The following is a 55,658-nucleotide window of genomic DNA, read 5'->3' on the forward strand; positions in this document are numbered from 1 at the left end:
GTTCGCACGCCGGCGGGGCAACCAGGCGGATGCTCTCGTTGGTGTTGTGGCAGAGCATGCCGGCCGGGTGTTCAGCAGCGCGTCCTTTGAATACGTGGTTCCCGGGGGCGACAGGGTCCTGTCCGGCCTTGTCCTTGAGCATCCGTCCCTGAGTGGCTATGCCGCCTTGCCCCGGCTCGCGTACCTCGATGTCCCGGATCCGAAGGCCGCTGTGCTGAAGAAGGCGGCAGCGGACGCGTGCGCGGTCCGGATCCAAGTAACAGACCCTTCCTGAGTTCAGCAGCCGCTAAGTGCGCGCCGTGGCCGCTGCTGGCGGTAGATGTACCGGCCCGACTCCGTATATCCTGCCTTGCTGTACAACTGCCGGGCAGCATGGTTCGCGGCTGTGACCAGCAGCCAGGAACTGTCCACTCCGCGCGCGCCTCCTTCGGCGAGAAGCGCCTGGAGCACCGTCGCCGCATAGCCGCGTCGGCGTGCCGATGGGGACGTGGCCATGCAGTAGATTCCTCCGGTTCCATGCACCATGGCGAGGCGGCCGACGGCGGCGGGGACGCCGTCGTCGTCCCTCGCAAGGGCATACAGCGAAGGGCACCCGGCCAGGATGCCGCGCGCCGTTTCCCGCTCCGCCTCTCCGCCGCGGCCGTCCACGCTCCACCAGAGATCCAGCCATTCCGCGTCCGGCCCGTCGAGAACCTCCACGCCCGCACCCGCAGCGCCCCTGAAGCCGTTCCCCGAAGGCCGGGACATGATCAGCGTCTCGGACTGCCGGGTGAAGCCCTGCGCGTCCAGGACCTGGTTCAGCCCGGCATTGGCGGGGGAATCCGTCACCTGGAAGATGAGCGGCAAACGCCGCTCCCGGTACCACTGCATCGCCTCGCGCAATGCGTTCACAGGATCCTCCGCGGCGTCCCGGGGCCACACCGAATTTGCCCGCTGGGTAACCCCGGCAGCGGCACGGAGCACCCACTCCCCCGTGTCCCGGCGCTCAAGGGCAGGCCAGGCAGCATCCATGAGCACGTCGTAGGCGGGGGCCTGCGGGCCCGGGAAGATGAGGACCACTAGGGGCTTCCTGTCTGCGGATAAGCCTGGAGGCCCTCCCTGCGGGAGAGCCTCCGGGCCAAACGGGGTAACGCCCTACTTGCCTTCTGCAGGCTTGGCTTCCGGTTTGAAGTCCACGCCGGCTTCCTTGCGCTGCTGGGGCGTGATCGGCGCGGGGGCCGCGGTCAGCGGGTCATAGCCGTTGCCGGTCTTGGGGAAGGCGATGACGTCGCGGATGGACTCAACCCCTGCGAGCAGTGCCACCACGCGGTCCCAGCCAAAGGCGATGCCGCCGTGCGGAGGGGCACCGTACTTGAAGCCCTCCAGCAGGAAACCGAACTTGGTCTGGGCATCTTCCCGGTCGAGGCCCATCAGTTCGAACACCCGCTCCTGGACGTCGCGCTCGTGGATACGGATGGAACCGCCGCCGATTTCGTTGCCGTTGCAGACGATGTCGTAGGCGTAGGACAGCGCTGATTCCGGGTCCTTGTCAAAGGTCTCCAGGAACTCCGGCTTGGGCGAGGTGAAGGCGTGGTGCACGGCGGTCCACTTGCCGGCACCCACGGCCACGTCACCAGAAGCGACGGCTGCGGCGGCAGGCTCGAACATCGGCGCGTCAACTACCCAGCAGAAGGCCCAGGCGCTGGGGTCGATCAGGCCGGTGCGGTGGCCGATTTCTACCCGGGCAGCACCGAGCAGCGCCCTTGCCGCAGACTTCTCCCCGGCTGCGAAGAAGATGCAGTCGCCGGGCTTGGCGCCAACGGCATCCGCCAGGCCTGCGCGCTCCGTGTCGGTCAGGTTCTTGGCCACCGGTCCGGCGAGCTCGCCGTCTTCCTTGAACAGGACGTAGGCAAGGCCCTTGTGGCCGCGCTGCTTGGCGAATTCCTGCCAGCCGTCCAAGGTGCGGCGCGGCTGGGAAGCACCGCCCGGCATCACCACGGCGCCGACGTAAGGCGCCTTGAACACGCCAAAGTTGGTGTCCTTGAAGAACCCGGTCAGTTCCGTGAGCTCCACGCCAAAGCGAAGGTCCGGCTTGTCCGAGCCGTACCGGGCCATGGCGTCCGCGTAGGTGATCCGCTGGATCGGCGTCGGGATTTCGACGTCGATCAACTTCCACAGTGCTTTGACGATGTTTTCGCCGAGGGCAATGATGTCGTCCTGGTCCACGAAACTGGCTTCGATGTCCAGCTGGGTGAACTCCGGCTGCCGGTCGGCGCGGAAGTCCTCATCACGGTAGCAGCGGGCAATCTGGTAATACTTCTCAAAGCCGCCCACCTGCAGCAACTGCTTGAACAACTGCGGGGACTGCGGAAGGGCGTACCAGGACCCCGGGGCCAGGCGGGCCGGGACCACGAAGTCGCGGGCGCCTTCAGGCGTTGACCGGGTCAGCGTGGGGGTCTCAACCTCCACGAAGCCATCCTTGTGCAGCAGTTCGCGCGCCACACGGTTGGCTTCGGAACGCAGCCGGAGGTTGCGGGCGGGGCCAGGCCTGCGCAGGTCCAGGTAGCGGTGCTTCAGGCGGGCTTCCTCGCCCACTTCAACATGCTCGTCGATCTGGAACGGCAGCGGCTCGGAGGTGTTGAGGATGACCACCTTGTCCGCCATGACCTCGATCTCGCCGGTGGCCAGGGCCGGGTTCTCGTTGCCCTCGGGCCGCTTGGAGACGGTGCCGGTGACCTGCAGGACGTACTCGTTGCGCAGGCCGTGGAAGACTTCTTCCTCGCGGACCACAACCTGGGCCACGCCGGAAGCATCGCGCAGGTCCACGAAGGCCACACCACCGTGATCACGACGGCGGCCCACCCAGCCAGCCAGGGTTACGGTTTGTCCAATGTGCTCGGAACGAAGGGATCCGAGGTCATGTGTGCGCAGCACAGCACGCCTTTCTGCGGGGTAACAGCGGGAAGTCGATCGGGAAGTTCAATAGGATCGTTGCGGGAACGATTCCGTTCGAGTTTACCCGCTGCCAAGGGACTGTCACCGCATGAGCGCACACCAGCAACTTCAACGCAGGCTCGGCACGTTGGACGCCACCGCCATAGGGCTCGGCTCCATGCTGGGCGCCGGGGTGTTCGTGGTCTTCGCTCCGGCAGCGGCGCTGGCCGGCCAACTGCTGGCCTTGTCGGTGGTCATCGCCGGGGCCGTGGCCTACTGCAACGCGGTGGCATCCGCGGCCCTGGCCGCGAAGTACCCCACCAGTGGGGGGACGTACGTCTATGGGCGCGAACAGCTCGGTGAGTGGCCGGGGTTCCTGGCCGGCTGGGGTTTTGTTACGGGCAAGACTGCGTCCTGCGCCGCCATGGCGCTGACGTTCGGAAGCTACGCCTGGCCGCAGTACGCCGTGCCGGTGGCCGTGGCTGCGGTTGTTGCCCTGACTGGCGTGAACCTGCTGGGCATCACACGGACGGCGCTGCTCACAAAAATCCTGCTCTGCGTGGTCCTGGCCACCCTCAGCTTCGTGGCTGTTGCCGCTGCGGTGGGGCCACACCCGGCTCCGGGACCGGCCGGACCCGCGGGCATGGCTTCCCCGGGAGGAGTGCTGCCGGCAGCTGGGCTCATGTTCTTCGCCTTTGCCGGCTACGCCCGGATTGCCACCCTCGGCGAGGAGGTCAAGGATCCCGCCCGCGCCATCCCGCGTGCCATCCTTGCCGCCCTCGCGGGTGCCTTTGCCATTTACCTCGTCCTGGCGCTGCTCCTGCTGAACCACCTTCCCGGCGGGCAGCTCGCTTCAACCAGGACGCCGCTGCTCGACGCCGTGCTGCAGTCCGGCCTGGCAGCGGGGGCCCCGGCCGTCCAGGCCGGAGCCGCGGCCGCGTGCCTGGGCGCGCTCCTGGCACTCATCACCGGCGTCGGCCGCACCACCCTGGCCATGGCCAGGGAGCGCGACCTGCCCGGGTTCCTTGCGCGGGTGGGCGGAAGGCACACCGTGCCGTACGCCGCGGAACTCGCAGTTGCCGCCGTCGTGATCCTGCTGCTTGTCACCACAGACGTTATGACGGTGGTGGGCTTCTCCAGCTTCGGCGTACTGATCTACTACGCAGTGGCCAACGCGGCGGCGTACACGTTGCCCGTGCACCCGGGATATGCGCCGAAGTGGCTGAACGCCGCCGGTTTCCTGGCCTGCCTGCTGCTTGCCTTCACCTTGCCGCCGGCCCCGGTTCTCACCATGGCCGGGGTACTGGCAGCCGGCGTGGCGGGGCGGTGGCTGGTGCTCCGGCTGCGGCGCTAAAGAGCTGCGGCAGGCTCCGTCACCGTCGACACCTGGACGGCCAGGTCTTCCGACGGCGGCATCCAGGTTTCCGGGGCGGCCACCATCTGTTCACCGGTGCGGATGTCCTTGACCTGGTGCGTTCCGTCGTCGTCCGTGAACCATACAAAAGGAATGCCGCGCCGGTCGGCGAATTTGATCTGCTTGCCGAACTTCTCCGCTTTGGCTGCCACTTCAGTAGGGATGCCCCGGCTGCGCAGCTGGGCGGCCACGTCCTGGGCGGCATCCCAGCTTTCATCATGCGTGAGGGCCACCAGCACCGCGGTGGGAACCGAACGCGACGCCCTTGCCAGGTCCTGGCTCAAAATGCGGGACACCAGGCGGGTGACTCCGATCGAAAGCCCCACGCCCGGAAACTTCCGGTTCCCCTTCGAGGCCAGGGCGTCATACCGGCCGCCGGAGCAAATCGAGCCGAGCTGTTCATGTCCCACCAGGACGGTTTCCACAACGGTTCCCGTGTAGTAGTCCAGGCCGCGGGCGATGCTCAGATCCGCCACCACCTTGCCGGGGGCACGCTGCACGGCAGCCTCGATCACCTGCTCGAGTTCACTCAGGCCTTCGTCGAGGAGTTCATTGCTGACGCCCAGCGCCTGGACCTGTGCCACAAACGAGGTGTCCTCGGTGCGGATTCCAGCCAACTGCAGGGCCTTCCGGGCCTGCTCGTCGGTGGCACCCAGTTCAGTCTTCAGCAGTTCAGCCACCTTCGCGGCGCCGATCTTTTCGAGTTTGTCGATGCTCCGCAGCACCCCTGCGGTGTCATCCAGGCCGATTCCGCGGTAGAAGCCCTCGGCGAGCTTCCTGTTGTTGATGCGCAGGCGGAAGTCAGGGATGGGGAGGGCGCTGAGGGCCTCAGCGATCACCAGGGCGATCTCGACGTCGTAACGGAACGGCAGGTCGCCGTCGCCCACCACGTCAATGTCCGCCTGGGTGAACTCGCGGGCGCGGCCTTCCTGTGGGCGCTCGCCGCGCCATACCTTCTGGATCTGGTACCGCCGGAAGGGAAAGGCAAGGTAGCCGGCGTTTTCGACGACGTAGCGGGCAAAAGGAACAGTGAGGTCGAAATGCAGGGCAAGGGCATGCGGATCGGCCTTGCCCTCTTTAACGGGGTTGGCGCTTTCATCGTCCTGCAGCCGGCTGAGCCCGTAGACTTCCTTGTCGATTTCACCCTTGCGCAGCAGCTGGCCCACCGTCTCCACAGCGCGGGTCTCAATGGAGGAGAACCCGTGCAGTTCAAAAACGCGGCGGAGCGTATCCAGCACATGGAGCTCCACCAGCCGCTCCTCGGGAAGCCACTCGGGGAATCCGGACAGGGAGGCGGTGCGTGCCATGGTGGAGTTTCTCCTCTTGGTGAACGGCTGCCGGGACCTGCGTGGCAATCGGCCCGAAACGGGCTTGCGACGGCAGCAGTCCAGCCAGTCATGCATAAACTATGTGCGGCAGTCAGTTTATGCGTCATCCGTCGCCATCTCTAATGCAGCGGAGCGGCAGGGCTCGGCCGCCAAACAACTGCTGACCGGGCCCCAAGCCGGGCCTGCAGCAGCCCGACAATAAGGAGGACCCTTGGCGGCCAATTCACGCAGTGTCCGCGAAACCAAACGGCGCATTCAGCAGATGGAAGCCAAGCGTGCCCTGCGGCGGGACCAGGAGGGCCGGCGCAAGCGTGACAACCTGATCGCCGCCGGTGCCGGAGCGACCGCAGTGGTCCTCGCCGTCGTGCTCCAACTCACTGTCTTTGCCGGCAACCCGACCGAGGAGGAATTCGCCGCGGCGCAAGCGGACCTGGCCAGCCCGCCGGCCACCGCCAGCCCCTCGGCGACGCCGTCTGCGCAGGCAACGAATGGTCCCAACATTCCTGCGGCCGGCACCGCCGCAGGCAAGACCTTCACCGGCGAACTCGTGCTTAACGGCAGCCCGCTGGGTGTGGAGCTGGACGGAACCAGCGCGCCGCAGGCCGCCGCCGTCTTCAAGTCCCTCAGCGACGAGGGCTACTACAACGGAAAGAACTGCCACCGGCTGACCACCGGCGAGGCCTTCGGCGTCCTCCAGTGCGGCTCGCCCACCGGCGACGGGCAGGGCGACCCGAATTACACGTGGGGGCCGCTCGAGAACACGCCGGCGGACAACACCTATCCGGCAGGAACCATCGCCGTCGCCCGGACGGGCAACAACGCCTATGGAAACGGCACCCAGTTCTTCATCGTCTACAAGGACACCGTGATTCCGGCCGACAGCGCAGGGGGCTACACGGTCGTGGGGAAGGTGACATCCGGGCTGGATGTAGTGTCCAGCGTGGCTGCTGCCGGGATCACCCCAGGCAGCAGCGTCACAGACGGCGCGCCCGTTGAACCAGTCACGATAGACTCGTTTTCTCTGAAGTAGGAAGCCCGGCCGGAGCGGCCGCGGTGCAGTACGTGAGTATTTCCCTCCAAGCGAAAGACTTTTAGCGGTGACAGACAGTCAGAAATCCGACGAAACAGCAACAGACCTGACCGAAGCGGCGGCTCCCGCGGCTTCCGGTGAGGCCCCTGAAGCGGCCGGCACCCCCGCTGCGGAGGCAAGCGATACCGGGGCTGCTGCAGAAGAACCAGCCGCCGGCCAGGCTCCGGCGGGCGAAACGCCGGCCGAAGCTGCTCCCGCCCCTGCACCTGCGCCCTCGCCTGCGCCTGCCCCCTCGCCCCGGTCAGCAGCGCCGTCTCCGGCCGCTTTCGCTTCCCGTCCCAAGCCTGCCGCCGCGGCCCCGGCTGCAGCCGCGGTACCGGCCGCACCGGCCACCTCCCTGGCGGAGGCCTCAAAGTGGGGCCGGGTTGAAGGGGACGGACACGTCTTCCTGACCATTGACGGCAGCGAGCACGCCGTTGGACAGTACCCCGGCGTAAGCGACGACGAAGCCCTCGCCTACTTCGCCCGGAAATACGACGACGTGGCAGCGCAGATCGTGCTGCTTGAACAGCGCGTCACGTCCAAGGCCCCCAGCACCGATATGCAGAAGACCGTGACGCACCTGCGGGAGCAGCTTGCGGAGCGCAACATGGTGGGCGACCTGCGTTCTGCGGAGGCCCGGCTGGACAAGCTCTCCGAGCAGATCGTTGAGCTGGAGAAAGCAGAGAAGGCCGAGCACGACGCCGTCCGCGCGTCTGAGCTCGCGGCCCGCGAGGCGATCGTTGCGGAGGCCGAGCAGATCTCCGGCCAGGATCCGGCACAGACGCAGTGGAAGACCTCCAGCGCCAGGATGAACGAACTTTTTGAGACCTGGAAGGCAGCCCAGAAGAGCGGCATTCGCCTGGGCCGCAGCAACGAGGACGCATTGTGGAAGAGGTTCCGCGCCGCCCGCACGGTTTTCGACCGGCACCGCCGCGCCTACTTCTCCCAGCTGGACAGCAACAATTCCGCTGCCAAGTCGGCCAAGGAAAAGCTGATCGCTGAAGCCGAAGCGCTGTCCAGCTCCACCGACTGGGGTTTCGCCGCCGGCGAGTACCGTCGGCTGATGGATCAGTGGAAGGCATCGCCGCGCGCCAGCCGTAAGGACGACGACGCGTTGTGGGCCCGTTTCCGCGCGGCGCAGGATGTATTCTTCACGAACCGCCAGGCCGCCAACGATGAAATCGACCAGGAATACGCCGCCAACCTCACCGTCAAGGAAGCGCTCCTGGCAGAGGCCAATGCCATCCTTCCGGTGAAGGACCTTGCGGCGGCCAAGAAGGCACTCCAGTCCGTCCGCGACCGCTGGGAAGAAGCGGGCAAGGTTCCACGCGCCGATATGGGACGCATTGAAGCCGGGCTGCGCAAGGTTGAGGACGCCGTCCGCCACGCCGAGGAAGAACAGTGGCAGCGCTCCAACCCGGAACGGAAGGCCCGCACCAACAGCGCCCTTTCCCAGCTGGAATCGGCGATCGCCGGCCTGCAGGAGGATCTCGCCAAGGCAGAGAAGACCGGCGACCAGCGCAAGATCAAGGCTGCCCAGGAAGCCCTCGAAGCACGCCAGGCCTGGCTGGACCAGATCCAGCGCTCGGCCAGCGAGCTTTCCTGATCCACCCTCGCTGACGCAGCAGGCCCGGTACCGGTTATCCACATAACCGGAACCGGGCCTGTGCCTGTTAACGGCTGCCGGTGCAGGATGGACGAATGGCGATTCCACCGGCCGCTCCGGGCCCCGATCATGCAACTGCGGCGGACGCTTTGGCGCCCCGTTTTCCGGAACTCTATTCCCCGGACATGCCCTTCGCCTGGCCCGAGCTGCAATCCCTCGCGGCGGATGGACTGCTGGACAGGATCCACCACCGCGGCTACACGCTTCCAGGGCTCCCCGCCTCTCCACAACTGCGGGCGCGGGCGGCGGCAGGGGCGGTGCCCGCTTCGGTCCGCCAGAGGGTGGTCGCGGGCCGGATGACGGCCGCTTGGATCTATGGCTGCGCCGGCGAGCCGGACAGGCTGGCGCTCCTTGTGGATGCCAAGCGGAGGGTTTCCAGCCTGCGGACCACCAGGGGGTGCACCCTGCACGAAGTGAGGCTCGGGCCGTTCGATGTTGTCAGCCTCGGCGGCCTGATGGTTTCAAGCCCTATGCGGACCGCCCTGGACATCGCCCTGCACGTGGACGCCGAGCGCGCCTTGCCCACCCTGGAAAGACTGCTGGCGCGTCCGCAGAACGACGTCCGCCTGCGCCTGCTGGTCCTTGCCATAGAAGCCACGCCGCGGGTGCCCCATAAGAAGGCTGCCCTGGAAAAACTCGCTGCCCTAGCTCCGGCGCTTGTTTCCAGTGGTCCGGTAGACGTCGAACACCCCGTCAATCCTGCGGACGGCGCTCAGGACGTGGCTCAAGTACTTGGGGTCGCCCATCTCGAAGGCAAACCTTGAGATGGCCACCCTGTCCGTGGACGTGTGCACACTGGCTGCCAGGATGTTCACGTGGTTCTCGGACAGGACCCGGGTGACGTCGGACAGGAGGGACTTGCGGTCCAGTGCCTCCACCTGGATCTCCACCAGGAAGACGCTGGACTGTGTCGGCGCCCAGTCCACGTCCACAATCCTGTCCGGCTGGTCCTTCAGGTCCGAGATGTTGGTGCAGTCGGTCCTGTGGACTGAGACGCCCGAGCCCCTTGTTACGAAGCCCAGGATGGGATCCGGCGGGACCGGTGTGCAGCAGCGGGCCAGCTTCACCCAGACATCGCCTACGCCGCGGACCACCACGCCCGAATCGGAGAAACGGGCTTTGGTGACCTGGGTTGGGATGCTGACTTCGGCAATGTCGTCGTCGGCGGTTTCATTGCCGCCGAGGCTTTCGACCAGCTTCTCCATGACCGACTGCGCGGACGTATGGCCGTCCCCGACGCCGGCGTACAGGCCGGAGATATCAACGTACTTGAATTCCTCCGCCACCGCGGCGAGGGCCTCGTGGGTCATCAGCCGCTGCAGGGGAAGGTTCTGCTTGCGCATTGCTCGGGTCAGCAGTTCCTTGCCGCGGTCGATGGCTTCTTCGCGGCGCTCCTTGCTGAACCACTGGCGGATCTTGTTCCGTGCCCTGGCGCTCTTGACGAAATGCTGCCAGTCCTGGCTCGGCCCCGCCCCCTCGGCCTTGGAGGTGAAGATCTCAACCCAGTCGCCGTGGTTCAGTTCGCTGTTGAGCGGTACCAGTTTGCCGTTGACCCGGGCACCGATGGTCCGGTGGCCCACCTCGGTGTGCACGGCGTAGGCGAAGTCCACGGGGGTGGAGCCTGCGGGCAAAGCCATGACCTCGCCCTTGGGGGTGAAGACAAAGACCTCGCGGGCGTTGATCTCGAAGCGTAGCGAATCCAGGAACTCACCGGGATCGGAGGTTTCCTGCTGCCAGTCCACCAGGGAACGCAGCCAGCCCATGTCCCCGTCGCGTGGGCTTCCCGGGCCAACGGCCGTGCGGTTGGGCTGGTCCTTGTACTTCCAGTGCGCGGCGACGCCATACTCGGCCCGGCGGTGCATTTCATGCGTGCGGATCTGGATTTCCACCGGTTTGCCGCCAGGCCCGATCACCGTGGTGTGGAGCGACTGGTACATGTTGAACTTGGGCATCGCGATGTAGTCCTTGAACCTGCCGGGCAGCGGGTTCCAACGGGCGTGCATGGTGCCAAGGGCTGCATAACAGTCCCTGACGGAGTCCACCAGCACCCGCACACCCATGAGGTCGTTGATGTCGTCGAAGTCCTTATCGCGGACGATCATCTTCTGGTAGATGGAGTAATAGTGCTTGGGGCGGCCCGTGATGGTGGCCTTGATCTTGGCCGTGCGCAGGTCTTCGGTGATTTGGTCCCGGATGACGCTCAGGCTCTTCTCCCGCTCGGGGGTCCGGTCCCCCACCATGCGGACAATTTCTTCGTACACCTTGGGGTACAGCGCGGCGAAGGAAAGATCCTCCAGTTCCCACTTGATGGTGTTCATGCCCAGCCGGTGCGCAAGCGGGGCAAAAATTTCCAGGGTCTCGCGGGCCTTGCGGGCTGAGGACTCGGCGGACACGAAGCGCCAGGTCCGGGCGTTGTGCAGCCGGTCAGCCAATTTGATCATCAGCACGCGGATGTCCTTGGCCATCGCAACAACCATCTTGCGGACGGTCTCGGACTGTGCTGCCTCGCCGAAGCTGACTTTGTCCAGCTTCGTCACGCCGTCAACCAGCATGGCCACCTCCGGACCGAAGTCCCGCTTGAGGTCGGCCAGCGTGTAGGGGGTGTCCTCCACCGTGTCATGCAGCAGGGCGGCGGCAAGGGTTGTGCCGCTCAGGCCCAGTTCGGCAAGGATGGTGGCCACGGCCACTGGATGGGTGATGTACGGATCGCCGCTTTTGCGCTTCTGCCCGCGGTGGCTCTGCTCAGCGACGTCGAACGCCCGCTGGATGAGTTCGAAGTCCTCTTTCGGGTTGTTGGCCCGGACGGTCCTGAGCAGCGGCTCAAGAATGGGAGAGTACGTGGCCGTGCTGCGACCGGTCAGCCGGGCGAGCCTGGAGCGGGTGCGCTCCCTGCGGCCGGGGAATGTGGGACGGGACCCGGAGTTGTCGACCGGAACGAGCGGCCCGGGGCGCGCGGAGGCGGCCACCCCGGTCTGCGTACCGTGGGCGGGACTATTGTCTCCTTGTGCCGTTGGCGCCGACGCCGAACGTTCTTCCAATGACGTACCCCTCACCACCGTTTTAATTACTTCAGTCTATTCCCCGCGGCGGTGAGTTTTATAACCGGACCCTTAAACGCGGACGGGCCGGACACTGCCAGGATTCTGGCGGTGTCCGGCCCGTGCTGAATGCTCAAGCCTGGGCAGGCTCCGCGGCGGCGTGCCGCTCGGCGGTGGCGCGCCTCTGCTCAACGCGCTTTGCCTGCCTGACGAGGTCCGGCTCGTTCTGGCGCAGCCACGCGTACATGGGGGCCGCCACGAAAATGGTGGCCGCCGTGCCGATGAGGATTCCGACGAACAGCGCCAAGGAAAGGTCGCGCAAGGTACCGGCGCCCAGCAGTCCGGCACCAATGAAGAGGATGGCCCCCACCGGCAGGATCGCCACCATCATGGTGTTGATGGAGCGGACCAGGGTCTGGTTGACGGCGAGGTTGACCTCTTCGGCGAACGTCCGGCGGGTGGAGGCGTCCAGGTCCGCGGTGTTCTCGCGGATCTTGTCGAACACCACCACAGTGTCGTAGAGGGAGTAGCTGAGGACGGTCAGGAAGCCGATGATCGCCGAGGGTGTGACCTCGAAGTCGCTGAGGGCATAGACACCGGCAGTGATGAACATCGTCACTGCCATGCCCGCTATTGCCGAGAGCGACATCTTCCACGTGCGGAAGTACAGGGCCATCAGCACGGCGGCGAGGAGCACGAAGACCACCAGGCCAATGAGTGCCTGCTTGGTGACATCGGCGCCCCAGGTGGGACCGACGAACGTGGAGGTCACCTCATTGTCGGTGACGCCGTACGCCCCGGTGAGCCCCTCCTTGATGCGCAGCGTCTCATCATCGGTGAGTTTGTCCGTCTGGATCCGCATGGTGGTGCCGGCCACGTTCGCCACCCGGGGAACGCTGCCCGGAACCACATCGGTGACGGCCTGCTCCCCCACGCCTGCATCCGTGGTTTGCACGTTGGAGACCGTGAACTCGGATCCGCCGCGGAACTCGATGCCAAGGTTGAAACCGCCCTTGGCCACCGGAATGAGGATGGACAGGGCAACGGCCACTGCCGCAATGATGAACCAGATTTTCTTGGCACCGACGAAGTTGTAGGAGCGTTTGCCGGTGTAAAGCTCGTTGCCGAAGTTGGCGAAGCCTGACATTACTTGTTCTCCTTCGCTGAGGACTTCGAGGAGCCCGCAAGCTGCTCCTGCTTCTCCGCCAGGCGGCGTTCCGCAATGGTCATCCTGCGCTCGGCTTCTGCTGCGGCGCCGGCGTTCTTGGCACGGACCGCGGACGGTTTGGCGTCCGGAGTGCGGATGCGTCCGGCACCCCGGTAAAGCGGGACGGCGCCCAGGCGCTTCGGGTCGAGTCCGGACAGCCGGTGGCCCTCGCCGAAGAACCTTGTGCGGGCCAGGAGCTGGAGCGTGGGGTGGGTGAACATGAACACCACAATGAGGTCGGCGATGGCGGTCAGGCCCAGGGTGAAGGCAAAGCCGCGGACGTTGCCCACGGCCACGAAGTACAGGACCAGGGCGGCCAGCAGGTTGACGGCCTTCGAGGCCAGGACCGTCCGCTTGGCGCGCTTCCAGCCGTTTTCGACGGCGGAGACCAGGCCGCGGCCTTCACGGAGCTCATCGCGGATCCGCTCGAAGTAGACGATGAAGGAGTCCGCCGTCTGGCCGATGGCCACAATGATGCCCGCGACGCCCGCGAGGGACAGGCGGTAGTTCTCCGTCCATCCCAGGATGGCGATGGCGAGGTAGGTGAGGATCCCGGCCACCACCAGTGACGCGATGGTCACAAAGCCGAGCGCCCGGTACTGGAACAGGGAATAGACCACCACCAGCAGGAGGCCGATGAGGCCCGCGAGGAGGCCCATCCGCAGCTGTTCCCCGCCGAGGGTGGCGGAAATCTGCTGCTCGCTTTGGATTTCGAAACTGATGGGCAGTGCACCGAACCGAAGCTGGTCGGACAGGGCCTTTGCGCTCTGCTCGGTGAACCCGCCGGTGATCTGGGGACGGCCGTCGGTGATGACAGCGAGGGACCGGGGTGCGGAAATGACCTGGTCATCGAGCACAATGGCGAACTGCGCCTTGGGGTCGTTGCCTGCGTCACCGCCGGCGGCCACGTAGAACTGGTTCAGGCGTTCGGTGACCTCCTTGAACTTCGCAGTCCCCTCGTCGTCGAACTGGATGTTGACAGCCCAGTCATTGGTGACGGCGCCCTGTGCCCCCTGCTGGAGCTGGAACGAGGACGTGACGATGTTGCTGCCCTTGACCTCCACCGGGCCCAGGATGTACTTGATGGCAGGGGTGGTGTCCGTGGCAGGCTCGCATGTCACCAGCGGCTTGGCCGGGTCCGAGCGTTCCTGCTTGTCCTGGGCCGGGTTGTCGCAGTCCAGGGTTTCGAACTGGCGGTAGACCTCGGGGGTGATCCAGTTCGTGTCGCTGCTGTTGGCGGGTTCCGCCGTCGGCTTTGGCAACTGGTCTTCAGGCGCCCGCTGCTCCTCCGGTACCGGCGCACCTGCTCCGGCGAGCAGGACGGGACGGAAGTTCATGTCCGCGGAGGCCTGGATCAGGTCGCGGGTCTGGGTGGAGGGGGTGCCGGGCAGGCTGACCACCACGTTGCGCCCGGACTGGGTGCTGATCTCGGCCTCTGCAACACCTGAACCGTCAACACGCTGGCGGATGATCGCCACGGCCTGGTTGAGCTGTTCCTCGTTGATGTCCGAGCCGCCCTCTACCTTCGGCGCCAGGATCATCTGGGTGCCGCCTTCGAGGTCCAGGGCCAGTTTGGGTGCCCAGCTTGCCTGTCCGGCAAGGGTGCCCCCAGCCAGGACGGCAGTGAGGGCGGCGAGGATTACACCGAGCCAGACCAGGACCCTGAGGCCTGGTTTCTTGGGGCCAGTTCGTGCCATTGTCGATCTTTCTCTTATTCACGGAGGAACCGCCGGTGCCCGCCCATGCTTGCACCGGCGGTGGTCCGCAGCGGTAGAGGTTGTCAGGAAGCAGCGGGGACTAGCTGTCCTTCTTGCCCTCGTCGTTGAGGCGCTGCGGTGCTTCGTCAGGTGTTTCCGCTGTTGCAGCCGTGCTGCCGCCTTCGGACGCCGTCAGCGAGGAGGCATCATCCGGCACGGCCGGTGAAGCAACTTCGGGCTCGGCTGCTGCTGCGGGTTCCACGATCTTGGTGACGGCCTGGCGGTGCACGGTGGCGAGGTTGCCCGGTGACAGTTCCAGGGTGACCTTGTTTTCCTCGTCGTCGATGGCAACGATACGGCCGAACAGGCCGAAACTGGTCATGACGTCCACGCCCGGGCCGAATTTCGACTGGAGCTCCGCCTGCTGCTGCTGCGTCTTCTTGTTGCGGCGGAACATCATGAAGATGAACACGCCGAGCATGACGAACAGGAGAATTGACATTGGATCCAAGGGGAATTCCGTCCTTTATTTACATAGCTGATTTTCCAGCACCATCGGCTTCGCTCCGGCCGGGGCAGAACGGTCAGGCAGGCAGAGAGCCTGTCGGGTTCCTTCCCCAGCGACGCAGGAGGCCGGTGGCCGCCCACGAAACAAAGACCCGAACGTGCCGAGCGTCATACCAGTCTAAAGGGAAAAGCTGAACGCAGCCTGCCTATTGGTTCTCCGGGCCCCAGCCGCCCGCGGGTTCCGTGTCCGCGGCCGCCTCGAACAGGTCCAGCTGCTCCTGCGCGAAGACTCCCGACGGGATGGCATAGCCGAGGTGCGTCCATGCGGGAGCCATGGCTATCCTGCCCCGGGGCGTGCGGCCCAGGAGCCCTTCCCGCACCAGGAAGGGCTCCGCCACCGTTTCCACGGTCTCGGTTTCTTCGCCGACGGCGATCGCCAGCGTGGACAGCCCCACGGGACCGCCGCCGAACTTGGTGATGAGTGCTTCAAGGACGGCGCGGTCCAGCCTGTCAAGGCCCTTCTTGTCCACCTCGTACATGTCCAGGGCTGCGGATGCCGCCCGCGCGTCAATCTGGTCAATGCCGTGCACCAGGGCCCAGTCCCGGACACGCCGCAGCAGCCGGTTCGCGATACGGGGGGTGCCGCGGGAGCGTCCCGCGATTTCGCTGAACCCGGCCGAGTTGACCTTGAGGTCCAGCAGGCCGGCAGAGCGGCGCAGCACCAGTTCGAGCTCCGGGACGGAGTAGAACTCCAGGTGGCCGGTGAACCCGAACCGGTCCCGCAGGGGCCCGGGCAACAGGCCGGCCCGGGTGGTGGCGCCCACCAGGGTGAAGGGCGGCAGTTCGAGCGGAATCGCGGTTGCGCCCGCCCCCTTGCCCACCACGATGTCCACCCGGAAGTCCTCCATGGCCATGTAGAGCATTTCCTCGGCCGGCCGGGACATCCGGTGGATCTCATCCAGGAACAGCACCTCGCCCTCGGAGAGGGAGGAGAGGATGGCTGCGAGGTCTCCGGCATGCTGGATGGCGGGACCGCTGCTGATCCGCAGCGGCGCACTCATTTCCGACGCGACGATCATGGCCAGGGTTGTCTTACCGAGTCCGGGCGGGCCGGAAAAGAGCACATGGTCCGCGCTGCGCCCGCGCATCCGGGATGCCTGGAGCACCAGGGACAACTGCTTGCGGACCCGGTGCTGGCCAACAAAGTCGTCCAGGTTCTTGGGCCGGAGCGCCGCCTCGATGGCGCGTTCCTCCGGCTCCTCCCCCGCGGCCACCAGTGACGGTTCAGCCACGGCTGCCTACGCGGTTTCCGGCCCGGGCGCCGTCCTGGCCCAGCCAGCGGAGCGTGGTCCGCAGGATCTCAGGCACGTTGCCGCGGAACGAGACCTCGGGGTCATCCGCCAGGGCCTTGTCAATGCTGGACGACGCGTCCTTTTCAGACCAGCCCAGGCTGGTCATGGCCGCCACCACCTGCGGCTTCCAGGCGGCTTCTGCAGCTGTAGGCGCACCGGCAGTGCCTGCCGTACCGTGCGGCACCAGTTTGCCCGCAAGTTCGAGCACGATCCGCCCGGCCACTTTGGGACCAATACCGGGCACCTTGGTGAAGGTCTTGCTGTCCCCGGTGTGGGCGGCCACCCGGATGGCCTCCGGCTCGTGCACCGCCAGGACAGCCAGGGCCAGCCGGGGCCCGACCCCGCTCACGCTGAGGAGGACATCGAAAACTTCACGCTCGTCGTCGGACGCGAAACCGAAGAGGGTGAGCGAATCCTCCCGCACAATCAGCGAGGTGAAGAGCTGGCCCTCTTCCCCCGTGCGCAGCCGGCTCAGGGTCTGGGGGGTGGCGTTGACGCTCATGCCCGCACCGTTGAGGTCAATGACAGCCGTGGAGAGACCCACGTGCGCTACCGTCCCGCGTAGGAAACTGATCAAGGCCGGGCTCCTGGTGTTTTGCCGGGGTTGCCACCCGGGAGGGAGCAGGACCGGCTATCCGAACATATCTACGAATACCCTAGCAAGGTGCCAGGACAATCAGCGTGCGCGGCGCGCCTTCGCTTCTGCCTCCGCCCAGGCCCGCTGGGCGGGAGTCAGGGATGAACTGCCGGGACCGGTGGTCGCCACGGCTGCCCCACTGCCGGCCCGCCAGGCGTGGGTGATGGCCAGCGCCAGTGCGTCGGCAGCATCGGCAGGCCGTGGCGGCGCATCCAGGCGCAGGATCTTGGTGACCAGCTTGGTCACGGCATCCTTGTTGGAGGAACCGCTGCCGGTAACCGCCGCCTTGACCTCCGACGGCGTATGCAGCGCCACCGGGATCCCGCGCCGGGCGGCGGCGGCGATCACCACGCCGGATGCCTGGGCCACGCCCATCACCGTGCTGACGTTCAGTTGGGAGAAGACGCGCTCGACGGCGAGGACCGCGGGTTCGTAGCGGTCCAGCCACTCGTCGATCGAGGAGGCGATGACCAGGAGCCGCTGGTCGAGGGTTTCGTCGGGCGAGGTGCCCACCACCCCCACGGCAACCATGGTGGCCCGCCGGTTCCGTTCCACGTCCACCACGCCGATCCCGCAGCGTGTCAGGCCCGGGTCCACCCCGAGGACGCGCAGCGTCACGGGTGGACGGGTGCGGCGGGCGGGCGGAAGGTCACTCAGATTCCAGGGCGGCCTGGACGTCGTCGCTGAGGTCGGCGTTGCTGTAGACGTTCTGGACGTCGTCAAGGTCCTCCAGCGCGTCAACAAGCTTCATGAACTTCCTGGCAGCTTCCAGGTCCAGCGGAACTTCCATGGACGGAACGAACTCAGCCTCATCGGTGTCGTACTCGATGCCGGCCTCCTTCAGGGCATCACGGACGGCCTGGAGGTCCTTGGGGTCCGAATGGATCTCGAAGGTTTCGCCGTTGTCCTTGACTTCCTCGGCCCCGGCGTCCAGGACCGCCATCAGGACGTCGTCCTCGGTCAGGTCCTTCTTAGGGAGGGTGACCACGCCCTTGCGGCTGAACAGGTAGCTCACGGAGCCGGGATCGGCGATGGTGCCGCCGTTGCGGGAGATGGCGAGGCGGACCTCGGAGGCGGCACGGTTCTTGTTGTCCGTGAGGCATTCGATCAGCAGGGCGGAACCCTGCGGCCCGCGGCATTCGTACATGATCTCGGTGTAGTCCACTACTTCACCGGTGAGCCCGGCGCCGCGCTTGATGGCGCGGTCGATGTTGTCTGCCGGGACAGACGTCTTCTTGGCTTTGGTGACGGCGAGTTCCAGGCCCGGGTTGCCGGAAAGGTCCGGCCCGCCCATGCGTGCAGCAACTTCAATGTTCTTGATCAGCTTGGCAAACGACTTGGCGCGGCGGCTATCGAGGATGGCCTTCTTGTGCTTGGTCGTTGCCCATTTGGAGTGGCCTGACATGCTTTTACGCTTCTCCTCTGATCATGCGGATAAAAAGTTCGTGTACGCGTTTCTCGCCAGTCACTTCCGGGTGGAAGGAGGTGGCCAGCAACTGGCCGGAACGCACTGCAACAATTCTAGCCGTCCCGGGCAGCGGGACCGCGTGGGACGCGTGTTCCGGGTCGGCCGGCTCAACCTGGGCAAGGATTTCGACGCCGGGGCCCACCCTCTCCACCCAGGGCCCCCGGATGAACACGGCATGGACGGGCGGCACGCCGTCTTCCGTTGCGCTGAACTCCAGTCCCTTGAACTCAAGGTCCGTCTCGAAGGACTCCCGCTGCCGGCCGAAGGCGTTGCGGCGGACGGTGATGTCCAGGCCGCCGAAGGTCTGCTGCGGAGCCCCGGCCAGGTCCGTGGCGGGATCGGCGATGTCGGAGGCCAGCAGGATCATGCCGGCGCAGGAGCCGTAGACAGGCAGGCCCCCGGCGATCCGTTCCTTGAGCGGCTCCGCCAGGTCGAAGGCACGGGCCAGCTTGTCGATGGCGGTGGATTCACCGCCCGGAATGACCAGCCCGTCCAGCCCGTCCAACTCCTCCGGGCGGCGGATGCCAACGGCCTGGGCGCCCGTCAGTTCGATCGCGCGGAGGTGCTCGCGGAAGTCGCCCTGCAGTGCCAGCACACCGATTCGAAGGCCGGCGCCCGGGCACGCAGGATCAGCTGAAAGGGAATTTGCCATCCAACCAGCATAAGCGCCCGCGCCGTTCAGCCTGGCTCACGGCGGGCCCGGGAGGGAGGTCGCATGCCGTTGCTGGGATATATTCAAAACATGCTCTCCTTCAGTGTTCCGCTCGGCAAGCTGGTCCGCCGCGTGTCCCGGCTCCGGGGCGGCGGGTCCGCCCTGCCCGGGCTGGTGGTTGAAAAAATCGACCCCGGCTTCATGCGGCGGACGCTCACCACGCTCCCCCACGGCGTCGCCGTTGTCAGCGGCACCAACGGCAAGACAACCACCACCAAAATGGTGGTTGAGCTGCTGGAAAGCCAGGGCCTGAAGGTCTTCACCAACCGCACGGGCAGCAACTTCACCCGCGGTGTGGCCGCAGCCCTGCTGGGCGAGGTGGACTGGCGCGGCCGGCTCGACGCCGACGTCGCGGTCCTGGAACTGGATGAAGCCCACGCCGTGCACTTCGTGAACAGCGTGCCGCCCCGCTACTGCCTCCTGCTGAACGTCCTCCGGGACCAGCTGGACCGCTTCGGCGAGATCGACAAGACCGCCCAGCTGCTGCAGCACATCGCCGCCAAGACCACCGGAACCGTAGTGCTCAACCGGGAGGACCCCAGGGTTGCCCGGATCGCGGAGACCCTCACCGGCCAGGACGTCAAGTATTTCGGGCTGGACGATTCGCTCCTGAGCACCTTCCCAAACGACGATGACATGCGCGCTGCTCCCGGAAGTCCCGCTCCGGCGGGCCTGCCGGAGAAGCCTGCTGCCGACGTCGTACTCCGCAAAGTGGGCACGGACACGGCCGAATTCGAGTACGACGGCGTCACCGTCACCACGGGCATGAAGCTTCGGGGTGTCTACAACATCTTTAACGCGGCGGCTGCGCTGGCGCTGGCGCGGAGCATTTGCGGGAGCGGCGCCGCCGCTGCCAACCACGAAACCCTGCTGGAGGCGCTGTCCCACGTGGCACCGGCGTTCGGACGCGGGGAAAGCCTGACCGTGGACGGCCAGCCCCTGGACCTGGTCCTGGTCAAGAACCCGAGCGGGTTCCGGCTCGGCCTGAAGTCCTTCCCCGCCGGCGGCTACGCCACCATGATCGCCATCAACGACAACTATGCCGACGGCCGGGACATGTCCTGGCTGTGGGACGTGGAATTCGATTCCCTGCGCGAAGGCGGCGTGGACCAGCTGACCGGGTCCCGCGCCTATGACATGGCCCTCCGGCTGCAGTATGACGAGGTCCCCATCGGCAGTGTGCAGACGGACATCGCGCCGGCCCTCTCCGCCTTCATCCGGGAAGCCCAGGGAAAGCCCAAGCGCATCTTCTGCACGTACACCGCCATGCTTGCCATCCGCCGTGAACTGTCCAAAATCACCACTGTGGAGGTTGTCTCTTGAGCCAGGCAGACGCGGATCACGCACGGGAGAACCCTGACAGCAAAGGCACCATCCGCGTGGTGCAGCTCTACCCGCGGGACATGAACATCTACGGCGACTGGGGCAACGCCCTGGTCCTCAAGCGCCGGATCAGCTGGCACGGCTACACTCCGGAGCTGGTCGAGTACAACGTGGGTGACCCCTTCCCGGACGGCGTGGATATCATCGTTGGCGGCGGCGGGCAGGACAGCGGCCAGCTGGTCATCCAGGACGACCTGCAGGCGCGGGCCGGAATGCTGAAGGACCTGGCTGAGGACGGTGCACCGATGCTGGTGATCTGCGGGCTCTACCAGCTTTTCGGCAAGTTCTTCAAGACCCGGACCGGAGCCGTGATTCCCGGCATCGGCGTCCTGGACGTGGAAACCCACGGCACGGACGAGCGCCTGATCGGCAACGTCAAGGTGTCCACGCCGGAGTTCGGCGAAGTGCTGGGCTACGAAAACCACAGCGGGCAGACCACGCTGGGCAGCGGAGTCCGTCCGTTGGGCACCGTGGCCAAGGGCACCGGAAACAACAGCAATGACGGCCACGAGGGCGCCCGCTACCGCAACATCGTGGCCAGCTACCTGCACGGGTCCCTGCTGCCCAAAAACCCTGCCATCGCGGACTTCCTGATTCGAACCGCCGCTGAACGCAAGTTCGGCACGTTCGTCCCGGGCCACCCTGACGACCACTACGCGGAACTCGCCAGGGAACACGCGGCGCGGCGGCCGCGCTAAGCGCACCGGCGTTCACGCCGAACCGCGGCCCGGTGCCCTCAACGCCAGTGGAAGTACTCGCGGTGGATGTTGGCGGCACGCACGCCTGCGGCCCGGAACGCCCGCCGGAATTGGCGGAGCATCCGGTCCGGGCCGCCCATGAAGACCGATACGCCGGCCGGGTCGCCGCCCGCGGTGTCCAGCACCTGCTGCGGAGTCAGGCGGCTGCCTGCCTGGGTGTCGATGAGATGGACGGTCAGTCCTGGTTGCTGTGCGGCGATGGTTTCGATCTCGTCAGTAAACGGCGACCGGCCAGCCGATGTGACGAAGAGGTGGACCGTTTCCTGGAGTTCCCCGTCGAGGGAGCGAAGCCAGCTGAGGAATGGCGTGATGCCCACGCCGGCAGCAATCCAAACCTGGCGCGGCGTGCCGGCCAGCCGGTCGAACCCGCCGTAAGGCCCGCTGACCACTGCGGGCATGCCCGGCTCCACCAGATCGGGAAGCTTGGCGGTGTGGTCACCGAGTGCTTTCACTGTGATGCGGATGCCTTGGTCCGCCGGTGATCCCGAGATGGAGAACGGATGCCGCTGCCAGCCCTCCTTTGTCTCCAGGTAGATCATGGCAAACTGGCCCGCCCTGAAATCCAGCTGCTTCCCCAGGGGCTTGAGATGCACGTCGACCAGTCCTGGTGCTACGGTCCGGACCTCGTCCACTTGGTAGTCGTGATGCGGCAGGAAGTACCGTGCCACCAGCTCCCGGTAGGCGTAGAACCCCAGCCCCACGCCGCCAACCACCACGTAAGTCCAGCGCAGCACCGGTTCGGAATCGAAGATGGTGGCATCCAGGAGTCCGTGGAAGAAGCCTGCGGCAACAAATAGGCCGGTCAACCGGTGGAATCCCCGCCATCGTTCGTAGCCGCCGAGGACACGGGTGACCATTTTCACCGGCCAGGAATCACGTAGATGAAGTACCGGACCATGCATGGCAGCCGGAAGAAGGGTACGCCACCTCGGCAGCATGGCCCATGCCACCAGAGCCGCCAGCCCCACAGCGCCGGGCACCGCCATCGCCTTGCCCAGGTCGGTTGCCTGCGGATTGGAGGCAAGTTCCACATGCGGCAGCAATAGCAGTGTCCCAGTAATGGCGAGGCGACGGTGCCAGATGGCGGCGTAATCAATACCGCCGAAAATCTGCTCGACCTGCGGGAGGGTGCTGATGAGGACGAGGGCGAGGGACATCAGCAGGATTGACTCTCCGCCCGAAAGTTGACCGAGGTGGCGTACCACTGGCTCCCCTTGCGGCCGCATCAGGAGCCACAGTGCCCCAAAAGCGACAGTGAGGGCGCCGATCGCCAGAGGGCCTATCAGCCGGAAGGGTACGCCCAGGACTGCCTGGCGCTTCTGCCGTCGTTCCATGTCTGCCATCTGTCACCGTTCCTTCGTGATGAGCAGTTCATGCGCGCCACCGGCCGCAGCGCCCCTTGACTCCACGACGCCAAGTGTCCGCTGCCTGGTGGCGGCGTCGGCTTCCGGCCCGGCGCAGGGGCCCTGCGGCGCATCCGCGGCCACTGAACACCAGCGGTAGGGATCACGGACCATCACCGATGGGGCCCACGCCAGGTCCGTGGTGGACCACCTGCCGGACGCCTCCTGGCCGAACTGTACCCGAACGAGCAGGCCCTCATTGTTGACCACGTACCACGGGGAAAGTTCCGTGATGCCGTTGCCCAGCCCGTAGGCGATCCAGGTGCCCTTGTAGTTTTCGATCGGCTGCACGGCATGCGCGTGGTGCCCATAGACCAGGTTGAACTGGCCGCTGTCCGCCAGGGCGTGCGCCACCTCTTGCTGCTGGGCGTTGGGCTCGCTGGAGTATTCGTCCCCCGCGTGCATGGCCGCCAGCACGATGTCCGCTCCCTCCGCCCGCGCTTTCTCCGCCTTGGCGATCATGGCGGGCGCGTCCAGCGTGTCCACCTGCCAAGGGTGGTCCGGAACCAAGCCGTTCAGCCCGTAGGTTGCCTGGACGACGGCGATCTTCGCGGCCGCAGTCTGCATGACGAGGATCCCCTGGGACTCGGTTTCTGTCCGGTAGGACCCCGTGTGTTTGAGGCCGGCGGCGTCCAGCGTGTCCAGGGTGCGCAGCAGTCCATCAGTACCGCGGTCGATGGTGTGGTTGCTGCCCGTGGTGCAGGCCTGGTATCCCACCACCTTTGCGGCGGTGATGATCTGCGGCGGAACGTTGAAGGAGGGATAGGCCGCGAACGGGCCGTCCGGACCGGCCACGGGGGTTTCCAGGTGGCAGATGGCAAGGTCGCTGTTGTTGATGTACCTGCGCTGGCCTTCCAGGAGCGGAACGAAGTCCATCCCCGGCTTGCCCGCGGCCGCCGCGTCCTGCTGTGCCTGCTGCCAAAGCTGCGCGTGAACCAGCATGTCGCCGGTGACCAGGACGGACGTGCAGCGGAGCACGGGGCAGGCCGGCCCCTTCCCGGGGGTGGGGGTGGGCGTTGGCGTGGGCTGCGGAGTTGAAGTTGCGGCGGCTGCAGGGACCGAGCTGCTGTCGCCGCCCGTGCCAGGAAGCGCCCCGGCTGAAGCGGAGCTTCCTGGCCGGGCCGTGGATCCGTCCTGCTCCGCCACCAGGCCGCAGCCCGCCACGGCGCCGAACAGTAACAGTGCAACCGCCAAGGCCGAAGCGCAGGCGCGGATACGCACCGGCCCCCTGCCGGACATGGTCCCCATAGTTGCCATTCTAGGGACGGGGGCGTGGCGTGGCGCACATTGAGAAGCGTGGCCTGCTGTGAAAGGTTTTAGTTCATGACCAACCCCCTCCTGGCGCCGAGTCCCCTGCCGTACGGACTCCCGCCTTTCGCCGAGATCCAACCCGCCCATTACCAGGAAGCCATCGAAGCGGGCCTCGCCGGGCACCTGGCCGAAATCCAGGCCATCGTGGACAACCCCGATCCCGCCACCTTCGAGAACACGGCCCTGGCGATGGAGCGCTCCGGCCGGCTGCTGGAGAGGGCGGCAGCCTCCTTTTTCACACTTGTCTCAGCCGATGCCTCTGACGTGATTCGGGACCTCGAGACGAAACTCTCCCCACTCTTCTCCGCACACCAGGACGAGGTGTACCTGAACCGGGCATTGTTTGAGCGTTTCGCCGCGATTGACACTGCGGGGTGCGACGCCGAGTCCGTGCGCCTCGTGGAGGAGTACCTCAAGGAGTTCCGGCAGTCCGGCATCCAGCTTGACGGCCCGGGCCAGGACAGGCTCCGCGCCATCAATGCCGAACTCTCACGGCTGGGCACGGAGTTCGGCCAGCGGGTCAAGGAAGGCATGAAGTCTGCGGCCCTCCTGCTGGACCACGCCGGCGACCTCGCGGGCCTGCCGGCTGATGACATTGCCAGCGCCGCGGAGGCTGCCCGCGCGGCCGGTCATGAAGGGAAGTTCCTGCTGACGCTGATCCAGCCCAGCAACCAGCCAGCCCTGGCCGCCCTCGAAAACCGCGACATCCGCCGTCGGCTCTTCGAAGCCTCCGTAGCCCGGGGCAGCAGCGGCGGCAGCCTTGACGTGCTCGGACTCGCCACCTCCATGGCAGGACTTCGCGCCGAGAAGGCGTCGCTGCTCGGCTTTGCCAATTACGCCGAGCTGGTGGTGGACCGCCAGACTGCTCCGGACTTCGAATCTGTCCAGTCCATGCTTAGCCGCATGGCGCCGGCAGCAGTGCGGAACGCAGACGCAGAGGCGGCGGCGCTGGCCGAGGCTGCGGGCCATCCGCTGGAGGCCTGGGACTGGGCCTTCTACTCCGCCAGGGTCCGCCGCGAGAAGTACGCGGTGGACGAACAGGAGCTGCGACCCTATTTTGAACTTGACCGGGTCCTGGCCGAGGGGGTCTTCTTCGCCGCCACATCCCTGTACGGCATTACCTTCCACGAGCGGAAGGACCTGTCCGGCTACCACCCCGATGTGCGCGTGTGGGAGGTCCGCGGCGAGGACGGGGAGGGACTGGGGCTGTTCCTGGGTGACTACTACACACGCGAGTCCAAGCGTGGCGGCGCCTGGATGAATTCACTGGTTGAGCAGGCGGGACTGCTGGGAACCAGGCCGGTTGTCATCAACAACCTGAACATCTCCAAGCCGCCGGCAGGCGAACCGACCCTGCTGACCCTGGATGAGCTGCGGACCACGTTCCACGAATTTGGCCATGCCCTGCACGGGCTCTTTTCCAACGTTACGTATCCGCGCTTTTCCGGCACGGCGGTGCCCCGCGACTTTGTGGAATACCCGTCCCAGGTCAACGAGATGTGGATCATGTGGCCCGCGGTACTGGCCAACTATGCCCGCCACCACGCCACCGGCGAACCCCTTCCGGCAGGTGTCGTTGAAAAGCTGAACGAATCCCGGCTGTGGGGCGAAGGCTTCGCCACCACCGAGTACTTGGGCGCTGCCTTATTGGACCTGGCCTGGCATGTCCTCGCGGCCGGCGATGTTCCCGACGACGCCGCGGCTTTCGAGGACAAGGCGCTCGCTGCCGCCGGCATCGCCCACGCCTTGATTCCGCCGCGCTACCGGACCGGCTACTTCCAGCACGTCTTCGCAGGCGCAGGGTACGCGGCGGGCTACTACTCGTACATCTGGAGCGAGGTCCTGGACGCCGAGACCGTCGACTGGTTCACCGAAAACGGCGGCCTCACCCGCGCCAACGGCCAGCGTTTCCGCGAGGAGCTGCTGTCACGGGGAAACAGCCGTGACCCGCTGGAATCCTTCCGCACCCTCCGCGGCCGCGACGCCCGGCTCGAGCCCCTCCTCAAGCGCCGCGGCCTCGAGTAACGTGCCGGCTCCCAACTGGGTAGCGCCAAGTGTCGTTCTGAGCCCTCAAAACGACACTTAGCGCTACTCAGTTGGGTTAAATGAACGACGCCGGTCCCCCACCCGCGGAGGGTGAGGAACCGGCGTCGTCAGTTACAACACACAGCAAGGCGACGGGCGGCGCGGTCCGGCAGCGTGCGTAAAAGGGGCCCCGCGTCCAACTACCGCCAGAATGGCGGCAGCGGGACGCGGGGAATAGCGCGCAGAGGATCAGCGCCGCCAGGCGCGAACCAGAAAAATTACCAGCCGCGCTCGGCGAGGCGGTGCGGCTGGGGGATCTCGTCAACGTTGATACCCACCATGGCTTCGCCCAGGCCGCGGGAGGCCTTGGCGATGACATCGGGGTCGTCGAAGAAGGTGGTGGCCTTCACGACGGCGGCGGCGCGCTGGGCGGGGTTGCCGGACTTGAAGATGCCGGAGCCGACAAACACGCCGTCGGCGCCGAGCTGCATCATCATGGCGGCGTCGGCCGGGGTGGCGATGCCGCCGGCGGTGAACAGGACCACGGGAAGCTTGCCGGCAGCGGCAACTTCCTTGACCAGCTCGTACGGTGCCTGGAGCTCCTTGGCCGCGACGTACAGCTCATCCTCGGGCAGGGCGGCGAGCTTGGCGATTTCGGCGCGGATCTGGCGCATGTGGCCGGTGGCGTTGGAGACGTCGCCGGTGCCGGCCTCGCCCTTGGAACGGATCATCGCCGCACCCTCGTTGATGCGGCGCAGCGCCTCACCAAGATTTGTCGCACCGCAGACGAAGGGGACCTTGAACTTCCACTTGTCGATGTGGTTGACGTAGTCGGCCGGGGTGAGGACCTCGGACTCGTCGATGTAGTCCACGCCGAGGGACTGCAGGACCTGCGCCTCCACGAAGTGGCCGATCCGGGCCTTCGCCATGACGGGGATGGATACGGCGTCGATGATCTGGTCGATCATGTCCGGATCCGACATGCGGGACACGCCGCCCTGGGCGCGGATATCGGCCGGAACGCGTTCCAGCGCCATCACAGCAACGGCACCGGCGTCTTCGGCGATGCGGGCCTGTTCGACGTTGACGACGTCCATGATGACGCCGCCCTTGAGCATCTCAGCCATGCCGCGCTTGACGCGGTTGCTGCCCGTGACGCTGTTCGCGGACGAACCGGCTTCGCTGCTTACATCAGGTGTAGACACAAAAACCCCTATGGGTAGATAGATGACCTTCGCCGGGGTGCAGGGCGGCACGGAGATGCCGATGTACACGCACCGGGTTGCCGGATCCATTGACCGGGCAGTCCTAATACTAGTCTCACCGCGGCCAGCGGGCTTAATTCGCGTTAATCAGCAGGCGAGGGCTCTGCGAGGGACTGGCGGCGGACGGACAGCACGCGCTGGACCACCGTGATGAAGCTGGCCACGGCAAGCAGCAGGAGCGTCACCAGCAGCACCACCTCCGGGAGGCCCAACCCGGTGAAACCGGTAACAACCAGCACCGAGACCAGGCGTTCTGCCCGTTCCGCGATGCCGGTGTTGGCCGTAAAGCCCAGCGATTCGGCCTTGGCCCGGGCATACGACACCACCATGCCCAGGACCAGGCAGACCATGGCTGCCACCGCGATGGGAATGTTCGCCCCGCCGGTGAAAAACCAGACGGCCAGTCCGGCGAACAGGGCGCCGTCCGCGATCCGGTCAAGCGTGGAGTCGAGGAAGTTGCCCCACCGACTGCCTACCTCCCGCATCCTGGCCATGATGCCGTCCAGGACGTCGGAGAAGATAAACGCGGTGATGAACAGGGTTCCCCACCAAAGCTGGCCGAGCGGATAAAAGACCAGGGCTCCCACTACGACGCCGACGGTGCCGATGACCGTTACCGCATCCGGTGAAACACCCATCTTGAGGAGCCAGCGGGCAAGCGGGGTGAACAGCGCGGTGAAAAAGCCGCGGGCGTGCCTATTCAGCATCCGTCTCCCCCGGCCAGGCGTCGGCCACCTGCTGGCGGACCTCGTCCAGGGTCTGCGTGATGGCCTTGGTCTGAGCGATGATCGGGAAGAAGTTTCCGTCACCGCCCCAGCGGGGAACGATGTGCTGGTGCAGGTGCGCCGCGATCCCGGCACCGCCCACCACGCCCTGGTTCATGCCGAGGTTGAATCCGCCCGGGTTGGCCACTTTCCGCAGGACCCGCATGGCTGTCTGCGTGAGCTCCGCGAACTCGGCGGTCTCATCGAGGGTCAGGTCCGTGTAGTCGGGTATGTGGCGGTACGGGCAGACCAGGAGGTGCCCAGGATTGTAGGGAAAGAGGTTCAGCACCACGTAGCAGGTCTTTCCCCGGTGGACGATGAGGGCTTCCTCGTCAGTCCGTCCGGGTCCTACGCAGAAGGGGCAGTCATTTTCGTTCTTGAACTGGTGCTGCCCGCCCTTGATATAGGCCATGCGGTGCGGAGTCCACAGGCGCTGGAAGGCGTCCGGGACACCGGCGAGGTCAAAGTCGTCGGTAACGCCGGCATCGCCTGGATACCCTGCGCCTGTGTTCTCCTGCACGGTGCTGTTCCGTTTCCGCTAGCTGGTCCGGTTACGGACGGCTTCCGTGATCCGCTTGACTGCCTCTGCCACGGGCACGCCGTTGTCCTGGCTTCCGTCGCGGAAGCGGAACGAGACCGCGCCGGCCTCTGCGTCATCCCCGCCGGCGATCAGCACGAACGGGATCTTGTCCTTGCTGGCGGTGCGGATCTTCTTCGGGAACCGGTCCGAGGAGGTGTCCACCTCGGCACGGATGCCCGCAGCCTTGAGCTGGTCGACGACGTCGAACATGTACTCGTTGAACGTTTCGGCAACCGGGATGCCCACCACCTGCACGGGGGCCAGCCACGCGGGGAAGGCGCCGGCGTAATGCTCGGTGAGCACGCCCATGAAGCGCTCGATCGATCCGAACAATGCCCGGTGGATCATGACGGGCCGCTGGCGGGTGCCGTCTGCGGCCTGGAATTCGAGTTCGAACCGCTCCGGCAGGTTGAAGTCCAGCTGGATGGTGGACATCTGCCAGGTGCGGCCCAGGGCGTCCTTAGCCTGCACGGAGATCTTAGGGCCGTAGAACGCGGCTCCGCCCGGATCGGGGACAAGCTCAAGCCCGGATTCCTGGGCCACTTCCGAAAGTGTCCGCGTGGCCTCTTCCCAGGCGGCATCCTCGCCAACGTACTTCTCAGGATCCTTGGTGGAGAGTTCCAGGTAGAAGTCGTTCAGACCGTAGTCCTTGAGGAGGCCAAGGACGAAGTTCAGTGTTTTGGTGAGCTCGTCCTTCATCTGCTCGCGGGTGCAGTAGATGTGGGCGTCGTCCTGTGTCATGCCCCGGACCCGGGTCAGGCCGTGCACCACGCCGGACTTCTCGTACCGGTACACGGACCCGAATTCGAACAGCCGCAAGGGCAGCTCACGGTACGAGCGTCCGCGCGCCCGGAAGATCAGGTTGTGCATGGGGCAGTTCATCGGCTTGAGGTAGTAGTCCTGGCCGGGTTTGCGGACGGTGCCGTCCTCGTTGAGTTCGGCGTCCACGTGCATGGCCGGGAACATGCCGTCCTTGTACCAGTCCAAGTGGCCGGAGACCTCGTACAGGTGGCCCTTGGTGATGTGCGGCGTGTAGACGAACTCGTAGCCGGCCTCGACATGCCGCTGGCGGGAGTAGTCCTCCATCTCCTTGCGGATGATGCCGCCCTTGGGGTGGAAGACGGGAAGGCCCGAGCCGAGTTCGTCCGGGAAGGAGAACAAGTCAAGTTCGGAGCCGAGTTTGCGGTGGTCGCGGCGTTCGGCCTCGGCGATGCGCTCCTGGTAGGCCTTGAGTGCGTCCTTGGTGGGCCAGGCCGTGCCGTATATCCGCTGGAGCTGCTGGTTCTTCTGGTTGCCCAGCCAGTAGGCGGAGGACGAGCGGGTGAGGGCGAAGGCGTTGGAGATCAGCTTGGTGTTGGGCAGGTGCGGGCCGCGGCAGAGATCACACCAGACGGTGGTCCCTTCCTTCCGCTCAACGTTGTCGTAGATGGTGATGTCACCGGCGCCGACTTCGACGTTGACGCCTTCGCCGGCTTCCGCGGCCTCGTTTTTCTTGCCCAGGAGTTCAAGCTTGTAGGGCTCGTTCTTCATCGCTTCACGGGCCTGGTCCTCGGAGACCACGCGGCGGACGAACTTCTGGTTCTGGTTGATGATCTTCTGCATCATCTTTTCGAGGGTTTTGAGGTCCTCGGGAGTGAACGGTTCGGCAACATCGAAATCGAAGTAGAAACCGTCGGTGATGTACGGACCGATGCCCAGCTTGGCGTCCGGGCGCAGCTGCTGGACGGCCTGCGCCATGACGTGGGCGGTGGAGTGGCGGAGGACGTTCAGCCCGTCGGGGGAATCGATGGTGACGCCCTCGACGTCGGCGCCCTCGGGCAGTTCCTGGTCCAGGTCCTTCAGCTCGCCGTTGACGCGGGCTACTACAACATCACGGCGCTCAAAGAAGAGTTCCGCACCGGTTGTCCCGGTAGTCACCTTGGTCTCTTCGCCATCGACGAGAAGGGTGATCTGCTGGGCATCTGACACGGGTGTCTCCTATTCAAAGTTAAGGCTTCATAGCTTGTGGCATACGGGGACCACAGCCAGCCATCGTCAATGCTATCGGTTCCGCTGAGGCCCGACCAACGCGGCGCACGGGAGGATCAGCCGCCGAATCCCGTGATGGCGAGGGTCCTGGTGATTCCGTCCAAGGGGTGTTGCGCCTCCGGTTCCTGCGCTGTGGACTCCTGGAACGGCAAGGTTTCGGTGCGGCTCAGGTCCCAGGCCATGCTTGCGCTCAGGCTGATCCCCCGCGGGCCGGTCCGCCTGGTAGTGCCACGGATCAGGAGCAGGCGGGTTCCAAAGAGGAGCATTCCCGCCTTTTCCTGGGCTTCATGGAAGAAGACCGAATCGATGCAGCCGGTGCCGTCGTCGATACTGATGAACACCACCCTTCGGCCGCCCCGCATGGGCGGTGTCTGGGTTGCCACGCGCACCCCCGCCACCAATACCTCCGTCCCGTTCCGCAGGCCGAGGAGCTTGTCCGCCGTGACGACTCCCAGCCTGTTGAGCATCGGCCGGTGGCTGTCCATCAGGTGGCTGCTGACATCAACAGCCATGAGGTCGAGTTCGGCCCGGACGTTTTCCACCAGGGTAGGCGCCGGCAGACCCGGTTTGACGTTGCGCAGTTCAACATCCCCCAAAGGCAGGGACAGCTGCCCCTCAATCACCTCCACGCCTTTCCGTCCGCTGCTGGAAACCTGGAGCTTCTGAAGGTGGTGGACAAGGTCCGCGCGGTTGGCGTTGCCGCCCGACTCCCGGTGAAGGGAATCAAAAGCGCCCAACTGGGCCAGCCGCTTGATGCTGGGCTTGCTGACCCTGGAACGTGCCCGCAGGTCTGCGAGCGAATCAAAGGGCTGGCCGGCGACGATCCGCTTCAGTTCTGTTGCGGACAGTCCGTAAATGCCGTTCAGGCTTAGCCTGATTCCCAGCTTTCCCGCATCCGGGCCTTCCTCCACCCGTTCCACCCGGTATTCTGCCTTGCTGCGGTTGATGTCCAACGGAAGGATCGGGATGCCCAGGCGCCGGGCTTCCGCAACCAGCAGCCTTTTGGGGTACATGCCGGGATCATGTTCCCACAGGCCGGCCAGGAACGCTTCGGGATGGTGCGCCTTCAGCCAGGCCGACTGGTACGTGGGTACGGCGAAGGCCGCCCCGTGGGCTTTGCAGAAACCGAAGCTGGCAAAGGACTTCAGGGTTTCCCAGACTTTGTCCACGACATCGGGCTGGAAGCCCTTTGCCTTGGCATGCATTCGGAAATACTCCTCCACCCGGGACACCCCCGCCTCGCTGCTGAGTGCCCGCCGGAATTCATCTGCCTTGGCAAGGCCGCACCCGGTCATCACGTCCAGTGTCCGCAGGATCTGTTCGTGGAACACGGTCACCCCGTGGGTTTCCTGAAGTACCGGTTTCAGGAGTGGGTGCGGGTAGACCTCGGGCGCAAACCCGTGCCGGTGCTCAAGGAAGGGCCGCACCATGTCCGATTTCATGGGGCCGGGGCGGAACAGTGAAATATCAATGATCAGGTCGTTGAATTCCCGGGGTGCCATCTTGCCGATAAGCTCGCGCTGCCCGGGCGATTCGATCTGGAAGCAGCCCAGGGTGTGGGTGCTCCTGATCAGTTCAAAGGTTGCTTCATCATCCAGGGGTATGGCGTTGAGGTCGATGTGCCCGTTGTCAGCAATGTAGTCAGGACCGGTCCCGTCAGAACCGGATGAATGCTTTCCAGCTGCCACCACTTGTTTCTTGGAGGGGTGGATGCGGATGACTTCCCGCACGGCAAAGGCCATGGCGCTCTGCATCCGGACCCCCAGGACATCAAGCTTGAGCATGCCCATGGGATCCATGTCGTGCTTATCGAACTGGCTCATGGGCAGGCCAAGTCCGCTAGGTTGCACAGGAGTGCGGTCAAGCAGGGTTGCGTCGCCAAGGATCACGCCGCAGGGATGCATGGAGATATGGCGGGGCAGCCGGTCCAGGCGTTCCGTCAGGTCCACCAGCAGGTCAAGCTGCTGGTTTCCGTCCAGGTCCCGCTGTTCCACCCGGCCGGCGAACTCCCGGAGTTCAGGTTTTTCCTGGAGCGCTTCGCGGAAGTTCCGGGCAGAGAAGCGCCACAACTGTTTAGCGATCTCCCCCACTTCCCCGTCATCCATGCCCAGCGCCATTCCGGCATCCCTGACGGCGCCCCGGGCACGGTAGCCGTTCTGCATACTCATCAGGGTTACCCGCTCGGCACCAAAGCGCTCGAAAATCCGGCGGTAGACGTTGTGCCGCTCCGCGCTTTCGACGTCGATATCAATGTCCGGAAGGGTTGCCCGGTCCTGCGAAAGGAAGCGTTCGAAAATCAGGTCGTGCTGCAGGGGGTTCACCTGGCTGACGTCGATCAGGTAATTGACCAGGCTTGAGGCGCCGGATCCCCGGGCTGCTGCCCGCACCCCCATTTCCTGGATCATGCGGGACACCTCCGCAACAGTCAGGAAGTAGGAGGAAAAACCGAGGTTCCGGATGATGCCAAGTTCATGCTCCAGCCGGGCATGCATCCCCGCCCCTTCAGCACCGGTGATTCCCGGGAACCGCCTGCTGATTCCAGCCTGGCACCGCTGGACCAGTTCAAGGTGCGGATCCTGGCTGATCCCGATGACTGAGGCCTCCGGCACCACCGGCTGCTTCCACCCCATGTCCGTGACCGGATCAATCCTGCAGAGGTCCGCGAGCGCCTCGGTCTGCGCCATCAGCTGCTTGAGGTCCGCTGCGCCATAACCTGCCGCTGAAATGATCTCCTGGCCCAGGCGGAGCATCTCCGCGGAGGATTTAAGCCACCCCTGGCCTGTTGGCTGCAGCAGGGGCTCTTCCGCGAGTTCCGGCAGGGATTTCAGGGTGCGGGCTGAGTCGAGCACATCGGCGGTGGGTGCTCCGTCTGCCGCGCAGTACCGGACGGCGTTGGTCAGGATGGCAGGAACATGGTGCTCCTCTGCCAGCTTGAGCATGCGGACCGCATGGGCGGTACTCAGGGGCTTTCCCGGTGCGCTGAGCTGGGAAACAATCTCGGCAACCAGCGTGCCTGCGGGCATGGCGTCCACCCATTGCTTGAACAGGGTGCGCGGACGAAGGTAGCGCCGTCCGCCCATGGCGCGTCCGACGTCGGAATCAGGCCCGATCAGGACAGTCAACACCGGTTTCAGGGTGTGGGGATCGAGGGTTCGGGAGGCGAGTTCGGCCCTGGTCACGGCGACTGGAACCGTGCCCCCGGATTTACCGGAGGTGCGGGCATGGGCATCCGAAATCAGCCTGCAGAGCGCGCGGTATCCCGCCCCGTTGTTGTTGCCCCGGGCCAGCACCACCACCCTGCCGGCAAGCTGCGTGCGGTGGTCGCCGTCGTCGTCAAAGACCGCAAGGTCAACCCCCACTATGGGATCGATGCCCGCTTCCATGCAGGCCTTGAGGTGCTTAATGGTTCCGTACAAACCGTCCCGGTCGGTGCAGGCAAGCGCTGTTGCATCGTCGGCAGCGGCGGCCTGCGCCAGTTCCTCCGGCCAGGAAACGCCATAGTGCGCGCTGAAGGCTGTGGAGACGTGAAGATGGGTGAAGCTCATGCTGTCCTGGGCCGGAGTGCGTCATGGATCCGCAGCAGCCGCCAGCGGCCGCTCTGGATATGCCGGGTGAGGTCGAGGGTCAAGGGCTCTTCCTGGCCTCCACGGACGGGGTGATCAGGCAGCACCTGGACGCGCCAGATTTCGTGGTCCACCAGTCCGGGGCCGCTGCCAAGCGGCGCGCGGCTTTCCTCCGTCCACCATTGCCTGCGTTCATACCAGCGCACCGGCTCAGCGCACACGGCATAGGAAAGGCCCGCCCACAGGAGTCGCTGCGGTACGCCCTCGGCTGTGCACTCGACGTCCACGGATTGGCTGAACATGCCCATGGCGCCTCCCGGATCCAAACTGGTTTATTCGAATACTTGTTCGAACACTTCCAGTCTAGCGCGGGGGGCGGGTCCTGTGCATAGAAAACCCTCCAGCCCCCTCCAGGGAGGTCCTGCCATCCCGACGCCGCTTTCCGTTTCCTACCCAAACGGGGGTGGACGGACCGAACGGCAGGGAGCAGGATGGTGCCATGAGTACCGATGACGCACTCCTCAAGCAGGCAATGATTCAGGCCCAGGACTCCACCCTCGTGGCAACGTTCGATATTGACGGAGCCATTCCGGGATCGGGCGCATACGTGGTGGGACTGGTCGGGGCCACTCCCGACTATTCAACACAACGGCGGCTATGCATTGAGTTCATGAATGGGGAGGCCATCGCGTTCTACTCGTTCAACCGGGAACAGGGCCTCGAAGAAAACTATGACCTTGCCGGGGTGACCCACTCGGAGAACAGGATCACGGGACAGTTTCCGCGCACGGCCATTAACGGCCTTGGGCAGGGGCACGTGATGTCGGCCTTCAGCGAGGCGGACGGCCGGGAATTCCAGTCCGGGGTTCCGGTGGAGGAAAACCTGTAAATTTCCAGGCTTGGGGCAGCTCAGCTGTTCCCTTTGTGGACCCGCATTTCGAGTTCGATGAAGCCGGAGATCATTGCCCGGTACGTGGACTCCACAATGTCCGGGTCTATGTCTTTTTTCTCCGCAGCCGAGCGGACATGCTCAATGATCCGTTCCACGCGGCCGGGGGCACGGACCTCGGCATCATCGCCTTTGAGGGTTCCGGCGATCCGGATCAGCCGTTCGCGGCGGGCGATGAGGGTGACAATCTGGTCATCCACCTCGTCAACAGCAATCCGGACGGCAGCGAGCTGTTCCTTGTCGGCCAAAGCATCTCTATCGTTTCCTTGAATTGTCGCCATCGTCTGACAGTATCGAAGCATGCAGCCCAGAGTCGACTTCATCTCACTAGGTGTCCGCAGCGTTTCCGCTTCCCGTGCGTTCTATGTGGACGGCCTTGGCTGGCCGGTCCAGCGCGAGCTTGCGGGGGATGTCGTGTTTATCCAGGTGAACCATGGTTTGGTGCTGTCCCTGTGGGACGTGCGCCAGATGCAGGCCGACGCCGGTGTGAGCCCGCCCGGGCCGGTCCCCTGCATCACGCTCAGCCACAACCTTCCCTCCACGGAGGACGTGGACCGGGTCATGGAAGAAGCCGCCGCAGCCGGGGCTGCCATCATCGCGGAGCCCATCACCCAGCCGTGGGGCGGGTACAGCGGATATTTCGCCGATCCTGACGGCTTCCGCTGGGAGGTTGCGTACAACCCCACGTGGAGAGTGGACGACGACGGCGCGGTCACCGTTTAGCGCCTGCCACCGGCCCGCGCCGGAGTGCTAGAGCCGGAGTGCTAGAAGAGTGCCTCCACGGGCCGGATGAGTTCCGGCCCGTTGTTCCGCACGTTGCCGACCTCTTTGCCCACCGAGTCCACGCGCCAGTCCGCCGCCACGTCCTTGACCCCCGCCCGCACCAGGTCCACCAGGCCGGCGGCGTCGTCGGCGGCGGGGTCAAGCCACGCCTGCATCGTTGCTTTGTCCATGGGCAGCGGCACGCGGTCGTGCAAGGCCGTCAGCTTCCCGAACACCGTTGACTCGCTGCCCGGCGGTGGGGTGTCAGCGGTGAGGATGGAGGTGGAGAGCATCCAGCCGCCCGGCTCCCCTGCCGGCCATGCGGGGTCCTTCCACCACTCGTAGAGCCCTGCGAAGACCAGCCCCTTCCCCTCGCCGGGATGCACGTAGTACGGCTGCTTGGACTTTCCCGGCCCCTGCTTCCATTCGTAGTATCCATCCCCCAGCTTATCTGTAGTTGTCTGTGTGTCGTCCCCGGCGGGTAAGCGTTGGAACTGTTGAAGACGCGTCTTTAATCCACCGACCTCCGCTGACGATATGGACCCCCTCACCGGACAGATCACTGGACTGACACTACGGGACGCTCTTCGGACCGGGGCTACAACGTCGCAGGCAAAACCGGCGTCCGTCCGGCAGACGACCGCCTTGCGGGACGCTTGTGGACGTCTATATGGGAGACCCCTTGCGGCCAGCGACGGGCGCTTGGTGATCGATAATTGGGACCAGACGAAGGGGCAAGATGGGCAAGCGGAAAAAGCTGAAACAGCAACAGTGGGGCATCGTCGTTCGCAAGAACGATGGCGAGATTCTTTACTACTGCTTGCCCACCGGACACCAAGGGCCAGAGTGGTGGAGCTATCGAGAAAACGAGGCTTTGCGGTTTGGATCCCAGGAAACGGCGTATTCACTGTGCCAAACGTGCCACGAATGCTGTCGCCTTGGAATATCGGATCGTCCCTCTGACCTCGTTGAAGGCATAATCCACCGAGCGGCGCTGCGGCCGAAAAAATGCAATGGAGCGAACGGAGACCGCAGCTAATTCGATGGCCTGGCGGCCAAGGCCGACGAAAAAGTCCCCCGGTCACAAAAAACCCCTCGCACAGCATACACACTCTACGAACTGCCCACTCAGGGTTGGTGGGTGACATCATTGAGCGTTATCTTGCCTTCCACGGGGTAGCGGATTTCGCTTCTCGGCAACCTGCACTTGGAGGCCACTGATGGACAACGCGACGAGGCTCCTCGTGCTCGCGGCTGAGGACTTCACTGGCCTCTGGGATATGGCGCTGGAGTTCTCGGGTAGCGACCGAAACGGGAGAGAACTAGCGAGCGAAGCCCTTACCCAACTCGTGATCGACGGGCTCGTCGAGATCTATATCGGCGGACCGCTGTTCAGTTCAAACCCCGATCCAGTGGCACCAGACCTTGTGGATGTCCTCCTTGCGCCTGGGCCGCAGTGGGCTGACCCCGAGCCGGGTGCACATGGTCCCTTCGTCTACGTTGCAGCCACAGATGCCGGCCGGACCCATCTGACAGCGATCAATTGGGGCGAATGAGAGAATTTCTTGACGGGGACCACTGCCGCGCAAAGTACGCACGGTTTCCACGAGACTCCTCACCCCGCGGAAGGATTTGCATTGATTATCTCGGCAGAGGAGTTTTTGACTTTGCGGACGAGTGATGATCCCGCGGAGCAGAAGCGGGCCAGCTATGAGGCGGCGGACGTCGCGGTGTGGCTCGATGTCATCGAAATGTACCCAGAGATGCGGGAGTGGGTGGCTTACAACAAGAGTGTTCCGCTTGAGGTTCTTGAAGTGCTCGCCTCAGACCCGGAGCCGAGAGTTCGCCGGGGAGTGGCCATCAAACGGAAGATCGGCACCGGGCTCCTGCAGAGGCTTGCTTCGGACGTTGATGACGGCGTGCGGGCCAGGGTTGCCCGCCACCACCGCGCAAGCCCGGAGATGCTCAAAGCGATGCTGGAGGATGAGTCGTGGGTCGTGAGGGAGGCGGCTGAAGAGGCTCTCGCGTCGAGGCCGGACACCCAAGGCGAGGCCTGAGTTGACTGGTGCAAAGGCGCATCGGTGGCACTTCGCTCTATCGCATCTAACCTCATATTGAGTCCCGATACTGCAGCCTTGCACGATGGGCGCGAAATGCCCAGCTGTGTCCCCCTGACCGTTCCCCAATCGGAATAGGAACCGCCGTAACAAGCTGCTGCGGGGCCCGCAAAATGGGGTGTCAGCTTTCGGCGGCGGCCGGTTGAATAAGCTCCGGACCGTCATTGCGGACGTTGTTGACACGGTCGCTGACCACACGTGGGACCAGGTGCGGTTCGGGCATGGAATCCAGCAGGGCGCGGACGTCTGCCTCGGAGGTCGTGTCCGGGTCGAGCCAGTCCGAATACATCTCCGGAGGCACGATCAGCGGCGTGCGGTCGTGGATGTGGCCCAGCGCATCGGAGGCATTAGTGGTGATGACCGTGGCAGTCCGCAGCCATTTGTCCGGGTGGTCGTTGGGCAGGGAAGGATCGGGCCAGTTTTCAAAGAGGGCGGCGAAGGCAAGAATCTGATTGTCCGGCCCGTAGAGGTATGTCGGGATCTTCCCGCCCTCAGGGGTTTTTTCCCACTCAAAGTATCCGTCGCCTGCGAGTAATCCCCGTCTTGCGGATGCAGCTTTCCTGAAGGAGGGTTTTTCGGTGATGGTTTCCATTCTGGCGTTGATGAGTCTCGCGCCGCCTTTGGGGTCCTTGGCCCAGGACGGAACAAGGCCCCAGCGGGCGGTGACTAACTTTCGTGTCACTGGTGCCCCGTCTCCCGAACTCCGGTCCAAAATCAGGGGGACCGTGTCGGTGGGGGCGACGTTGTAGGAAGGCTGGAGCTCATCGACGTAGGATTCCTCGACGTCGAAAGCCGCGAGGAGATCACCGACAGCTCTGCTCATGACGTATCTGCCGCACATAGGGCCATTATGCCCCGCTGCCAGTCGGCCGATCCTGTCCCCTCGCAGCAGACGTCGTCCGTTCATTGATGGAACGGGGATCCGTTGGCTAATCGGCCTTGGGCAAACCGGGGTGGCGCCGCAGCCGGAGAAGTTCGCCATGGGCGGCTTCCAGAGCCGCCTTGAGTCCGGAGATCTCCGCCCGATGCCGGGCCCGTTCGTCTCGGAGGGCGATGGTGAGTGTGCGGACGATGTTGCTTGTGGAGGTTGCCGCGGCGGGCTCGCTGGGCGGCACTGCCGCCCGCATGCCGGCAGTGCGGCTGCGAAGGTCTTGGATGCGGTTACGCAGATCAGGCGTGCGGTAGAGAAAGTCCTTGGAAACGTGGCCCGCCGTCGCGACCGCCTCAAAGGTGATGGGTGTACCGGCTTTCAGTAGCGCGCGTATGCCGGCGTCAGCGCGGTCCCGTGCTGCTTGGCGTTTTCGTGACGCGGCTTGGGCGAGTAGTTCCGGGTTGCCGCGGGTCATTGCGACTCCTGCGGATCGTGTCGGTCGGCGTTGATTCGGGTTTGCTCTCCTGCACCGCGGATTGGCTCGTGAGCATTATCCGTTTGTGTAGTGAGCGTTTCAACGATGGTCTTGAGTGCGCGCTGCTCGCGGCGGCGGAGTGTGAGCCATACGTGGTTTTCGCTCATCGGTCGTCCTGTGCGTTGCTGGTGCGCAGCCTGCCGGTTGTCGATGAGCTGGTCGAGAGCGACTGCCTCGCCTTCGTGGACGCCAAGGAATCGTTCGTCGGTGACGAACAGGTTGCAGGTGAGGCAGGCGTTGCCTTTGTCGCAGCTCTTTGCCGGGGGCAGTGTGCACCAGCCGTTTGGCAGCACGCGGTCGGTGCGTGAGTCCAGCGCCATCAGCTCATAGAGGTCCTCACCTTCGATCGCTGATGCGGAGCCCGAGGTTGTGATCTTGCGGTAGCGGAGGAACTCGGCTTTCGCTGTCGCGTCGAGGGTCTGCGCGTAGTGCATCGTCATTTCGGGGCTCAGGTGGCCCATGTAGCGCTGGACGACGTGCAGGGGTACGCCTGCGTTGATCAGGCTTGTCGCTTTCGTGTGCCGGAACCGGTGCGTTTTGCCCAGGTCCAGCGGGGTCCCGTCGGCTTCAGTCAACCCGGCGAGGGCAACGAGATGATGCAGTTGTTGTCGGAACCGTCCGTCTTTGTAGGGGTGCTGGCCGCGTAGATTGCCCTGAGCCTTCACGAACAAGTACTTGGGAGTCACCCCGGGATCGAAGTGTTCGGTGAGCCAGCGGCGCTGCTCTGCGATGATGGCGGTGACTTCCTGGTCGACGAAGATCGTGTCCGGCGCGTCCATGATTTTCGTCTGCTGGTAGCGCAGTTTCGCGATGTTCCCGCCTTCGGGCGTGGGGCCTTCAACCGGGATGATCGGATCCAGATCCAGCATGCAGATTTCATTGATCCGACGTCCGGTAGCCATCATCAGCAACAGAATGCGCATCCCCTGCTCGTCCCCTAATCCACCGTGCGGGCGAGGGACGCCGAGCAAGTGGGCATGTGACGCCAGCGCCGACATGACTGTGTCGGTGAACAGGTGCCGTTCGTCGTAGCGGTTCTTGTGAACGCGCGGGATGTCTCCCGGCCGCCAGAACCTCAGATACTCAGGACCAATACCAGTCCACCGCTCATCACCGACCGCGGCCGCAGCCTCCGGTCCGAAATCGTTCATGAATGCGTAGAGGCCCCGGACTGCCGCGGTAATCTGCGCAACGCTCCCGATCGAGCGCGGTTTACCGGTGTTCTTTCCATGGCGTGCTTTCGTCTGGCGGGTTTCGCCCAGGAACTCCAGCATTAGTGGTCGCAGTCGGGTAGGGTCCGGCGTGAGTCGCGGACCCGGCAGATTTCGGGCTGCAGCAAATTCTCCGAAGGGAAGGAGCGCGTTATGCCGGCCGTGCACGCTTGCCCAGGTCAGCTGGCCCGCCTCGAGCTGCGTCTTGACGTAGAACATCGCGCCCTGACGGAGCCACGTGGGTTGAAGTCTGTGCCAGTGGACCGCGACCTGCGAGAGCATCTCCTGGGGGCGCCGGGGGATACGCCGGTCCATGGTCAGGTCCCAGATCTCTCGTTGCCACCATGGCCTCGTGTCGTAGGCGAACCAGAGCAGTTTGCTAATCCGATCCAGCGAAGACGAGATGGTTCTCATGGTGTTTGGGTTCGGTAATTGCTTGGTGCGCCGGACCCAGGTCGTAGCCAGCTCGGTGCGCCATCCGGCCGGCGTGTAGTCCATCACGCTCTCGAACGGCTGGCCGGCCCGCTGCAGCCGTTGCGATGTCGCCGCGAGCTCCCGAAGGAGTAATCCCAGCGGCGCGCAGGGCACCCGGCCGCCGAGCTCGACGATGCGCCAGATCGCGAACATCAGCTCGTTCTGCATCGTCGTGGTCAGGCCGTCGAGGTGAATGTTGCCGATCTTGTCATGATAAAAACCGAATGAGCTCAGATGCTCGGCCGCGATCGAGTCGCGCGTGTAGTGCAGCAGCCGAAGGCCCTCGGGGACTGCGCTGAGCAGTTCCTCGTTCCGTGTCACATTGAAGCCCGGCGCTCCGCTGGCACTCAGGATCCCGACCATTTCTGCGTCAGATGTCCGCATGCCCGTCCCTCCATTGTTTTGTCGCGGCGGCCCAGTCGGCCAGTGCCCGTAACTCTTCGTCCTCAGTCACCCAGGCGTAGGTATTCAAGGTCGTCTGGACATCGGCGTGTCCGAGTCGTCGACTGACCACATGAATCGGTCGGCCAGAGAGAAGCAGGGCTGTGGCATGCGTGTGACGGAACCAGTGCGGGGACCACCGCGCCGGCACAAGGTCGCCAAGTACGCGCTTTATCCGGGCGATCAGCTTGTAAATCGTCTCTGGGCGGATCGGTGCGAAGCGCTTTCCGCCGGCGACGTTCACGAAGACGTATGACGCGTCGATGTCCTCCACCACCAGGTCCAGGCCCGCCTCGCAGAGGTGCCAGACGTACTCGGCGTAGAGGCGGTCCAGCTCGTCGGAAATGTAGAGCTTGCGGTAATTTCCGCCCTTCACCCGCGCCCCGTGGGGATGGGGCCGTGGGACGACCTCGATGTACGGATTCTCGCCGCCGCCAGAATGCCAGTCCCGATGCTGCAACGACAGCGCCTCGCCAAGGCGCATGCCTGTCTCCTCAAGCAAAGAAAAGAACAGCCGGTCCCTGATCGATCCCGACCACGACCTCGTGCCGGGGTCCCAGCGCGCGCAGGCTTGTTTGATGGAATCGATCTGGGCGGGCGTCAAGGTCGGTGCCGCCCGCCGTCGCCGGTGGACCTTCACCGACACCGACGCCGCACGAGAACCGCGTCGGATGTGAGTCAGGAACGGCAAGTACGACGAACTAGATTTCCGACCCAGGAACAGCGCCGGAATTCCCTCGATGCCGCGCCACTGCTGAAACACATAGAACGACCGAACCGCCTGCAGTCTCTGGGCCGCCGTTGCAGCCGCGATCCGCGCCGGTGCGGCGGACAACGATGCAACTCCCGGCGGAAGCCCCGACCGCATCCAGCCGAGGAACCCAGTAAAATCCTCAACACCGAAAACGTCCCAGCTCCGGCCGCGAAGCTCGAGGAACTCCCACCACAACGCCAACCCCCGCGCGTAAGCCTTCACTGTGTTCGGAGACGCGCCCGTCTGACGCAAGAACTCAAGATACGACTCGATCTCCCTGGCTGGCAGCAGGTCAGCGCCCAGAACAGTCCAAGTGGGCTCCTCGCCCTCCAACCGTATGCTTTGCACCCTCATCGCGCGGCTCCTTTGCCAAGCCCATAGTCCACCCGGCCGGCTCGCCCGCCACGCAACGACACGAAAGACGGCCGCAGCGTCAAAGACGGGTACCGGGTAATGCCGACTTCAACACTTTCCAGAGGGCAAAGTCTGACTGTTGAAGACGTAAAAGACGGGGACCTGGGAGTACCGGATAAGCCGGGACGGCACAGCGCCGCGACTGGACGGCCTTCCGGAACGCCGGCTTTTCAAGGACGGACTCACTGCGGGCGTTGATCATCCGCGAGCCGATGCCCGGGTCCTTGGCCCAGGACGGGACCAGCCCCCACCGGGCAACGTGGAGCTGGCGGACCTGCCTGGCCGCCGGCCCGTCATCCACCAGGCGTTCCAGGACGATGGGCACGTCATCGGTCGGCGCCACATTCCACGATGGCGGGATGCTCACCTCGTCCTCCAGCTCGGCGTCGAACTCGGCAAGCAGGTCCCCCACGGCACGTGCCATCACATAGCGTCCACACATGGCTCCAGCATGCCATCGGCACCAGGTGGTGTCATCCGAAGGACATGTGAAGGGCCTGCGGCCGGTGTTTGCCGGGGAATACAGGCCGCCACGTTACCGTTGACAGGAACGAACCCGTCATCGACACAGAGGAGAGCTCCGTGGATTTCACTCCCGACTCCGGCACCATCACCATGTTTTCCACCACCTGGTGCGGCTACTGCAACCGTTTGAAGAAGCAGCTGGATGCACAGGGCATCGGCTACACCGAGATCAACATCGAGGAAGTGGAAGGCACTGCCGAACTCGTGGAGCAGCTTAACGGCGGCAACCGCACGGTGCCCACCGTCCTCTTCCCGGACGGCACCGCGGCCACCAACCCTTCCGCAGCCGAGGTCAAGACCCGCCTCGCAGCGTAGGCCCTAAACCATGGCGCGGGTCATGCCCCCAGGCCGCTGAAGGAAGCGGACTGCAGGACGGCGTGGCCCGCGTAGGTGGCAAGAAGCGCATCTTCCACCGCGGCAACGTCCACGCCGGGGACCAGGTCGTCCACCGCCCCCGCGGTTGCGGGATTCCAGTCCAGTCCCAGCGCGGCATAGCTGTCCGTCAGCACTTTGCGGATGGGCGCGGAATTTTCCACCACAATGACGGAACTGAACAGCCAGCCGCCGGCCACCACGCGCTGCGCCGTGCCCACCAGCTTGACCTGGTGGCGGCCGTCAGCCGGGTCTGTCCCGTGCACGCTGAACTCGCCGGGGCAGTATTCACCGGGAATCTCGCCTACCGCCGCCTGGACGCCGACGCTGCGCAGCACCTGGGCAAACAGGTCCCCGAAGTAGCTGAACCTGGTTTTTGAACCGGCTATGGCATCGGCGTCCGGTTCTAGATGGTCCACCACCAGGGTCCCCTCGTGGTAGGCGGCCGCCCGCCCCCCGGCCCTGCGGACCAGGGGTTCGAAGCCATTGGCCCGGCACGCCTGCGCTGCCGCTTCAAACCCCGGCAACCGCGTGTCACGCTGGCCAAAGGCGACGGTGGGAGCGGGCCGGTAAAGCCTGAGCGTCGGGCCCAGGTCCCCCTCCTTGACCCTTGCGAGCAGTTCCAGGCCGAACTCCAGGTCACGGCCGGCGCCCAGCGACTTCTCCTGCCGCACAACGGTCAGCGTGCGGGGTTCCGGAGCGTCGTCGTTCATGTTGCTATGCTCCCCTATGGTCATATTGCAGTTCCTCGTGGTTGCCGCCGCCTTCGCGGCGCTTGACGCCGTCTGGCTCAAACTGATGAACCCCTTTTACCGCAGCCACATCGGCGAGCTGCTGGCGGACAAACCACACTTAGGTTACGCCGTGGCCTTCTATGCCATTTACATCGCCGGGATTGTGTTTTTCGCCCTTCGTCCCGCGCTCGACGGCGGCAGCTGGCTGACAGCCCTGGGTTATGGTGCGGCGTTGGGCGCCTTTGCCTACGCGACGTATGACCTCACCAACGCCGCCACCTTGAAGGTGTGGCCGCTGCAACTGATCGTGGTGGACATGCTGTGGGGCGCCCTGCTCACCGGACTGTCCACGGTTGCCGGCTGGCTTGTTTTCCAGGGACGCACCTGACGCCGTCACAGGCCGCGGCGGCCTGCCCAAAGCCCGTGCAGCAGCGGGACCACTGAACCGGCCATGAGGACGCTGCCCAGGACAAGGTCGTCTGCCCGCACCACGGCGCCGGCGACGAGCAGGGCAGCAAAAACAAGGGCCGACGCCGAGCGCCGGGCCCTGCGGTCCAGCCGGGCGAGCTGCCGCTCAAGGCGGGGATTGGCCACCGCGAGGGACCCTTCCTCGAGGCGGCTCGCCAGGGCGTCCAGGCGTTTCGGCAGGCGCAGGGCGATCGCCGCGGCCTCGACGGCCTGTTGGGCCGCGTCCTGCACAAGGTTGCCGCGCTCGTCACGCAGCAGCCGGGCCGCGTACGGTTCCACCGAGTCCCACAGGTTGAAACGTTCATCAAGCGAGCTGCAGACTCCGGACGTCAGAGACATCGCCCGGATGATCAGCAGGAAATTCTCCGGGAGCTGGAACGGCAGGGAGCGGACCACGTCACCGAACTCCACGGCGAAATCGCGGAATTCCTTGGGATCCACTTCACGGAGTTCAGCGAACCCCATCCCGCCGAAGCGGGCGAACAGGTGGATCATGGCCCTTTCCAGCTCCTGCCTGTCAGCGGACGGCACCAATACGCCGACGTCGTTGATCGCCGCCACCAGCCCCTTGCCGTCCCGGGCGGCGGCCGCAATCAGGAGCTTCCTCAATCCGCTGCGCGTGGAGGCGGTGACCTCGCCCATCATGCCGAAGTCGATGAACGTCAGTTTCCAGGGGTGTTCCCCGGAGCCGGTGGAAACCGGGGTGACGAAAATGTTGCCCGGGTGCGGGTCCGCGTGGAAGAAGCCGGTGGTAAACAGCTGGTCGAACATGACTGACGCGAACACCGGGGCCACTTCGGCCGGATCGATGCCGGCGGCACGGAGCGCCCTGGCCTCGGTGATCTTGATGGCCGTGACATCTTCGAGGGTAAGGACGCGCCGGGTTGTCCGCTCCCACGCGACGCGGGGCACGCTGACCCTGCCGTCACCGGCAAACCCGGCGTCGAAGCGCTCGGCATTTACCGCCTCGTGAAGGTAGTCGATCTCCTCGAAGCTTGTCTGAGCGAACTCCTCGACCAAGGCCGGGACGTCCGCCCGGCTGGAAACCATACGGATGCGGCTGAGCCATCCTCCCACCTTGCGCAGGGCCGCCAGGTCGACGTCGACAATGTCCTGGATGCCCGGGCGCTGCACCTTCAGCACCACATCGGCGAGTCCGGTATCGGCGGCGTCGGCAGGCAGGAGGCGGGCGCGGTGCGCCTGCCCCAGCGAGGCCGCCGCGACCGGTGTTTCCTCCACGAAGGCGAACACCTGCTCAAGCGGTGCCCCGAGTTCCTGCTCCGCAAGGGCGCGGATCGCGGGAAACGGAACCGGGGGAACCTCGTCCTGCAGGCCCTCAAGCTCCTTGGTGATCTCCGGCGGAAGGACGTCGAGCCTGGAGGACAGGAACTGTCCCACCTTGATCATCAGACCGCCCAGTTCCACCGCCAGCAGGCGGAATTTCCGGGCGAAGCCCTGCATCCGTTGCGAACGTGTCCGTCCGGCGATGCGGGCAAGTCCGATCCGCGGGAGGAAAAGCTCAAACCACCACGTCACCGCCAGGTTCCACGCGGCAAAGCGAAGGATACGGCGGTAGCGGGCACGGGTGTCTCCGGCGCCGGGTACCGGGGCGGGACGGTCCCGGTGGACAGGCGCCACCCGCGTCAGTCCTGGGCGAGGATCGAGTAGAGCCTGCGCCGTGCCTCGTCGAGCACTGCCACCGCCTGCCGCACCTGTTCCGGTGAACCCGTACGGCCAACCTGGGCGGCCGCCTGGGCCAGTTCCACGCCCGCCTTGGGCAGGGCAGCAAAACCGCCGGCCTGGGAGCCCACTGATTCCCAGGGGGCCGCCGCGGCATGGTCGTGCGCCACTTCCTCACGGCCGGCCTCGGTCAGCGAATAGATCTTGCGGCCGTTGGACTCCTCGGAACTGATGGTGCCCTCGTCCGCGAGCAGCTGCAGTGTGGGATAGACGGAGCCGGCGCTTGGCTTCCAGCTGCCGTTGCTGCGCTCCTCGATTTCGCGGATGATCTGGTAGCCGTGCATTGGCCGCTCCGCCAGCAGGGCCAGTACGGCAGCGCGGACCTCGCCTTTGCCGGCGCGGGTTCCCGCACGCTTTTCGAACCGCGAACGCAGTTCCTCGACGGCCTGCCACATGCCGTCAATATTGCTCCCCCCGAAGCCACCGGATGGATACGGACCACGCATGATGTTGCCCTCCTGTGAATCGTGAACGATATACAACGATACTCAACGACACAGGCCAAGAGCTAGGGGTATCCAGGATCCGTCCGCAGCCGTGGCGCCGGTCTGGGCGGCAGCGTCAGGTCCTGCGGATCGTGAGGATCTGCTCCGCACGCCCGAACGGACCCTTGAGGTCGTGCAGCACGGTGGACGTCAGGCCAATCCCGTCCCCGCCGAACGACACGGCGTTGTCCAGGCCCAGCCATTCCCCTTCGGGGCGGCGGTACATGTGGATCTGCAGGTCCAGGTTGGGGAAGGCGTAGCTGTCCTTGCCCGGGGGAACCCGCGCCGCGATGCCGTTGGCAGTGTCCACCATTCCCATCAGCCGGGCAAGGTCGCCGCTGTTGGCGCGGTCCGTCAGAGGGTGGTCCGTCCGGAGCCATACCTTCCCGGCACCCGGGCGGTGCCCTTCCGCCACCCGCATTTCGAGCGAGCGGATGTAGCCGCCCGGCCAGACGGACGCGCCGTCGTAGGGCTTGCAGTCCTCCGGACCGGGAATTGGGGTGTCCTCGATGGCCGCCACGCCCGTGGTATCGCTGGTGGCCAGCCGCCACGCGGTGGCGCGGATCGCCGTCCGCCCGCCCGCCACCAGTTCCGCCTGGAGGAGTTCGATGGTCTTCCCCGGCCGCAGGGTGGTGGTTTCGATGTGGAAGGCGCCGCCCGGGATGAGGCCCAGGATCTCGTAGCTGATCCGCGCCATCCGCATCTCCTCCCGGGGCTCATGCCGTTCCAGGCTGTCCGCCATCAGGCCTGACGCAGGCGCCATGTGCTGTTCATGCACGTTCCAGGCGCCCTGGGCATGGATGGTGGAACAGAAGCGTCCCCCGCCCAGGTCCTGGTAGTAGAAGCTTCCCTCGGCCAGTTCAGGCAAGTCTGCAGTCAACGCGGGCCCTCCGGTCATACTCAGTGAATTGGCCTTAACTCTATCTGCCGTCCGCCGGGGCCGGACTCACTCCACCGGTCGGCCGCGCGGGCCCCGCCGGAACCGCCGCACTGGACCACCGACCGGGGGGACTTCGCCGGACGCGGCGAAATGTTGGAGCCTGACAGGATTCATCCGACTAGACTCAGGAACTGGTCCTGTCAGCAACCCTCGGAAGAGGTGTTCCATGCGTGTCATCAGCTACAACCTCCGCAAGCACAAGGCGAGCGGTGAACTCCTCGCACTGGCGCGGAACCATGACATTGATGCGCTCTGCCTCCAGGAGGTGGATTCCAGCGACCTCCCCGAAACGCTGGGGCCGCTCCACCTGGCGGATGCCACGAAAGGTAACCGGCTGGGGCTCGCCATTTATTACCGCATGAGCCGCTTCACTGCCTTGGACACCCAGTCGTTCGCGCTCAAGAAGTCAATGCATGACCGGGTCCTGGCCCCGGCCCACGAACGCCTGATCGGCACCCGGGTGATGGACAACGAGACGCAGCATGAACTGGTCATCGGCTCGTTCCACGCCGCGCCCCTCACGGCGTCGAACTCGCTGCGGCGGAAGCAGATCCACGCCGCCCACGCTGAGCTGCTCAGCATGGGCAAGGGCCTGATGACCCTCATGGTGGGAGACTTCAACTATCCGTTCTTCACGAAGAACCTGGACATGCACATGAAGAATTCCGGCTATGCCCTGTCGCTCAGCAACAGGCGCACCTACACCCGGTACAAGGTGTTCAAGGGCCACTTCGATTTTGCGACGTCGCTGGGCCTGGACATCGAAAGCGTCGAAACGCTTCCCCGCGGAAACTCGGACCACCTCCCCATCCTGGTCCACGCCGAGTACGGTCCGGACTACTAGGCTCCGAGCCGTTCGCGCAGGGCGGGCCAGGATGCCTCGAAACCCGGGTGCAGTTCCAGCGCTGCCACGTCGGGCAGGGGCACCCACCGCAATTCGAGGCTTTCCGGATCACTGATCACCGGGTCGAAGGGCTCCCTGACCTGGACCACCACCGTGGTGTAGGACCAATAACCGACGTCAAACAAGGACGTGAAGAGTACCTCGACATTGCCGGCGGGTACGGCGGCTTCCTCGAAGGCTTCCCGCAGCGCGCCGGTGACGGGTTCCTCGCCGTGATGGAGCGCCCCGCCGGGCAGCCCCCATGTGCCCCCGTTGTGGCTCCAGACAGCCCGGTGCTGCAGCAGCACACCCTTGTCCGGATCGTACGCCAGCACTCCGGCCGCACCGAACCGCCCCCAGTAGCGGCCGCGGTCCCCTTCGACCCAGGCGTCGCCGGGGTCCCGGGGACCGGTGCGGACGGGCGGGGCTGAGGACGCGGTGGAAGCCGAAAAATGATCCATCGCTCCAGTCTGACAGGTGCCGTGGATGCGGTGCACCTCCCAGGCCTGCCGTCAGCCACGCCTGCCCTCAGTCAGGCCTGGTTCGCATGCCCGCGTTCGACGGCGAAATCACCACCGGGATACATGATGGTTTCGTGTCCGTCATCAAAGCGGACCAGATAGGGCGGCGTACCGCCCTGGCCCCGCACCTCCAGGATCACCCCGTGCCGGTCCGTGGCTCCCACGGTCCTTCCATGGACGATGATGCGGTCGCCTTGCGTTGCCTCCATGGCAATCACCTCCCAGCCCCAGATTACGACTGCCTCCCCGGCGGGGAAAGTGCCCGCGCCATGGCAGGATCTTGGCCATGCCGTTGAACCTTGTGCTCGTTGCCGATACCCATGTCCCCAAGCGGGCCCGGACGCTCCCCGCCCAGCTGTGGTCCGCCGTCGAAAGCGCCGACGTGGTGTTTCACGCCGGCGACTGGGTGGCGGCATCCCTCCTGGCGGAATTCGAACAGCGGAGCCGCTCACTGCTGGGCGTTTACGGAAACAACGACGGCCCCGAACTGCGCCGGCAGCTCCCGGAAACCGCAACGGCCACCCTCGAGGGCGTCCGCTTTGCGATGGTCCACGAAACCGGCCAGGCAAAGGGACGTGAGGCACGCTGTGAAGTGCTGTACCCGGAAGCGGACGTCCTGGTCTTTGGCCACAGCCACATCCCCTGGGACACCACCACCCCTCGCGGCCTGCGGCTGCTGAACCCGGGCTCCCCCACCGACCGCCGCCGCCAGCCGGCGTGCACCTACATGACGGCCGTGGTGGATGCCGGCCGGCTGGCCGAGGTCCGGCTGGTGGAGGTTCCCCGCGGTTGAGGCGCATCGCAAGAGGGTCCGCGGGGAGCGGGTTGGCAGGGCACGCCCTATTGCCTAGGCTGGAACGGTAAGCATGCTTAGCTTTTCCTTCCGACCGAGCAACAGGAGGACCGCCATGACAGACCAGTACACCTTCCGCAATCCGGTGACCGCCTACGGGAAAATTTCGCCGCCCGAGCAGCACCAGCCCGAGCCGGGGCTGGATGCGGAGCTCACGCCCAAGGCCGATCTCGGCGAGGACACCTACCGCGGCACCGGCCGGCTGGAAGGGCGGAAGGCGATCATAACCGGCGCGGACTCCGGGATTGGCGCCGCAACCGCCATAGCTTTCGCCCGGGAGGGCGCCGACGTAGTGCTCTCCTACCTGCCCGAAGAGGAGGAGGATGCTGCCCGCATCGCCGGGATCATCGAGGCGGCCGGACGCAAGGCCGTCAAGGTTCCCGGCGACCTGAAGGACCCCATCGTTTGCCGCGAGGTGGTGGACACCGCCGTGGCAGTCCTGGGCGGAGTGGACATACTGGTCAACAACGCAGGGAAGCAGGTGGCGCAGGAGGAGCTGACCGACATCAGCGACGAGCAGTTCGACCACACGCAGAAGACCAACGTGTACGCGATGTTCTGGCTGACGAAAGCCGCCCTCCCGCATATGCCAGCGGGATCCACCATCATCAACACCACCTCCATCCAGGCGTACAACCCATCCCCCACACTGCTGGACTACGCCACTACCAAAGCCAGCATCAACAACTTCACCAAGGGGCTGGCGCAGCAACTGGCCCCCAAGGGCATCCGCGTCAACGCCGTGGCCCCGGGGCCCATATGGACCCCGCTGCAGGTGAGCAGCGGCCAGCCAAAGGAGGAACTGCCGGAATTCGGGCAGTCCACCCCGCTGGGCCGGGCAGGCCAGCCCGCCGAGCTCGCGCCGGCCTACGTCTTCCTCGCGTCACCGGAGTCCAGCTATGTGGTGGGCGAAACCCTGAACGTCAATGGCGGCAGCCCCACGCCGTAGCGGTCAGTCCTGGTCCTGCTCCGCAAGCAGGGCGTCGGTGGCTTCGTCCGGCTGGCCGTCGAAGAACTGGGCAAGGACGGTCTTGAACACCGTTTCGCCGGGCGCCGCGCGGAGGAACAGGGTCATGGACGAGTGCAGCTTCCTGGCGTCGATGCCGCCCAGGATGTCCTCGGCGGTGCGCCCGGCGTGGTTGGTGAGCGCCAGGGCGCACTCCAGGAGCCGCGGGCCCAGGACCTCGTGTTCCAGGTACGCCCGGGCTTCGGCAAGCGATGTGATGGCATACTTCCGGGAGGTGGGGCTTTGCCCCAGGCCGGCGAGCTGCGGGAAGATGAACCACATCCAGTGGCCAGTCTTGTTGCCCACCTGCAACTCAGCCAATGCCTGCCCGAAGGTCCCGCCCTCCCCTGCGCCGCTGTCCTGGGCTGACACGAAGCGTTCCAGGTCATAGGGATCATTCATAGCTGTCTCCTTTGTGCGGGGTTTCAGGGCTGGATTGCTGCTCAATGAAGGCCGCAGCCCGGCGCAGCCGCTGGTCCGGATCCCGGCTCCACCTCGCAAGGACCACCCCTGCCCGCTGCCGGTCGCGTCCTGTCAGTCCAGCCAGTAGCGGCAACACTACGTCGGACAGCAGGGGATCCACCAACTCGGCGCTTCCGGCGGACCGGAGGAAGCCCTCGACCCGGGTCAGGTCGGAGTGCAGCAGGAGGCCGGCCCTCGACTGCAGGAGCACCACGGCCGCCAGCCGGCGCTCGAAAACCGGCCTGCCGCCGGGCTGGGGCCGGCCCCACAGCGCGGACGCCAGCAGGACCACGGCATCGTGGTCCAATTCCTTGAACTTCCGCAAGGCGTCCCGGATTGTTCCGCGCACAGCGCCCACGGAGGATCCGTAGGAGGCCAGCACCCCGCCCAGCCGGGCCTCGACGTCGTCCGCGCGGTACCAGGCGCCCTCATTTTGCAGGGTGCGGTCGATGAACCCCGCGGCGGCCGTGACCGAGTCCGGCGCGCCGCTCATCGCCCTCGTCCCGCGGCCGCGTGCTGGATGCAGAACGGTGTCCAGGGTCTGGCCTCCAGCCGTCCCTCGGCAATCGTTTCCCCGCAGACCGCGCAGATGCCGTACGTGCCGGCAGCTATCCGGTCCAGGGCGGCCTCCACCTGGTCAAGGCCGGCGGAGCTTTGCTTCAGCAGCGCAGCAGCCTGGGACAGCTCGAAGGCAATGGTTGACCCCTCTGGATCGTGCTCGTCGTCAACGTTCGAATCCTGGCGCGCAGAGTTGGCCGAAGCAATGTCGGCGCGGAGCGCCGGGAGCAGAGCCACCTTCCGCTTCCGTTCCTCCTCGAGGAGGACGCGGAACCTTTCGAAATCAGGCATGGGAAAAGCCTAGCGCGGTGTCAGTACCAGTTCTTGGCTACGGAGTGGTTCCACGCCGAGCACGGGGAGCCGTACCGCTCGCGGATGTAGCCCAGGCCCCACTCGATCTGCGTACGGTAGCTGGTCAGCCAGTCACTGCCGGCGCTGGAGTATTTGCCCGGCGGCAGCGCCTGTGGAATGCCGTAGGCCCCGGAGTACGGGTTGGTGGCCGTGGTCAGCCAGTTCGATTCCTTGGTCCACAGCTGGGCAAGGCAGAGGAACTGGTCCGATCCCCAGCCGTCGGCCCCCAGCCTGCCCGAGGCGTAGCTCTTGGCGCCGGCAGGATCGTTGACCGCACCTGCAGGAGCAGAGGGAACGACGACGGCGGGCGGGCTGGGCGGTGCGGCGGGCGGCGGAGCGGGGGCAGGCGGGGCAGGATTCGCCGGCGCAGGGTTACCGGCTGGAGGGTTTGGGGGTGCCGGCTGGGCAGGAGCCGGACGCGCCGGAGCGGGAGCGGCGGAAGGTTGCACCTTTGCCGCCGCGGCGGCTGCGGCCGCCCGTCGTCGCACGTCTTCCTCGGCCGCCGCCCGCTTCGCGTCCTGCGCCGCCTGGTATGTGGCCAGCGCAGCCTGGCCGCGCCGGAATTCGGCCTCAACGGCCGCCGTCGTGCCCTTCAGGGACGCCAATTGCCCGGTCAGTTCCTCGCTGCGCTGCTGCTCCTCGGCAAGCTGGCGGGCCATGGCTTCCTGGGCCGAGCGGGCCGCCGCAAGCTTCTCCGCCGCCTCGCCGGCCAGCCGTTCACGCTCGGCCCGGGCGGCCTTCTCCTGGTCGGCCAAAGAAGCGGTGATCCTCCCCGCGGCGGCGGCCTTGTCCACAAGCCCCGCCGTTTTGCCGCCCACCAGCTGGACCAGATTGAGCCCGTGCACGTTGTTGTTCTCGATCGCGTCCAGCGCCACGAAGAACCCCATGTTCGTGCCGCCGGTCTTGTAGGACTGGACGGCCAAGGCTCCGATGTCCCTATTGTGGCGGACGAGTTCGGCGTTGGCCTGCCCCGCCTGTTCCGCCAGGGCCCCTACCCTTGCGGTGGACGCAGCCAGGACGGCGTCAGCCGCTGCGGACTCGGCGGCGGACGCCACGGCTGCGGTGCCCAACGCCTCCGACTGCGCCTGCAGCCCGTCCAAAAGGCCGGTGATCCTACCGATCTCCGCTGCCGTACCGGCCTCGGTCAGCTTGGCCCGCTGCACGTCCTCCCACGAGGGGTAATCACCAGGCGGAAGGCCTTCTGCCGCGCCGGCGGGAGACAGCCAAACACTGCCGGCGAGGGCGGCGGCCAACAGTACCCCCGGCAGGACGTGCCGGGCATGTGTAACGAAACGCGACATAGTTCCGAAGCTTACCGGCCTCAACCTTCACTTTAAGGATGAGCGGCCTGCATCGTTATACAGCGGAGACACTCCCCATTACATCCGAGCTGAGCGCCCGGGCCGGCCACGAAGGGAACCTCCAAAGGCGGTCCACGGCAAGGTCATCCGCCCCAGGGTTTATGACTCTGTGACGATTCCATCTTCCTTCGGCGTACCGCCCGCATCTTCCGAGGTCAGCGCCGGAGGAAGGAAGAGTCGATTCGATGGCGTAAACCGAGAGGACGGCCTCGCATGTTACCCAAATGTGACAATCGGAGCCGGGCCGGGTTATGGTCTTCAGGTGTCCCTCCCACACGGGACATTCCCCTCAGCTTGCCGAGCCCTGCCGCTGACCCGGGAACCAATCGCTTTCCAGCTGGCAGGGACGGGGGAACCAAGTTTCCACGGCCTCTTTGAGGCCTTGGGGTTAAGTCGCTAGCGCCTCCGTTCCTTTTCGGAGTTGCTCCCGGCCGGGTATCTCCAACCCGAACCCGACAGCTCACCCCGCAGGCATGGGAGAGGCGATCTACTGTGTCAAAAAATTCCACCACCGCCCGTCACCGCGCGACTCCGGCCCGCTCCATCATCCTCGAAGGACTGGCCGTTTCGGCCAAGTCCCAAGCCAGGACCCTGGGCCGCCCGGCACTCGCCGTGGCAGCCGCATCCGGCATTGCCTTCGGCGTCGGCGCCCCGGCGCACGCCGGTGTGACCGGTCCGGACACCACCGAGACCACTAACGTCCAGGCCTCTGCCGCGCCGGCAGCAGCAGTTGCTGCCCCCGCCGCCGCAGCCGGTACCGTCCACACGGTTGTATCCGGGGACACACTCGGCGCCATCTCGGCCGCCTACGGCGTCACCCTCAACGATGTCCTGACCGCCAACGGACTGGCCATTTCTGCGGTCATCTACCCCGGCGACCAGATCCAGATCCCGGCTGCAGGCTACGCCCCGGCGGCTCCGGCCGCCGCACCGGCACCGGCTCCGGTCCAGACCGCTGCTGCCACCGCACCTGCCAACACGGGGATGAACCTGTCCTACGCGTCCGCCAGCACCGGTACGGGCACCGGCGCAGCTATCCTGGCCAACGCCTACAGCCAGGTGGGCCAGATCCAGGACTGCACCGCCATGGTTGAAGAGGCCCTGCGTTCTGTTGGCAAGTCCGTAGGCGACCTGGCCCCCGGCCAGTTCTACCAGTACGGCTCCACCGTGGGCTCCCCCGCCCCCGGTGACCTGGTGATCACCGCCGGCCATGTGGGCGTCTACGCCGGTGACGGCCAGGTTGTCAGCGGCGGCGTAAACGGCAACCAGACCGCTGTGCACTCCATCAGCTGGCTGAGCGGCGCATCCTTTGTCCGCGTAGCGTAACCAGCGGCAGCGGCACGTCCTGCTAGTAGCGGCAGGCCCGCCGTGCACACAGGGGCGGCAGCCGGGTTTACCGGCTGCCGCCCCTGTCCATTTCCGGTGAAGCCTCCTGGGCGTCCTGTTGCCCCGCAGCCGCTAGGTGCCGCAGAAGGTCAGGTATTTGCCGAAGTCCTCGGGCGGTCCCTCCGTGTAGCGTTCCAGCCCCTCGCGCTCCCGGAACGGGGACCTGACAGCCTCAAGCATCCGGTTGAACGGGCCAAGATCCCCCTCGGTGGCGGCGGCCAGCGCTTCCTCCACCAGGTGGTTCCTGGGGATGTAGGCGGGGTTCACGCTGTCCATGAGTTCGGCGTCGGGCTTCAACGCGGTCCAGCGTTCAGCCCAGGCGTCGAAAGCCGCGAGGTCCAGCACCATACCGCGGACAGTCCTGGAATTGCCCCGGGCCGCTTGGCCAAGGTTC

The 55,658-nt window shown here is 65.5% G+C and carries 54 protein-coding genes, 2 pseudogenes and 1 riboswitch (2 of these 57 only partly in view); of the genes and pseudogenes, 18 read left to right on the forward strand and 38 right to left on the reverse strand.

Annotated features, from left to right (window positions below; genetic code table 11):
- Positions 1-274: the final stretch of an acVLRF1 family peptidyl-tRNA hydrolase gene (locus tag FHJ30_RS10805; protein WP_139029464.1), read on the forward strand. The gene continues 395 nt to the left of window position 1, outside the view; only the last 274 of its 669 coding nucleotides appear in the window; its start codon lies beyond the left edge, outside the window; the stop codon is at positions 272-274.
- A gap of 2 nt (positions 275-276) precedes the next feature.
- On the opposite strand, the gene FHJ30_RS10810 is transcribed toward FHJ30_RS10805, so the two are convergent.
- Together FHJ30_RS10810 and aspS are read right to left on the reverse strand one after the other, a co-directional pair.
- Entirely contained in the window at positions 277-1,011 is a 735-nt protein-coding gene (locus FHJ30_RS10810; protein WP_139029465.1) for a GNAT family N-acetyltransferase, read from the reverse strand.
- Positions 1,012-1,134: 123 nt separating this feature from the next.
- Positions 1,135-2,913, reverse strand: coding sequence for an aspartate--tRNA ligase (gene aspS, locus FHJ30_RS10815; protein ID WP_139029304.1), 1,779 nt, complete (start codon positions 2,911-2,913; stop codon positions 1,135-1,137).
- 109 nt (positions 2,914-3,022) lie between these two features.
- Here aspS and FHJ30_RS10820 point away from each other — a divergent pair, with 109 nt between their 5' ends.
- Positions 3,023-4,267 carry an APC family permease gene (locus FHJ30_RS10820; RefSeq protein ID WP_139029305.1) on the forward strand — a complete coding sequence of 415 codons (1,245 nt, stop codon included), beginning with the start codon at positions 3,023-3,025 and terminating at the stop codon, positions 4,265-4,267.
- Here the strand turns inward: FHJ30_RS10820 and hisS are convergent.
- Entirely contained in the window at positions 4,264-5,634 is a 1,371-nt protein-coding gene (gene hisS, locus FHJ30_RS10825; protein ID WP_139029307.1) for a histidine--tRNA ligase, read from the reverse strand. The genes FHJ30_RS10820 and hisS overlap by 4 nt on opposite strands.
- 232 nt (positions 5,635-5,866) lie before the next feature.
- On the opposite strand from hisS, the gene FHJ30_RS10830 reads away from it, so the two are divergent.
- From FHJ30_RS10830 to FHJ30_RS10840, 3 genes are all read left to right on the forward strand, one after another.
- The gene (locus FHJ30_RS10830) at positions 5,867-6,685 is read left to right on the forward strand and encodes a peptidylprolyl isomerase (RefSeq protein ID WP_139029309.1); all 819 of its coding nucleotides are present in this window, start codon (positions 5,867-5,869) and stop codon (positions 6,683-6,685) included.
- Positions 6,686-6,752: 67 nt separating this feature from the next.
- Positions 6,753-8,333, forward strand: a complete 1,581-nt coding sequence (locus tag FHJ30_RS10835) for a DUF349 domain-containing protein (protein ID WP_139029311.1) — start codon at positions 6,753-6,755, stop codon at positions 8,331-8,333.
- A gap of 95 nt (positions 8,334-8,428) precedes the next feature.
- Entirely contained in the window at positions 8,429-9,157 is a 729-nt protein-coding gene (locus tag FHJ30_RS10840; RefSeq protein WP_240793668.1) for a type IV toxin-antitoxin system AbiEi family antitoxin, read from the forward strand.
- Here the strand turns inward: FHJ30_RS10840 and FHJ30_RS10845 are convergent.
- From FHJ30_RS10845 to pdxT, 9 genes are all read right to left on the reverse strand, one after another.
- Positions 9,038-11,431, reverse strand: a complete 2,394-nt coding sequence (locus tag FHJ30_RS10845) for a bifunctional (p)ppGpp synthetase/guanosine-3',5'-bis(diphosphate) 3'-pyrophosphohydrolase (protein WP_139029312.1) — start codon at positions 11,429-11,431, stop codon at positions 9,038-9,040. The two genes, FHJ30_RS10840 and FHJ30_RS10845, sit on opposite strands and share 120 nt — an antisense overlap.
- 133 nt (positions 11,432-11,564) lie before the next feature.
- Positions 11,565-12,578 carry a protein translocase subunit SecF gene (gene secF / locus FHJ30_RS10850; RefSeq protein ID WP_139029313.1) on the reverse strand — a complete coding sequence of 338 codons (1,014 nt, stop codon included), beginning with the start codon at positions 12,576-12,578 and terminating at the stop codon, positions 11,565-11,567.
- Positions 12,578-14,335: a protein translocase subunit SecD gene (secD, locus tag FHJ30_RS10855; protein WP_139029314.1), complete on the reverse strand. Its 1,758-nt coding sequence runs from the start codon at positions 14,333-14,335 to the stop codon at positions 12,578-12,580. Before secD ends, secF begins: the two co-directional genes overlap by 1 nt.
- 100 nt (positions 14,336-14,435) lie before the next feature.
- Complete coding sequence (yajC, locus tag FHJ30_RS10860) at positions 14,436-14,837, reverse strand: preprotein translocase subunit YajC (RefSeq protein WP_139029317.1); 402 nt, start codon at positions 14,835-14,837, stop codon at positions 14,436-14,438.
- Positions 14,838-15,048: 211 nt separating this feature from the next.
- A complete protein-coding gene (gene ruvB / locus FHJ30_RS10865) occupies positions 15,049-16,134 on the reverse strand; it encodes a Holliday junction branch migration DNA helicase RuvB (protein ID WP_139029319.1) in 1,086 nt (361 codons plus the stop codon).
- Positions 16,127-16,771: a Holliday junction branch migration protein RuvA gene (gene ruvA / locus FHJ30_RS10870; protein WP_139029321.1), complete on the reverse strand. Its 645-nt coding sequence runs from the start codon at positions 16,769-16,771 to the stop codon at positions 16,127-16,129. Before ruvA ends, ruvB begins: the two co-directional genes overlap by 8 nt.
- Before the next feature lie 99 nt (positions 16,772-16,870).
- Positions 16,871-17,449, reverse strand: coding sequence for a crossover junction endodeoxyribonuclease RuvC (ruvC, locus tag FHJ30_RS10875; protein WP_139029323.1), 579 nt, complete (start codon positions 17,447-17,449; stop codon positions 16,871-16,873).
- 31 nt (positions 17,450-17,480) lie between these two features.
- Positions 17,481-18,236, reverse strand: coding sequence for a YebC/PmpR family DNA-binding transcriptional regulator (locus FHJ30_RS10880; RefSeq protein WP_139029324.1), 756 nt, complete (start codon positions 18,234-18,236; stop codon positions 17,481-17,483).
- A 4-nt stretch (positions 18,237-18,240) separates the two neighbouring features.
- On the reverse strand, positions 18,241-18,951 hold the full coding sequence (gene pdxT / locus FHJ30_RS10885; protein ID WP_139029325.1) for a pyridoxal 5'-phosphate synthase glutaminase subunit PdxT: 711 nt from the start codon (positions 18,949-18,951) through the stop codon (positions 18,241-18,243).
- 90 nt (positions 18,952-19,041) lie between these two features.
- Between pdxT and FHJ30_RS10890 the strand changes: the two genes are divergently transcribed.
- Both FHJ30_RS10890 and FHJ30_RS10895 read left to right on the forward strand, forming a co-directional pair.
- Positions 19,042-20,334 carry a Mur ligase family protein gene (locus FHJ30_RS10890; protein ID WP_171058993.1) on the forward strand — a complete coding sequence of 431 codons (1,293 nt, stop codon included), beginning with the start codon at positions 19,042-19,044 and terminating at the stop codon, positions 20,332-20,334.
- Positions 20,331-21,092: a type 1 glutamine amidotransferase gene (locus tag FHJ30_RS10895; protein ID WP_139029329.1), complete on the forward strand. Its 762-nt coding sequence runs from the start codon at positions 20,331-20,333 to the stop codon at positions 21,090-21,092. The genes FHJ30_RS10890 and FHJ30_RS10895 overlap by 4 nt, the downstream gene beginning before the upstream one ends.
- A gap of 38 nt (positions 21,093-21,130) precedes the next feature.
- Here FHJ30_RS10895 and FHJ30_RS10900 read toward each other — a convergent pair whose 3' ends face one another.
- Together FHJ30_RS10900 and FHJ30_RS10905 are read right to left on the reverse strand one after the other, a co-directional pair.
- On the reverse strand, positions 21,131-22,495 hold the full coding sequence (locus tag FHJ30_RS10900) for a hypothetical protein (RefSeq protein ID WP_139029331.1): 1,365 nt from the start codon (positions 22,493-22,495) through the stop codon (positions 21,131-21,133).
- A 3-nt stretch (positions 22,496-22,498) separates the two neighbouring features.
- Entirely contained in the window at positions 22,499-23,803 is a 1,305-nt protein-coding gene (locus FHJ30_RS10905) for a CapA family protein (protein ID WP_139029332.1), read from the reverse strand.
- A 75-nt stretch (positions 23,804-23,878) separates the two neighbouring features.
- Between FHJ30_RS10905 and FHJ30_RS10910 the strand changes: the two genes are divergently transcribed.
- Complete coding sequence (locus FHJ30_RS10910) at positions 23,879-25,891, forward strand: M3 family metallopeptidase (protein ID WP_139029334.1); 2,013 nt, start codon at positions 23,879-23,881, stop codon at positions 25,889-25,891.
- Between the two features lie 278 nt (positions 25,892-26,169).
- Here FHJ30_RS10910 and pdxS read toward each other — a convergent pair whose 3' ends face one another.
- The 6 genes from pdxS to FHJ30_RS10940 form a co-directional block, all read right to left on the reverse strand.
- Positions 26,170-27,096 (reverse strand): pyridoxal 5'-phosphate synthase lyase subunit PdxS, encoded by a 927-nt coding sequence (gene pdxS / locus FHJ30_RS10915; RefSeq protein WP_139029467.1) that lies wholly within the window; start codon positions 27,094-27,096, stop codon positions 26,170-26,172.
- A gap of 143 nt (positions 27,097-27,239) precedes the next feature.
- Positions 27,240-27,863 carry a phosphatidylinositol phosphate synthase gene (pgsA, locus tag FHJ30_RS10920; RefSeq protein ID WP_139029335.1) on the reverse strand — a complete coding sequence of 208 codons (624 nt, stop codon included), beginning with the start codon at positions 27,861-27,863 and terminating at the stop codon, positions 27,240-27,242.
- Positions 27,853-28,440, reverse strand: a complete 588-nt coding sequence (locus tag FHJ30_RS10925; RefSeq protein ID WP_139029336.1) for an HIT domain-containing protein — start codon at positions 28,438-28,440, stop codon at positions 27,853-27,855. Before FHJ30_RS10925 ends, pgsA begins: the two co-directional genes overlap by 11 nt.
- Positions 28,441-28,458: 18 nt before the next feature.
- The gene (thrS, locus tag FHJ30_RS10930) at positions 28,459-30,468 is read right to left on the reverse strand and encodes a threonine--tRNA ligase (protein WP_139029337.1); all 2,010 of its coding nucleotides are present in this window, start codon (positions 30,466-30,468) and stop codon (positions 28,459-28,461) included.
- A gap of 116 nt (positions 30,469-30,584) precedes the next feature.
- Positions 30,585-34,073, reverse strand: a complete 3,489-nt coding sequence (locus tag FHJ30_RS10935; protein WP_139029338.1) for a DNA polymerase III subunit alpha — start codon at positions 34,071-34,073, stop codon at positions 30,585-30,587.
- Positions 34,070-34,399 (reverse strand): DUF6504 family protein, encoded by a 330-nt coding sequence (locus FHJ30_RS10940; RefSeq protein WP_139029339.1) that lies wholly within the window; start codon positions 34,397-34,399, stop codon positions 34,070-34,072. The genes FHJ30_RS10935 and FHJ30_RS10940 overlap by 4 nt, the downstream gene beginning before the upstream one ends.
- A gap of 191 nt (positions 34,400-34,590) precedes the next feature.
- Between FHJ30_RS10940 and FHJ30_RS10945 the strand changes: the two genes are divergently transcribed.
- Positions 34,591-34,980: a hypothetical protein gene (locus FHJ30_RS10945; protein WP_139029340.1), complete on the forward strand. Its 390-nt coding sequence runs from the start codon at positions 34,591-34,593 to the stop codon at positions 34,978-34,980.
- 20 nt (positions 34,981-35,000) lie between these two features.
- On the opposite strand, the gene FHJ30_RS10950 is transcribed toward FHJ30_RS10945, so the two are convergent.
- Complete coding sequence (locus FHJ30_RS10950; protein WP_104998094.1) at positions 35,001-35,321, reverse strand: chorismate mutase; 321 nt, start codon at positions 35,319-35,321, stop codon at positions 35,001-35,003.
- A 19-nt stretch (positions 35,322-35,340) separates the two neighbouring features.
- Here FHJ30_RS10950 and FHJ30_RS10955 point away from each other — a divergent pair, with 19 nt between their 5' ends.
- Complete coding sequence (locus tag FHJ30_RS10955; RefSeq protein WP_139029341.1) at positions 35,341-35,763, forward strand: VOC family protein; 423 nt, start codon at positions 35,341-35,343, stop codon at positions 35,761-35,763.
- 41 nt (positions 35,764-35,804) lie between these two features.
- Here FHJ30_RS10955 and FHJ30_RS21910 read toward each other — a convergent pair.
- Positions 35,805-36,242 (reverse strand): annotated as a pseudogene (locus FHJ30_RS21910) (SOS response-associated peptidase); the annotation flags it as partial.
- 780 nt (positions 36,243-37,022) lie between these two features.
- On the opposite strand from FHJ30_RS21910, the gene FHJ30_RS10965 reads away from it, so the two are divergent.
- Both FHJ30_RS10965 and FHJ30_RS10970 read left to right on the forward strand, forming a co-directional pair.
- Positions 37,023-37,358 (forward strand): hypothetical protein, encoded by a 336-nt coding sequence (locus FHJ30_RS10965; RefSeq protein WP_139029342.1) that lies wholly within the window; start codon positions 37,023-37,025, stop codon positions 37,356-37,358.
- An 81-nt stretch (positions 37,359-37,439) separates the two neighbouring features.
- Positions 37,440-37,859 (forward strand): HEAT repeat domain-containing protein, encoded by a 420-nt coding sequence (locus FHJ30_RS10970; protein ID WP_139029343.1) that lies wholly within the window; start codon positions 37,440-37,442, stop codon positions 37,857-37,859.
- Positions 37,860-38,040: 181 nt separating this feature from the next.
- Here the strand turns inward: FHJ30_RS10970 and FHJ30_RS10975 are convergent, their stop codons facing one another.
- The 5 genes and pseudogenes from FHJ30_RS10975 to FHJ30_RS10995 all read right to left on the reverse strand — a co-directional run.
- A complete protein-coding gene (locus tag FHJ30_RS10975) occupies positions 38,041-38,760 on the reverse strand; it encodes an SOS response-associated peptidase (RefSeq protein WP_139029344.1) in 720 nt (239 codons plus the stop codon).
- An 88-nt stretch (positions 38,761-38,848) separates the two neighbouring features.
- On the reverse strand, positions 38,849-39,265 hold the full coding sequence (locus FHJ30_RS10980) for a DUF6262 family protein (RefSeq protein WP_139029345.1): 417 nt from the start codon (positions 39,263-39,265) through the stop codon (positions 38,849-38,851).
- On the reverse strand, positions 39,262-41,394 hold the full coding sequence (locus tag FHJ30_RS10985) for a tyrosine-type recombinase/integrase (RefSeq protein WP_139029346.1): 2,133 nt from the start codon (positions 41,392-41,394) through the stop codon (positions 39,262-39,264). Before FHJ30_RS10985 ends, FHJ30_RS10980 begins: the two co-directional genes overlap by 4 nt.
- Positions 41,381-42,559 (reverse strand): tyrosine-type recombinase/integrase, encoded by a 1,179-nt coding sequence (locus tag FHJ30_RS10990; protein ID WP_139029347.1) that lies wholly within the window; start codon positions 42,557-42,559, stop codon positions 41,381-41,383. The genes FHJ30_RS10985 and FHJ30_RS10990 overlap by 14 nt, the downstream gene beginning before the upstream one ends.
- Positions 42,560-42,737: 178 nt before the next feature.
- Positions 42,738-43,061 (reverse strand): annotated as a pseudogene (locus tag FHJ30_RS10995) (SOS response-associated peptidase); the annotation flags it as partial.
- A gap of 140 nt (positions 43,062-43,201) precedes the next feature.
- Here FHJ30_RS10995 and FHJ30_RS11000 point away from each other — a divergent pair.
- Positions 43,202-43,459: a mycoredoxin gene (locus FHJ30_RS11000; RefSeq protein ID WP_104998100.1), complete on the forward strand. Its 258-nt coding sequence runs from the start codon at positions 43,202-43,204 to the stop codon at positions 43,457-43,459.
- A 20-nt stretch (positions 43,460-43,479) separates the two neighbouring features.
- Here the strand turns inward: FHJ30_RS11000 and FHJ30_RS11005 are convergent, their stop codons facing one another.
- Positions 43,480-44,229 (reverse strand): lipoyl protein ligase domain-containing protein, encoded by a 750-nt coding sequence (locus tag FHJ30_RS11005; protein ID WP_139029348.1) that lies wholly within the window; start codon positions 44,227-44,229, stop codon positions 43,480-43,482.
- A gap of 16 nt (positions 44,230-44,245) precedes the next feature.
- On the opposite strand from FHJ30_RS11005, the gene FHJ30_RS11010 reads away from it, so the two are divergent.
- Positions 44,246-44,638: a DUF2177 family protein gene (locus FHJ30_RS11010; protein ID WP_139029349.1), complete on the forward strand. Its 393-nt coding sequence runs from the start codon at positions 44,246-44,248 to the stop codon at positions 44,636-44,638.
- A gap of 5 nt (positions 44,639-44,643) precedes the next feature.
- On the opposite strand, the gene FHJ30_RS11015 is transcribed toward FHJ30_RS11010, so the two are convergent.
- The 3 genes from FHJ30_RS11015 to FHJ30_RS11025 form a co-directional block, all read right to left on the reverse strand.
- Positions 44,644-46,356, reverse strand: coding sequence for an AarF/ABC1/UbiB kinase family protein (locus FHJ30_RS11015; protein ID WP_139029350.1), 1,713 nt, complete (start codon positions 46,354-46,356; stop codon positions 44,644-44,646).
- A 5-nt stretch (positions 46,357-46,361) separates the two neighbouring features.
- Positions 46,362-46,904, reverse strand: coding sequence for a PadR family transcriptional regulator (locus FHJ30_RS11020; protein ID WP_139029351.1), 543 nt, complete (start codon positions 46,902-46,904; stop codon positions 46,362-46,364).
- Positions 46,905-47,019: 115 nt separating this feature from the next.
- The gene (locus FHJ30_RS11025; protein ID WP_139029352.1) at positions 47,020-47,823 is read right to left on the reverse strand and encodes a thioesterase family protein; all 804 of its coding nucleotides are present in this window, start codon (positions 47,821-47,823) and stop codon (positions 47,020-47,022) included.
- 226 nt (positions 47,824-48,049) lie between these two features.
- Between FHJ30_RS11025 and FHJ30_RS11030 the strand changes: the two genes are divergently transcribed.
- Complete coding sequence (locus FHJ30_RS11030; RefSeq protein ID WP_139029353.1) at positions 48,050-48,727, forward strand: endonuclease/exonuclease/phosphatase family protein; 678 nt, start codon at positions 48,050-48,052, stop codon at positions 48,725-48,727.
- On the opposite strand, the gene FHJ30_RS11035 is transcribed toward FHJ30_RS11030, so the two are convergent.
- Both FHJ30_RS11035 and FHJ30_RS11040 read right to left on the reverse strand, forming a co-directional pair.
- Complete coding sequence (locus FHJ30_RS11035) at positions 48,724-49,227, reverse strand: NUDIX domain-containing protein (RefSeq protein WP_139029354.1); 504 nt, start codon at positions 49,225-49,227, stop codon at positions 48,724-48,726. The genes FHJ30_RS11030 and FHJ30_RS11035 overlap by 4 nt on opposite strands.
- A gap of 71 nt (positions 49,228-49,298) precedes the next feature.
- Positions 49,299-49,496 carry a DUF1918 domain-containing protein gene (locus tag FHJ30_RS11040; RefSeq protein ID WP_104999751.1) on the reverse strand — a complete coding sequence of 66 codons (198 nt, stop codon included), beginning with the start codon at positions 49,494-49,496 and terminating at the stop codon, positions 49,299-49,301.
- A 77-nt stretch (positions 49,497-49,573) separates the two neighbouring features.
- Between FHJ30_RS11040 and FHJ30_RS11045 the strand changes: the two genes are divergently transcribed.
- Complete coding sequence (locus FHJ30_RS11045; RefSeq protein ID WP_171058994.1) at positions 49,574-50,080, forward strand: metallophosphoesterase; 507 nt, start codon at positions 49,574-49,576, stop codon at positions 50,078-50,080.
- Positions 50,081-50,195: 115 nt separating this feature from the next.
- A complete protein-coding gene (locus FHJ30_RS11050) occupies positions 50,196-51,089 on the forward strand; it encodes a glucose 1-dehydrogenase (protein ID WP_139029355.1) in 894 nt (297 codons plus the stop codon).
- 3 nt (positions 51,090-51,092) lie between these two features.
- Here the strand turns inward: FHJ30_RS11050 and FHJ30_RS11055 are convergent, their stop codons facing one another.
- Genes FHJ30_RS11055 through FHJ30_RS11070 form a run of 4 tightly spaced genes read right to left on the reverse strand, consistent with a single transcriptional unit; the run spans position 51,093 to position 53,818 of the window.
- Positions 51,093-51,548: a DUF1810 domain-containing protein gene (locus FHJ30_RS11055; protein ID WP_139029356.1), complete on the reverse strand. Its 456-nt coding sequence runs from the start codon at positions 51,546-51,548 to the stop codon at positions 51,093-51,095.
- Positions 51,541-52,101 (reverse strand): DNA alkylation repair protein, encoded by a 561-nt coding sequence (locus FHJ30_RS11060; protein WP_139029357.1) that lies wholly within the window; start codon positions 52,099-52,101, stop codon positions 51,541-51,543. Before FHJ30_RS11060 ends, FHJ30_RS11055 begins: the two co-directional genes overlap by 8 nt.
- Positions 52,098-52,457 (reverse strand): TraR/DksA C4-type zinc finger protein, encoded by a 360-nt coding sequence (locus tag FHJ30_RS11065; RefSeq protein WP_139029358.1) that lies wholly within the window; start codon positions 52,455-52,457, stop codon positions 52,098-52,100. Before FHJ30_RS11065 ends, FHJ30_RS11060 begins: the two co-directional genes overlap by 4 nt.
- Positions 52,458-52,477: 20 nt before the next feature.
- On the reverse strand, positions 52,478-53,818 hold the full coding sequence (locus FHJ30_RS11070) for a lytic transglycosylase domain-containing protein (protein ID WP_139029359.1): 1,341 nt from the start codon (positions 53,816-53,818) through the stop codon (positions 52,478-52,480).
- A gap of 355 nt (positions 53,819-54,173) precedes the next feature.
- A riboswitch (cyclic di-AMP (ydaO/yuaA leader) is annotated at positions 54,174-54,367 on the forward strand.
- Between the two features lie 3 nt (positions 54,368-54,370).
- Here FHJ30_RS11070 and FHJ30_RS11075 point away from each other — a divergent pair.
- Positions 54,371-55,204: a LysM peptidoglycan-binding domain-containing protein gene (locus tag FHJ30_RS11075; protein WP_139029360.1), complete on the forward strand. Its 834-nt coding sequence runs from the start codon at positions 54,371-54,373 to the stop codon at positions 55,202-55,204.
- Between the two features lie 132 nt (positions 55,205-55,336).
- On the opposite strand, the gene FHJ30_RS11080 is transcribed toward FHJ30_RS11075, so the two are convergent.
- Positions 55,337-55,658 carry the 3' end of a YdiU family protein gene (locus tag FHJ30_RS11080; RefSeq protein WP_139029361.1) on the reverse strand. It continues 1,154 nt past the right edge of the window, so 322 of the gene's 1,476 nt are visible here — the last part of the coding sequence; the start codon falls outside the window, past its right edge; its stop codon occupies positions 55,337-55,339.

The organism is Arthrobacter sp. BB-1, from assembly GCF_006151685.1.
Classification (GTDB): domain Bacteria; phylum Actinomycetota; class Actinomycetes; order Actinomycetales; family Micrococcaceae; genus Arthrobacter.

What these genes read in the sequence shown, in the direction of transcription:
- FHJ30_RS10820 (WP_139029305.1), top strand. Translation starts at nt 3,023, where the DNA reads ATGAGCGCACACCAGCAACTTCAACGCAGGCTCGGCACGTTGGACGCC.
- FHJ30_RS11055 (WP_139029356.1), bottom strand. Translation starts at nt 51,548, where the DNA reads ATGAATGATCCCTATGACCTGGAACGCTTCGTGTCAGCCCAGGACAGC.
- FHJ30_RS10955 (WP_139029341.1), top strand. Translation starts at nt 35,341, where the DNA reads ATGCAGCCCAGAGTCGACTTCATCTCACTAGGTGTCCGCAGCGTTTCC.
- FHJ30_RS11045 (WP_171058994.1), top strand. Translation starts at nt 49,574, where the DNA reads ATGCCGTTGAACCTTGTGCTCGTTGCCGATACCCATGTCCCCAAGCGG.
- FHJ30_RS11060 (WP_139029357.1), bottom strand. Translation starts at nt 52,101, where the DNA reads ATGAGCGGCGCGCCGGACTCGGTCACGGCCGCCGCGGGGTTCATCGAC.
- FHJ30_RS11050 (WP_139029355.1), top strand. Translation starts at nt 50,196, where the DNA reads ATGACAGACCAGTACACCTTCCGCAATCCGGTGACCGCCTACGGGAAA.
- FHJ30_RS11070 (WP_139029359.1), bottom strand. Translation starts at nt 53,818, where the DNA reads ATGTCGCGTTTCGTTACACATGCCCGGCACGTCCTGCCGGGGGTACTG.
- FHJ30_RS10905 (WP_139029332.1), bottom strand. Translation starts at nt 23,803, where the DNA reads ATGGGGACCATGTCCGGCAGGGGGCCGGTGCGTATCCGCGCCTGCGCT.
- FHJ30_RS10810 (WP_139029465.1), bottom strand. Translation starts at nt 1,011, where the DNA reads ATGGATGCTGCCTGGCCTGCCCTTGAGCGCCGGGACACGGGGGAGTGG.
- hisS (WP_139029307.1), bottom strand. Translation starts at nt 5,634, where the DNA reads ATGGCACGCACCGCCTCCCTGTCCGGATTCCCCGAGTGGCTTCCCGAG.
- FHJ30_RS11010 (WP_139029349.1), top strand. Translation starts at nt 44,246, where the DNA reads ATGGTCATATTGCAGTTCCTCGTGGTTGCCGCCGCCTTCGCGGCGCTT.
- FHJ30_RS10900 (WP_139029331.1), bottom strand. Translation starts at nt 22,495, where the DNA reads ATGGCAGACATGGAACGACGGCAGAAGCGCCAGGCAGTCCTGGGCGTA.
- FHJ30_RS10950 (WP_104998094.1), bottom strand. Translation starts at nt 35,321, where the DNA reads ATGGCGACAATTCAAGGAAACGATAGAGATGCTTTGGCCGACAAGGAA.
- FHJ30_RS11005 (WP_139029348.1), bottom strand. Translation starts at nt 44,229, where the DNA reads ATGAACGACGACGCTCCGGAACCCCGCACGCTGACCGTTGTGCGGCAG.
- secD (WP_139029314.1), bottom strand. Translation starts at nt 14,335, where the DNA reads ATGGCACGAACTGGCCCCAAGAAACCAGGCCTCAGGGTCCTGGTCTGG.
- FHJ30_RS10940 (WP_139029339.1), bottom strand. Translation starts at nt 34,399, where the DNA reads ATGGGCATGTTCAGCCAATCCGTGGACGTCGAGTGCACAGCCGAGGGC.
- pdxT (WP_139029325.1), bottom strand. Translation starts at nt 18,951, where the DNA reads ATGGCAAATTCCCTTTCAGCTGATCCTGCGTGCCCGGGCGCCGGCCTT.
- FHJ30_RS10975 (WP_139029344.1), bottom strand. Translation starts at nt 38,760, where the DNA reads ATGTGCGGCAGATACGTCATGAGCAGAGCTGTCGGTGATCTCCTCGCG.
- secF (WP_139029313.1), bottom strand. Translation starts at nt 12,578, where the DNA reads ATGTCAGGCTTCGCCAACTTCGGCAACGAGCTTTACACCGGCAAACGC.
- FHJ30_RS11030 (WP_139029353.1), top strand. Translation starts at nt 48,050, where the DNA reads ATGCGTGTCATCAGCTACAACCTCCGCAAGCACAAGGCGAGCGGTGAA.
- FHJ30_RS11040 (WP_104999751.1), bottom strand. Translation starts at nt 49,496, where the DNA reads ATGGAGGCAACGCAAGGCGACCGCATCATCGTCCATGGAAGGACCGTG.
- FHJ30_RS10965 (WP_139029342.1), top strand. Translation starts at nt 37,023, where the DNA reads ATGGACAACGCGACGAGGCTCCTCGTGCTCGCGGCTGAGGACTTCACT.
- FHJ30_RS11020 (WP_139029351.1), bottom strand. Translation starts at nt 46,904, where the DNA reads ATGCGTGGTCCGTATCCATCCGGTGGCTTCGGGGGGAGCAATATTGAC.
- yajC (WP_139029317.1), bottom strand. Translation starts at nt 14,837, where the DNA reads ATGTCAATTCTCCTGTTCGTCATGCTCGGCGTGTTCATCTTCATGATG.
- FHJ30_RS10840 (WP_240793668.1), top strand. Translation starts at nt 8,429, where the DNA reads ATGGCGATTCCACCGGCCGCTCCGGGCCCCGATCATGCAACTGCGGCG.
- FHJ30_RS10890 (WP_171058993.1), top strand. Translation starts at nt 19,042, where the DNA reads ATGCTCTCCTTCAGTGTTCCGCTCGGCAAGCTGGTCCGCCGCGTGTCC.
- FHJ30_RS11065 (WP_139029358.1), bottom strand. Translation starts at nt 52,457, where the DNA reads ATGCCTGATTTCGAAAGGTTCCGCGTCCTCCTCGAGGAGGAACGGAAG.
- FHJ30_RS10980 (WP_139029345.1), bottom strand. Translation starts at nt 39,265, where the DNA reads ATGACCCGCGGCAACCCGGAACTACTCGCCCAAGCCGCGTCACGAAAA.
- FHJ30_RS10945 (WP_139029340.1), top strand. Translation starts at nt 34,591, where the DNA reads ATGAGTACCGATGACGCACTCCTCAAGCAGGCAATGATTCAGGCCCAG.
- FHJ30_RS10985 (WP_139029346.1), bottom strand. Translation starts at nt 41,394, where the DNA reads ATGCGGACATCTGACGCAGAAATGGTCGGGATCCTGAGTGCCAGCGGA.
- FHJ30_RS10910 (WP_139029334.1), top strand. Translation starts at nt 23,879, where the DNA reads ATGACCAACCCCCTCCTGGCGCCGAGTCCCCTGCCGTACGGACTCCCG.
- FHJ30_RS10935 (WP_139029338.1), bottom strand. Translation starts at nt 34,073, where the DNA reads ATGAGCTTCACCCATCTTCACGTCTCCACAGCCTTCAGCGCGCACTAT.
- pgsA (WP_139029335.1), bottom strand. Translation starts at nt 27,863, where the DNA reads ATGCTGAATAGGCACGCCCGCGGCTTTTTCACCGCGCTGTTCACCCCG.
- FHJ30_RS11035 (WP_139029354.1), bottom strand. Translation starts at nt 49,227, where the DNA reads ATGGATCATTTTTCGGCTTCCACCGCGTCCTCAGCCCCGCCCGTCCGC.
- FHJ30_RS10990 (WP_139029347.1), bottom strand. Translation starts at nt 42,559, where the DNA reads ATGAGGGTGCAAAGCATACGGTTGGAGGGCGAGGAGCCCACTTGGACT.
- FHJ30_RS10880 (WP_139029324.1), bottom strand. Translation starts at nt 18,236, where the DNA reads ATGTCAGGCCACTCCAAATGGGCAACGACCAAGCACAAGAAGGCCATC.